Origin of the sequence: Candidatus Hydrogenedens sp., from assembly GCA_035378955.1 — a bacterium.
Classification (GTDB): domain Bacteria; phylum Hydrogenedentota; class Hydrogenedentia; order Hydrogenedentales; family Hydrogenedentaceae; genus Hydrogenedens.
In genome coordinates, this window is record DAOSUS010000021.1 from 1 (window position 1) to 48,597 (window position 48,597).

Annotated in this window: 40 protein-coding genes, 1 tRNA gene and 2 pseudogenes; 19 read left to right on the forward strand and 24 right to left on the reverse strand. The window is 34.4% G+C overall.

Features of this window, described 5'->3' with window-relative positions; translation table 11 throughout:
* The first annotated feature begins 372 nt into the window (after positions 1-372).
* The 5 genes from PLA12_06220 (at position 373) to PLA12_06240 (ending at position 6,292) form a co-directional block, all read left to right on the forward strand.
* A complete protein-coding gene (locus tag PLA12_06220; protein HOQ32090.1) occupies positions 373-909 on the forward strand; it encodes a D-lyxose/D-mannose family sugar isomerase in 537 nt (178 codons plus the stop codon).
* Positions 910-1,051: 142 nt separating this feature from the next.
* Positions 1,052-3,232 (forward strand): NADH-ubiquinone oxidoreductase-F iron-sulfur binding region domain-containing protein, encoded by a 2,181-nt coding sequence (locus tag PLA12_06225; protein ID HOQ32091.1) that lies wholly within the window; start codon positions 1,052-1,054, stop codon positions 3,230-3,232.
* 25 nt (positions 3,233-3,257) lie between these two features.
* Positions 3,258-5,036 (forward strand): NADH-dependent [FeFe] hydrogenase, group A6, encoded by a 1,779-nt coding sequence (locus PLA12_06230; protein HOQ32092.1) that lies wholly within the window; start codon positions 3,258-3,260, stop codon positions 5,034-5,036.
* Positions 5,036-5,587 (forward strand): NADH-quinone oxidoreductase subunit NuoE, encoded by a 552-nt coding sequence (gene nuoE / locus PLA12_06235; GenBank protein HOQ32093.1) that lies wholly within the window; start codon positions 5,036-5,038, stop codon positions 5,585-5,587. Before PLA12_06230 ends, nuoE begins: the two co-directional genes overlap by 1 nt.
* 6 nt (positions 5,588-5,593) lie before the next feature.
* Complete coding sequence (locus PLA12_06240; protein ID HOQ32094.1) at positions 5,594-6,292, forward strand: 6-phosphogluconolactonase; 699 nt, start codon at positions 5,594-5,596, stop codon at positions 6,290-6,292.
* 60 nt (positions 6,293-6,352) lie between these two features.
* On the opposite strand, the gene PLA12_06245 is transcribed toward PLA12_06240, so the two are convergent.
* On the reverse strand, positions 6,353-7,405 hold the full coding sequence (locus PLA12_06245) for a saccharopine dehydrogenase NADP-binding domain-containing protein (protein ID HOQ32095.1): 1,053 nt from the start codon (positions 7,403-7,405) through the stop codon (positions 6,353-6,355).
* 85 nt (positions 7,406-7,490) lie between these two features.
* Here PLA12_06245 and PLA12_06250 point away from each other — a divergent pair, with 85 nt between their 5' ends.
* Positions 7,491-8,282, forward strand: a complete 792-nt coding sequence (locus tag PLA12_06250) for an SAM-dependent chlorinase/fluorinase (protein ID HOQ32096.1) — start codon at positions 7,491-7,493, stop codon at positions 8,280-8,282.
* Here PLA12_06250 and PLA12_06255 read toward each other — a convergent pair.
* Complete coding sequence (locus PLA12_06255) at positions 8,279-9,241, reverse strand: hypothetical protein (GenBank protein HOQ32097.1); 963 nt, start codon at positions 9,239-9,241, stop codon at positions 8,279-8,281. The two genes, PLA12_06250 and PLA12_06255, sit on opposite strands and share 4 nt — an antisense overlap.
* 82 nt (positions 9,242-9,323) lie before the next feature.
* Here PLA12_06255 and PLA12_06260 point away from each other — a divergent pair, with 82 nt between their 5' ends.
* A complete protein-coding gene (locus PLA12_06260) occupies positions 9,324-10,679 on the forward strand; it encodes an FAD-dependent oxidoreductase (GenBank protein ID HOQ32098.1) in 1,356 nt (451 codons plus the stop codon).
* 6 nt (positions 10,680-10,685) lie between these two features.
* On the opposite strand, the gene PLA12_06265 is transcribed toward PLA12_06260, so the two are convergent.
* Entirely contained in the window at positions 10,686-11,105 is a 420-nt protein-coding gene (locus PLA12_06265; GenBank protein ID HOQ32099.1) for a response regulator, read from the reverse strand.
* Positions 11,106-11,202: 97 nt separating this feature from the next.
* Between PLA12_06265 and PLA12_06270 the strand changes: the two genes are divergently transcribed.
* On the forward strand, positions 11,203-12,408 hold the full coding sequence (locus PLA12_06270; GenBank protein HOQ32100.1) for a M24 family metallopeptidase: 1,206 nt from the start codon (positions 11,203-11,205) through the stop codon (positions 12,406-12,408).
* A gap of 56 nt (positions 12,409-12,464) precedes the next feature.
* Positions 12,465-12,989: a flavodoxin gene (locus tag PLA12_06275; GenBank protein ID HOQ32101.1), complete on the forward strand. Its 525-nt coding sequence runs from the start codon at positions 12,465-12,467 to the stop codon at positions 12,987-12,989.
* On the opposite strand, the gene PLA12_06280 is transcribed toward PLA12_06275, so the two are convergent.
* From PLA12_06280 to aroA, 4 genes and pseudogenes are all read right to left on the reverse strand, one after another.
* Entirely contained in the window at positions 12,986-13,429 is a 444-nt protein-coding gene (locus tag PLA12_06280) for a hypothetical protein (GenBank protein ID HOQ32102.1), read from the reverse strand. The two genes, PLA12_06275 and PLA12_06280, sit on opposite strands and share 4 nt — an antisense overlap.
* 71 nt (positions 13,430-13,500) lie before the next feature.
* On the reverse strand, positions 13,501-14,598 hold the full coding sequence (gene aroC, locus PLA12_06285) for a chorismate synthase (protein HOQ32103.1): 1,098 nt from the start codon (positions 14,596-14,598) through the stop codon (positions 13,501-13,503).
* A 30-nt stretch (positions 14,599-14,628) separates the two neighbouring features.
* Positions 14,629-15,114 (reverse strand): annotated as a pseudogene (locus tag PLA12_06290) (shikimate kinase).
* A gap of 59 nt (positions 15,115-15,173) precedes the next feature.
* Positions 15,174-16,457: pseudogene (gene aroA, locus PLA12_06295) on the reverse strand (3-phosphoshikimate 1-carboxyvinyltransferase).
* 165 nt (positions 16,458-16,622) lie between these two features.
* Here aroA and PLA12_06300 point away from each other — a divergent pair.
* On the forward strand, positions 16,623-18,023 hold the full coding sequence (locus tag PLA12_06300; GenBank protein ID HOQ32104.1) for an arylsulfatase: 1,401 nt from the start codon (positions 16,623-16,625) through the stop codon (positions 18,021-18,023).
* On the opposite strand, the gene PLA12_06305 is transcribed toward PLA12_06300, so the two are convergent.
* From PLA12_06305 to PLA12_06345, 9 genes are all read right to left on the reverse strand, one after another.
* Positions 18,020-18,826: a class I SAM-dependent methyltransferase gene (locus PLA12_06305; GenBank protein HOQ32105.1), complete on the reverse strand. Its 807-nt coding sequence runs from the start codon at positions 18,824-18,826 to the stop codon at positions 18,020-18,022. The genes PLA12_06300 and PLA12_06305 overlap by 4 nt on opposite strands.
* The gene (locus PLA12_06310) at positions 18,816-19,445 is read right to left on the reverse strand and encodes a hypothetical protein (GenBank protein HOQ32106.1); all 630 of its coding nucleotides are present in this window, start codon (positions 19,443-19,445) and stop codon (positions 18,816-18,818) included. The genes PLA12_06305 and PLA12_06310 overlap by 11 nt, the downstream gene beginning before the upstream one ends.
* Entirely contained in the window at positions 19,408-20,028 is a 621-nt protein-coding gene (gene nadD, locus PLA12_06315; GenBank protein HOQ32107.1) for a nicotinate (nicotinamide) nucleotide adenylyltransferase, read from the reverse strand. The genes PLA12_06310 and nadD overlap by 38 nt, the downstream gene beginning before the upstream one ends.
* The gene (locus tag PLA12_06320; GenBank protein HOQ32108.1) at positions 20,009-21,262 is read right to left on the reverse strand and encodes a glutamate-5-semialdehyde dehydrogenase; all 1,254 of its coding nucleotides are present in this window, start codon (positions 21,260-21,262) and stop codon (positions 20,009-20,011) included. Before PLA12_06320 ends, nadD begins: the two co-directional genes overlap by 20 nt.
* A complete protein-coding gene (proB, locus tag PLA12_06325; protein HOQ32109.1) occupies positions 21,259-22,395 on the reverse strand; it encodes a glutamate 5-kinase in 1,137 nt (378 codons plus the stop codon). The genes PLA12_06320 and proB overlap by 4 nt, the downstream gene beginning before the upstream one ends.
* Positions 22,388-23,719 (reverse strand): GTPase ObgE, encoded by a 1,332-nt coding sequence (gene obgE, locus PLA12_06330; protein ID HOQ32110.1) that lies wholly within the window; start codon positions 23,717-23,719, stop codon positions 22,388-22,390. Before obgE ends, proB begins: the two co-directional genes overlap by 8 nt.
* Before the next feature lie 75 nt (positions 23,720-23,794).
* A complete protein-coding gene (gene rpmA / locus PLA12_06335) occupies positions 23,795-24,067 on the reverse strand; it encodes a 50S ribosomal protein L27 (protein ID HOQ32111.1) in 273 nt (90 codons plus the stop codon).
* Between the two features lie 24 nt (positions 24,068-24,091).
* Positions 24,092-24,403: a 50S ribosomal protein L21 gene (rplU, locus tag PLA12_06340; GenBank protein ID HOQ32112.1), complete on the reverse strand. Its 312-nt coding sequence runs from the start codon at positions 24,401-24,403 to the stop codon at positions 24,092-24,094.
* 47 nt (positions 24,404-24,450) lie between these two features.
* On the reverse strand, positions 24,451-25,302 hold the full coding sequence (locus PLA12_06345; GenBank protein HOQ32113.1) for an aspartate dehydrogenase: 852 nt from the start codon (positions 25,300-25,302) through the stop codon (positions 24,451-24,453).
* A 193-nt stretch (positions 25,303-25,495) separates the two neighbouring features.
* Between PLA12_06345 and PLA12_06350 the strand changes: the two genes are divergently transcribed.
* The 4 genes from PLA12_06350 to PLA12_06365 are packed head-to-tail and all read left to right on the forward strand — an operon-like array spanning position 25,496 to position 30,586.
* The gene (locus PLA12_06350; protein HOQ32114.1) at positions 25,496-25,909 is read left to right on the forward strand and encodes a secondary thiamine-phosphate synthase enzyme YjbQ; all 414 of its coding nucleotides are present in this window, start codon (positions 25,496-25,498) and stop codon (positions 25,907-25,909) included.
* 4 nt (positions 25,910-25,913) lie between these two features.
* Positions 25,914-27,068, forward strand: coding sequence for an iron-containing alcohol dehydrogenase (locus PLA12_06355; GenBank protein ID HOQ32115.1), 1,155 nt, complete (start codon positions 25,914-25,916; stop codon positions 27,066-27,068).
* Positions 27,069-27,087: 19 nt separating this feature from the next.
* Positions 27,088-29,199: a CHASE4 domain-containing protein gene (locus PLA12_06360; protein HOQ32116.1), complete on the forward strand. Its 2,112-nt coding sequence runs from the start codon at positions 27,088-27,090 to the stop codon at positions 29,197-29,199.
* Positions 29,200-29,203: 4 nt separating this feature from the next.
* Positions 29,204-30,586, forward strand: coding sequence for a sigma-54 dependent transcriptional regulator (locus tag PLA12_06365; protein ID HOQ32117.1), 1,383 nt, complete (start codon positions 29,204-29,206; stop codon positions 30,584-30,586).
* 68 nt (positions 30,587-30,654) lie between these two features.
* On the opposite strand, the gene PLA12_06370 is transcribed toward PLA12_06365, so the two are convergent.
* The 7 genes from PLA12_06370 to PLA12_06400 form a co-directional block, all read right to left on the reverse strand.
* Entirely contained in the window at positions 30,655-34,650 is a 3,996-nt protein-coding gene (locus PLA12_06370; protein ID HOQ32118.1) for an immunoglobulin domain-containing protein, read from the reverse strand.
* 171 nt (positions 34,651-34,821) lie between these two features.
* Positions 34,822-34,897: transfer RNA gene (locus tag PLA12_06375), tRNA-Ala, on the reverse strand.
* A gap of 46 nt (positions 34,898-34,943) precedes the next feature.
* Positions 34,944-35,510 carry a GTP cyclohydrolase I FolE gene (folE, locus tag PLA12_06380; GenBank protein HOQ32119.1) on the reverse strand — a complete coding sequence of 189 codons (567 nt, stop codon included), beginning with the start codon at positions 35,508-35,510 and terminating at the stop codon, positions 34,944-34,946.
* Complete coding sequence (gene folK / locus PLA12_06385; protein HOQ32120.1) at positions 35,500-36,051, reverse strand: 2-amino-4-hydroxy-6-hydroxymethyldihydropteridine diphosphokinase; 552 nt, start codon at positions 36,049-36,051, stop codon at positions 35,500-35,502. Before folK ends, folE begins: the two co-directional genes overlap by 11 nt.
* On the reverse strand, positions 36,048-36,413 hold the full coding sequence (gene folB / locus PLA12_06390; GenBank protein ID HOQ32121.1) for a dihydroneopterin aldolase: 366 nt from the start codon (positions 36,411-36,413) through the stop codon (positions 36,048-36,050). The genes folK and folB overlap by 4 nt, the downstream gene beginning before the upstream one ends.
* Positions 36,397-37,146 (reverse strand): SDR family oxidoreductase, encoded by a 750-nt coding sequence (locus tag PLA12_06395; protein HOQ32122.1) that lies wholly within the window; start codon positions 37,144-37,146, stop codon positions 36,397-36,399. The genes folB and PLA12_06395 overlap by 17 nt, the downstream gene beginning before the upstream one ends.
* Positions 37,147-37,169: 23 nt before the next feature.
* Entirely contained in the window at positions 37,170-39,212 is a 2,043-nt protein-coding gene (locus PLA12_06400; protein HOQ32123.1) for a PDZ domain-containing protein, read from the reverse strand.
* A 137-nt stretch (positions 39,213-39,349) separates the two neighbouring features.
* On the opposite strand from PLA12_06400, the gene PLA12_06405 reads away from it, so the two are divergent.
* The 5 genes from PLA12_06405 (at position 39,350) to PLA12_06425 (ending at position 46,637) form a co-directional block, all read left to right on the forward strand.
* The gene (locus PLA12_06405; protein HOQ32124.1) at positions 39,350-40,495 is read left to right on the forward strand and encodes a prepilin peptidase; all 1,146 of its coding nucleotides are present in this window, start codon (positions 39,350-39,352) and stop codon (positions 40,493-40,495) included.
* Positions 40,496-40,505: 10 nt separating this feature from the next.
* Positions 40,506-41,507, forward strand: coding sequence for a class I mannose-6-phosphate isomerase (locus PLA12_06410; protein HOQ32125.1), 1,002 nt, complete (start codon positions 40,506-40,508; stop codon positions 41,505-41,507).
* Positions 41,508-41,570: 63 nt separating this feature from the next.
* Entirely contained in the window at positions 41,571-42,146 is a 576-nt protein-coding gene (locus PLA12_06415; protein HOQ32126.1) for an RNA polymerase sigma factor, read from the forward strand.
* Complete coding sequence (locus PLA12_06420; protein ID HOQ32127.1) at positions 42,125-43,393, forward strand: FecR domain-containing protein; 1,269 nt, start codon at positions 42,125-42,127, stop codon at positions 43,391-43,393. Before PLA12_06415 ends, PLA12_06420 begins: the two co-directional genes overlap by 22 nt.
* Before the next feature lie 343 nt (positions 43,394-43,736).
* Positions 43,737-46,637, forward strand: a complete 2,901-nt coding sequence (locus tag PLA12_06425) for a penicillin acylase family protein (GenBank protein ID HOQ32128.1) — start codon at positions 43,737-43,739, stop codon at positions 46,635-46,637.
* Positions 46,638-46,649: 12 nt separating this feature from the next.
* On the opposite strand, the gene PLA12_06430 is transcribed toward PLA12_06425, so the two are convergent.
* The gene (locus PLA12_06430; protein HOQ32129.1) at positions 46,650-48,479 is read right to left on the reverse strand and encodes a DUF4838 domain-containing protein; all 1,830 of its coding nucleotides are present in this window, start codon (positions 48,477-48,479) and stop codon (positions 46,650-46,652) included.
* Between the last annotated feature and the right edge of the window lie 118 nt (positions 48,480-48,597).

The window sequence follows — 48,597 nt, forward strand, 5'->3', positions numbered from 1 at the left end:
CATTACCTTCGACACATACAGCCAACAAAGGAGAGGTAGTCAATCCGAAGCAAGTCATTCCGTTAGATGATGAAGATTTGAAAAACTTTTAAAATTCAAAATAAATACAAAAAAAAGAAGTAGTGGAACAATATTTTACTACTTCTTTTTTATTTATTAATGGTTGCTATGATTATCAAATAATAAGATATAATGGTGTGAATATGATTGAGCATAACAACAGGTTTATCCCGATAAATATACAAACAATTTGCATTTACTTTTTATATATTGATTGTATTTGTGTATATTTATGTAATTCGAGGTTCATTTCTTTTGCAAAAAGATATATAATACATTTGTAATTTTGAATTTATTAGAAGGAAAAAACGAATGAAAATAGAGGAGAAAGAAAGATACCGAAAAAGAGCAGTGGAAATGCTTAATAAATGTGGAATTGTAACAACGAAAGAGGAGCAAAGCAATATAGAAATTACAGATTTTGGTTTAGGTATGTATGAAAAAATAGGTTTGGCTATTCTTGTTTATGTAAATACGGATAGATATTGCGCCAAGGAGTTGATAATGCTTCCAGGAATGATATGTCCAGAACATAAACATCCACCAATAAGGTCAAACCCTGGAAAGATGGAAACTTTTCGTTGCCGTTGGGGAAAGGTATATTTATATACAGAAGGAAAACCAGAAGAAAATCCAAAAGCAAAAATACCGGAACAGAGAAAGGATTTCTTTACTGTCTGGCACGAGGTCCTATTAAATCCTGGTGACCAATATACACTTCCGCCCAATACATTACATTGGTTCCAAGCAGGGGAAGAAGGTGCGATTGTCTCAGAATTTTCAAGCACAAGCAAAGATGAAAGCGATATATTTACAGACCCTCAAATAGTGCGTGTAGAGCAAAGTTAAATCGTTAATCAATTCACAAATTATATTATTTGTTATATATCATAAAGTTAAGTTGAAAATGCAAATTTGTTTTTGATATAATAAAGTATAAATATATTTGAATTGTAAACTATAAAAACAATTTATATGAGAAAGATGTTATATGAATAGTATTAACAATAATTATGAAGCACTTTTCAAGAAAGCCGAAGAATTCCGTAATTCTTTGGGGTATGGAGAAAAAATTCGTATTCGTGTAGGTTCTGCAACATGTGAGCATGCAGCAGGTTCCCAAATTGTATACGAAGAGTTTAAAAAGCATATTGCATCTTCTGGGAAACAAGATATTATTTTGGAAAAAACAGGATGTACGGGCAGGTGTAGTTGTGAGCCTATAGTGGGTGTATTTATTCCTGGCAAATTACCCGTAAAGTATCAATTAGTAAAGCGGGATACGGTTCACAAAATTTTTATGGAACATGTAATTGGAGGGAAAATTGTTCAGGAAAACCTTTTGGATAAAACACCGGATTCCTGCAAATATCATGTTTTAATGTGTGATGGTTCGGGTTGTGGAGGTGCGTTAGAAGGAGGTTTGCGATTTCAATTTGAGATGAAACTTGCGGATTCGGGGTTAAAACCTGATGAAGTCTGGTTAACTCATATTGGTTGTTTAGGTTTTTGCACAATAAGAGAGAAAAAGGAGCAAACGGTTCAGGTAATGGTTCGACCTGACAATGTTATTTATAAAATTAAAACAATAAAAGATGTAGAAGACATTATAGAGAATCATTTTAAGAAGGGTAAAGTAGTTCAAAGATTAGTAGCGAAAGAAAGACCCATAAGTCAGCGATTTTACAATCTTTACGGTGATGTAGCATTTTTTAATAAACAAACACGGATTGCCCTTCGAAATGCTGGAGTAGTAAATCCAGAGAATATATATGATTATATCCATTACAAAGGATTTCTTGCGCTAAAAGAAGTTTTAGAAAAAGGTGACCCTGAATGGGTAGTGAAACAAGTAACGGAATCTAAATTAAGGGGTAGAGGTGGAGGTGGATTTCCCACGGGTATGAAGTGGGCAAGTGCAAGAAAAGCCAAAGAAACTATTCGCTATATTATTTGTAATGCGGATGAAGGTGACCCAGGAGCCTTTATGGACCGCAGCATGTTAGAGTCAGACCCATTTAGTATTGTAGAGGGAATGATAATTGGCGGTTTTGCCATTGGTGCACAAAAAGGATATTTTTATATTCGTGCGGAATATCCTCTGGCTGTAGAACGAATAAGCCATGCTATTGAAGAGTGCAGAAAACATAATTTATTAGGACAAAATATATTAGGTAGTGATTTCAGTTTTGACCTTGAAATTCGTTTAGGTGCTGGAGCCTTTGTATGTGGTGAAGAAACGGCTTTAATTCACTCAATAGAAGGCGAACGAGGGCAACCTCGTGTAAGACCTCCCTATCCGACAGAAAGTGGATTATGGGGAAAGCCTACAGTAATTAACAATGTAGAAACCTTTGCCAATGTTCCGCCTATAATAGTTTATAGTCCGGAATGGTTCGCTCAGGTAGGGACAAGTCGAAGTGGTGGCACAAAAGTATTTGCACTTGCAGGAAAAATACAAAGAACAGGATTTGTGGAAGTTCCAATAGGTACCACATTGAGGAACATCGTTTATGGAATTGGTGGAGGACCTGCAGGTAGTAAAAAAGCCAAAGCCATACAAACCGGTGGACCTGCAGGAGGATGTATACCTGAAAAATACTTTGATACCCCTGTAGATTTTGACACATTAGGAAAATTGGGTTCTATTATGGGTAGTGGTGGAATGATTGTGTTAGACGAAGATGACTGTATGGTTGATGTAGCAAAATTCTATATGGAGTTTTGTCAGGATGAATCTTGTGGTAAATGCACTCCTTGTAGAGAAGGGACAAAACGGATATTAGAAATTCTTACAAAAATTACAGAAGGAAAAGGCACAGAAGAAGATTTAGAAAAATTAGAGCGATTGGCTAAATTGGTTAAGAAATCATCTTTGTGCGGTTTGGGTAGAGCCGCACCTAATCCTGTGTTAAGTACTTTAAATTATTTTAGAGAAGAATATTTAGCCCATGTAAGAGACAAAAAATGTCCATCAAAGAAATGTCGCTCACTAATTCACTATGAAATAGACCCTGAAAAATGTGTTGGGTGCACAATGTGTGCGAAAAATTGTCCTGTGTTATGTATCACAGGAGAACGGAAAGAAGTTCATGTAATTGATACAACAAGATGTATTAAATGTGGTAGATGTTTTGAAGTTTGCAGATTTAAGGCTGTTAAAAAACTTTAATTAAAGATAAATCAAGGATTTGTATATGAATAAACCTAAACCAACTGAATTAAAAATGATAAATATAAAAATTGATGATAGAGAAGTATCTGTTCCCGAAGGGACAACTGTGATGGAAGCGGCTGAAAAAATCGGAATACATATACCTCGTTTATGTTATCACCCGGATTTAAGTTTACAAGGTTCGTGTCGTGTATGTATTGTAGAGGTTAAAGGTTTTGATTTTTACACGACTTCCTGTAGCACAAAAGTATGGGAAGGAATGGAAATAAAAACAAATAGTCCTGAAATCCGTCAAGCAAGACGAGATATTGTTGAATTAATTTTGGATAACCATCCACAAGATTGCCAGACCTGTGAACGAGATGGAAATTGCGAACTTCAGAATTTAGCCTACTCATTAGGTGTCAGGGAGAGGCTATTTTCAGGAGAAAGAAAGCATTTTCCGATAGATAAAAGGAGTAAATCCGTTGTTCGTGTTCCAGAAAAATGTATCTTATGTGGACGATGTGTTCGTGTTTGTGCCGAAGTTCAGGGAGTTTATAATTTAAGTCAGCATGGGAGAGGTTTTAATACGCAAGTTATGCCTGCACATGGTTCTGCTATGGATGAATCTGTATGTATCCAATGTGGGCAATGTATTATGGTATGTCCTGTTGCCGCATTTATAGAACAGTCTCATACAGAGAAGGTATGGAATGCATTGGCAGACCCCAAAAAACATGTAGTTATCCAGACAGCACCTTCCATTCGTGCGGCGATAGGGGAAGGTTTTGGAATGGAACCAGGAACACCAGCCACAGGTAAAATGGTAACGGCATTGCGGTTATTAGGTTTTGATGCTATTTTTGATACAAATTTTGGAGCCGATTTAACCATTGTTGAAGAAGCCACTGAGTTTTTGAAAAGAATACAGAAGAAGGAAAGGCTTCCTCTTCTGACAAGTTGTTCACCAGGATGGATAAACTTTCTTGAAAAATTTTATCCTGAAATGATTCCTTATGCTTCTACATGCCGAAGTCCTATGAGCATGACTTCCGTACTATTAAAAACATATTATGCGGAAAAAATGAAGAAAGACCCGAAAGATATTTTTGTGGTAGCCGTAATGCCTTGTGTTGCTAAAAAGTTTGAGGCGGATAGAGATGAACACAAAATGCCTGATGGTATTCCATATACGGATGCTGTTTTGACTACTCGCGAATTGATATGGATGATTAAGTGTTATGGAATTGACTTAAAAGATTTACCTGATAGCGATTTTGACAACCCCTTAGGCGAATCCAGTGGTGCGGCAGATATTTTTGGAACAACCGGAGGTGTGATGGAGGCAGCATTACGAATGGCATGTGAAGTTCTTACTGGATTACCTCCGGAGAAGATGGAGTTTACAGATGTTCGTGCAGTAGAAGGTTTAAGAGAAACCGAGGTTAAATTTGGCAATTATAAAATTAATGTTGCTGTTTCTAATGGATTAACGAATGCCAAAACAATTCTTAACAAAATTATATCGGGAGAAAATCAGTATCATATTGTAGAAATTATGGCATGTCCGGGTGGATGTATAGGAGGTGGTGGACAACCTTATCCGCCGGAAGGTTATCATTTTCTTGACCCTGAACTATTAGCAAAAAGGGCTCAGGCTTTGTATAGGATAGACAGTGATAAGAAAATCAGAAGTTCAAATCACAATCCATCCATTCAGCAAATATATAAGGAATTTCTGGGAGCCCCGGGCAGTGAAAGGGCTCACCAATTATTACATACACACTATCACCCAAGATTACCGAGAGGAATACGATAATGTGCGCACATCATAATATACAACAATCAACAGATAATTGGAAGGAAGTCGAAGAGTTTGCGAAAAAGGCACTTCCAGTACAAATTGTTAAATTCATTGAAGAATGCAAAAAAGAACCCAATCCCGAGAGCAAATTAATTAAGATACTCCAATTGGTTCAGGAACATTATGGTTTCCTTGGAAAAACACAGATGGATGCAGTGGCTCAATTATTGCAAGTGCCGATGGCAAAAGTATCAGGAGTTGCTACCTTTTACCACTTTTTCCGTCTTGTGCCACGAGGGAAATATCTTATTCGAGTTTGCCTGGGTACAGCCTGTTATGTAAAAGGTGCGGAACGGGTTGTAGATAAGTTAAAAGAAGAACTCGGAATACAATTTGGAGAAACAACAAAAGATGGATTATTTTCTCTTGAAGGGACACGGTGTTTAGGATGTTGCGGTTTAGCACCTGTTGTTGAAATTAATAAGGAAATATTTGGACAGGTTACACCGGATAAAATACCTGCAATTCTTGAACATTATTCAGAAAAAGAGACCGAGTCACAATAGAATAATATGGTTAACATAAAAGTATATTCTACATACCAAGAGTTATGTAGAAGTGCCTTTCAACAAGTAGTATCGTCTGTTAAAAGAAACTCAGGTGCATTAATCTGTGTGGCAACAGGTGAGAGCCCTATTGGGCTTTATCAATTTTTTCCAGAGCAATCTGAATTATTTAAGCATATAAAAATATTAAAATTAGATGAGTGGGGAGGAATACAACCTGATGATCCATCTACATGCGAAACTTATATAAAAGAAAATATTATCCAACCGCTGAAACTTGACGAAAACCAATTGATGGGATTTCAAAGTGATGCGAAAAACACTGAAAATGAATGCAATCGCATAAAAAGTTTGATACAACAACACAATGGTATTGATTCGTGTATTTTGGGAATGGGAGCCGATGGACATATCGGATTAAATTTTCCAGCAGATACAATTATTCCAGATGCACATGTTGTTCCATCACATTATTTAACTCATTCTATGTTGGATAAAGCCAGAGAGAAACCTACTCATGGATATACTCTTGGTTTTAAAGAAATACTAAACTCTAAGGAGATTATCTTAATAGTAAAGGGAGCGTCAAAAAGAGAGGCGTTAAGATTATTGAATAAAGGAGAGATTACAACTCATTTTCCAGCCTCATTACTATTACTCTCTCAAAATTGCACGATATATTGTGATAAAGATGCTTATGAATAGTATTATTTTGTTATTTGTGTGAAGAAAGCCATTTATATCGGAATAAAAAATGGATAGAATTTAATCGTTAATATCCCCTCGTTCGACATTGGGTAGTTCTAATACAAGGTCATAACCGTAAGCGAGGGAAGGTGTTTGGAAACCGGGTTTAAAATTACCATTTAATACTTTTTTGGCGATAAGAACACTTGAATATGCAGTTAAATCATAACCATCTGGTGTTTTCATCCCTGCTCTTTTATAAACGCCTTTTTCATTTTTAACTTCACCCCATAAAAAAGCAAAACTTTTTGCTCTCTCTTCCTTGGAGGGACCGCCTTCAGGAATACGGTTTTTTAAAAAATTTTGTACAGGTTCTGTTCCTATAATGTTTTGTGTTACCTTAATTCCTTGTAACATAAAACTCATACCTTTAGATATAGCCATGTACACTTCTATATTAGGAATTTGGGTAGAGTAATAGGCAGTGCTTACATCACCCCACGGAATTGTTACACATAATTTTGTTTCTTCCCCAAAGTTAATTTTCATTTTCTTATATGCGGGTGGCACAGATTGGAGTATTCCATCCTTTCTTATTTGTCCACCTTTTCCCATACTCTCAATTGCTGTTAACATGGTTCCGTGGGAAGGACGGCCCCTGGTGTAGAAAGCAAGGGATAAATGGGTTGCATCAGGTAATAAGGATTTTAGATAAGAGGCGAGACAATCACTGGGGACAACATCATAACCGCCACCGGGTAAGAGCATTATGTTTTTATTTTTTGCTTCATAATCTTGGGTTGCAATCCATTCGAATACATCTATTTCTCCAGTAATATCAATATAATGAGTTCCTGTTTTAATACATGCTAATACCATGTTTTGGGCTGTATATTGGAAAGGTCCTGCGGCATGGATAACGACACGAATATTGTCTAAATTAATCGCTATTTCATCTATATTATCCAGTGTAAAAGCACGGTATTCTAAACTATATTTTTGAGAAATTTCTTTTAACTTATTTTCATTTCTTCCCCCAATAATAACGGGTAATTGTTGTTTTATACATTCTTCAAGAATTAACAAACCTGTGTATCCGTAGGCACCATATATCAAAATTTTATCTTTCATGAGATATCCCTTCTATTTTCATATATAATAATCTACAATTATAATATAACAAACAAATGGTTTAATTCTTTTTGGGGTTAAATAGATGGAAAAAATAAAGTATATTACATTACTTACGGATTTTGGGAACAAAGACCCTTATGTTGCCGAGATAAAAGGAATTCTTTTTTCTTCCTTGTCAAATATAAACATAGTAGATTTGTCTCATGAAATAAGCCCACAAAATATAATAGAGGGGGCATTATTTTTAGAACAGATTTGGGACTATTGGCAGATACCTTCCGTACATATATCTGTAATAGACCCGGGTGTTGGAACAGAAAGAAGAATAATCATAATCCATGAAAATCAGAAATTTTTAATATGTCCTGATAATGGTCTTGCCACTTTTATTTTAAGAACCAAACATGCAGAAGTTCGACATGTAAAATATTTTAATACACTTACGCAATATATAAGTAACACATTCCATGGTAGGGATATTATGGCTCCTATTGCTATTCAATTGGTAAAAGGAGGAAACTGGGAAGATTTTGGACCTTCTGTGGATGATTGGCAAGTTTTGAATATCCCGGAGGCGTACAAAAAAGATAATAATATTTATGGAGAAGTAATCCACATAGACCGATTTGGGAATGCTATTACAAATATAAGAAAGGAGCAGATACAAGATAATTTGCCGATATATGCAAAGATAAAAAATAGTTTTCAAAAAATTCCTTTTTCACTAAGTTATGGTAAAGTAAGTGTAGGACAATCGGTATGTTTATTTGGAAGTGGAAACCGTTTAGAAATTGCAGTTAATTGTAGTTCCGCAGAAAAACAACTCAAAATAAAGATTGGCACAGAGGTTCGGCTTGTTTTGAAAAGAGATTAACTTCTCCACGGTCGTGTTCTATTCACATTTTCCACTGCTTTCTTTGCTATTTGTGCATCCTGTTCTATCTCAAAATCAAACATGCCGGCCAAAATATGGTCGGCACCATTATTAAAGACATAAGGAAAAGCATCTTCAGGAGGTATAGCACCTGCAGACATTACTTTAAAGGCTATCCATGGAATTTCAACATCCTTCATAACTTGAATGGTTTCATCAGGGTCTTTACACCAATAACCGGGGATTTCCGCATAAGGTTCTACTAATTGTTCCTTTTTAGGACCTGTGGGATAGTTGTGATGATGAAAAGTTTTAATATAAAAATCGGGTTCTATTTTTTCTTTTTCACATACTTTTATAACTTCAAGGTCATGTGCACCCACTCCGGAAGGTATGGCATTCTCCTTCCCAAACTCTACTGCTTTCTTCATAACAGAGATTTTTTTCTCACGAACTAATCGGTCTGCCGTTACTCCCCATAGATAAAGAGCATCCAGACCCATATCTATAAGTTGTTTTACCTGTTCCTTATATAAATCAAAATCTGCATCGGGATATGCCGTTGGGCATATAATCCATTGTATTTTTCCTCCCTTTTTAAAGCGATAGTCTTCAAGGACTTTAAGTATATCGGGAACGGTATGAATAACAAGAGTATTTATGCCCTGTTTTTCTGCTAATTGCATTGTTTCCATTATTTTTTCAGGTGTATTGTAATGAGCACAAAGATTATAGACATATTTCAGGTCTCGACTGTGTGTAAAATGAGTTAATAAATTACCGCCTAAAAGTAGTCTACTTACCTTTAATCCTCGAATATTTCCACAGGGAAGGGAGTTCTCATTTGTATTTGCGGGTGTATTTTGTTCGTTATTCTGACTAAAAGAGGCAAGGGAAAGAGTAGTTGTAGATATAGATGTTCCCAGAAATGTTCTTCGGTCAATTTTTCGATAAGACATAGAATATCTCCTTCAAGATAACAATTAAGTTATAATTACTATCTATAATATAACAAAAATAAGGGAATAAAAAGGATTTTAAATGGAGACAAAATACAGGATAGCTATAATAGGTAGTGGACCAAGCGGTTTTTTTTCTGCGGAACATCTCCTTCGGATTCATTCAGACTGTGAAATAGATATGTATGAAAGGTATCCAGACCCATTTGGTCTGGTTCGTAAAGGAGTAGCTCCTGATAATCCGAATATACGAAATGTATCCAGAGCATTTGATATGATAGCGAGTAATAATAGATTTGCCTATTTTGGAAATGTTGATGTAGGGGTAGATATAACACTAACGGAATTACAAAATTTTTATGATGCGGTTATTCTTGCTTGTGGTATGGAAACCAGTCAGAGATTAGGCATTCCCGGTGAAGATTTACCGGGCTGTTATACGGCCAGTTCTATTGTGGGGTGGTATAATTGTCATCCTGTTTACCATTCATTAGATATAAAACTTGAAGGAGAACGGGCTGTAATCATTGGAATGGGAAATGTGGCTTTAGATGTAGCAAGAATTTTATGCAGACCTGTGAGTGAACTATCCCAAACAGATATATCAAAACATGCTATAAAAGTTTTAGAAGAAAGCAAACTCAAAGAAGTTTATATTGTGGGTAGAAGAGGCCCCACGCAGGCGAAATTTAAAGAGAATGAAATTCTATCCATGGAAGAAATTGGGGATACAGATATTATTATAGAACCTTCTGAATTGGAGATAAACAAAGCCAGTCAGGAAGAAATAGATAGCAATCCTTCTATACAAAGGATGTTCGAGTATTTTAAGAAGTTTTCGATGAATAAAGTAGAAAAGAATAGACAAATTTATTTTGCTTTTCTACGATCTCCCATACGGATTATAGGTGATGGAAAAGTGGAACAAATAATGTTCGAAAAAAATATTCTTGAAGGTCCTGTAAATAAACAAAGAGCGATTGGCACAGGTGTAATAGAAAAGTTGGATTGTGATTATGTTATATCATGTATTGGATATAGAGGGAACCGATTTCCTGGACTTCCTTATGACGAAATTAAGGGAATAATTCCCAATAAAAATGGTAGAGTTGTAAAGGATGATAAAATTGTAGCAGGGGTATATGTTACGGGTTGGATAAAAAGGGGACCGATTGGGTTGATAGGTCATAACAAACCGGATAGTTTGGAAACTGTTAAAAATCTATTAGAGGACTTACCTCAATTAGAAGGGAATAGACAAGGGTCGAGAGATGATGTTATTAAATTATTGAAATCTAAAAATATACAATTTATCAACTATGATGACTGGAAAAAAATTGATAGTTCTGAAATAGAAAGAGGAAAAATACTTGGCAAAATACGAGACCGCTTTTGTTCATCAGAAGATATGTTAAATATAGTATCTAATAAAAAATGAAGATGTTTACTTTGAGAAATGGAAAATATTATATACAATATCTAAAAGTTCATCGGGATTGAAAGGTTTTTCTATAAAACCTTCGGGAGGAGGTACTTGATACATCTCTGATATTTTTTCGGCAGATAAGGAGTTTCCTAACTCATAGGTATTTACACCTGTAACAAAGACAATCGGAATATTATTAAGATAAGGATGATTTTTAAATTCAACATATAGTTGAATACCACTTTCATCCGGTAGCATAACATCAAAGATACACAAATCGGGTATTTCTTTTTCGGCTATCTTTACAGCAATTGATGCATATTCGGATTGAAAAATTTTTGCTCCTTCAGCCTCAAAAAGTATTTTTAAAGAACTTAAAATATCTATTTCATCTTCTATTATTAATATTTTTTTATCTTTTAATAATTTGTTATCCATAATAGTCTTTGTTAATATATTTTTGATACTAATTTTGAATGAACATATTATAAATTATAATCAATATTAAATTATAGTTGACAGGAAGGAGATAGATATGAAAGACCGTGAATTGTTTGAAATTCGTATTGCACTTATTAAGGCTTTTTTGAACCAGTATGGATATAAAGGAATTTTATTATCACGAGTAGATAACTTTGCAATGGCAACAGGTGGAAAAAGGAATTATATATGGAAGTATTCCGATTTGGGAGCCAATTCTTTATTGGTAGATAAAGATGGTAAAGTATATTATGTGGGCAATAATATAGAAGAACCTCGCATTATGGATGAGGAACTTAACAATTTTCCATGCGAGAAACTTTCTTTTTTATGGTACGATACAATGCCTTCGAGTGTTGTTAAAAAACATTTTAAGATTAAAGATGTATCGAAATGGGTATCTGATGATGGTAGTTTGGGAAAAAATGTAAACAATGAACTGTCTGTAATAAAGGCATTATTAACAAAAATAGAACTCCAAAAATACAAAGAATTAGGGCGACTTGCAAGTGATGCGATGGTAAGCACATTGAAAGAGATAAAACTATTTGATACGGAAACAGATATATCGGCAAGATTAGTATATGAAGGGCATAAACGAGGTTGTCTTGTCCCTGTAGCGTTAGTTGCAAGTGATGAACGAATAAAAAAATATAGACATCCTTTACCGACAGAGCCCTTATTATTGTCAAATAAGGATAGTAAAAAAATAAAAAATATCGTAATGGTTGTAGGATGTTTTTTAAAAGAAGGGTTAGTCGTTTCTCTTACAAGGTTTAAACAAGTAGGCAAAATTTCTGAAGAAACAAGAAATGCTTTTGATAGGATATGTTGTGTAGATGCATTAATACAAGAAGCCACAGTCCCCGGGAAAACTTTAGGAGATGTTTTTAGGAAATGTATGGAAGCCTATAAATTAATGGGATTTCCCGAAAATGAGTGGCATAATCATCATCAGGGTGGGGCAACAGGTTATGCAGGGAGAACCTGTAAAGGAACTCCCAATGAGACTTTCCCTGTTCTGGATACATTCTATCCATCGCTTGTAGAAAAAGAATTAGGGAAATCTATTCCATTTGGAACTGCTTTTGCTTGGAATCCTTCTGCAAAAGGCGTTAAATCTGAAGACACATTTATTTTATATCCCGATGGGAAAAAAGAGATTATTACTTCCACCGATGAACTTCCGACTGTTGACCTGAAGAGGCTTCTTAAACGAGAAATAAATATTACAAAATCAGGGATATATATTGATAAATAAATTAGTTTAGAAATCTTTTTACACAAAGAATTGTTTTTATATTAGAGGTGAAAGAATTGAAAATATTAATTGTTTATGGAAGTAATACAGGTAATACTGCTTATGTGGCAGAGATAATATCTTCTGCACTTTCTGAGCATGAGGTAAAAATAAAAAATGTTCTATCTGTTGATACTGAAGAATTTAGGCAGTATGATTTGCTTATTTTGGGGACATCTACATGGGGAAATGGAGAGGCTCAAAAAGATTGGAAAGAAGTGTTAAAGAAATTAGATAAGAGGATAATTGGGGGTAAACTGATTGCTTTATTTGGTTTAGGTGATAGTGCTATGTTTCCTGAACAGTTTGCCAGTGAAGTGAGAAATATTTATGATGTAGTTATTGAAAATGGGGGTATTGTTATTGGTTTTTGGAAAAATGAAGGTTATAATTTTCAATCTTCAAAGGCTCTATTAGGGGATAAATTCTGTGGTTTGATTATTGACCAAGATAACGAAAGTTATTTAACTGTGCAAAGGATAGTTGATTGGGTAAAGATTTTAGATGAAGAGATTGCTAATTACAAATCTGAAAACGATTAATTCTCTCCAAAATATTTTTTAAAGAGTTCTGGGTCGTCAATAGAGTTGATTTCTTTTTCAATAAATAATTTTACTTCCTCTGCAGAAATAGGGGAGGATTGATTCGTTACAAAAGATTGTTGACTACTTTTCGATTTAAATAAATTCTTTTGATTTTCTTCTTCTAATGCTTCCTGGTTTTCACTCTTATTTATTTCATCACTCTGTCGTTCTATTTCCGGCATAGCAAGGTCGAGGAACATTTCCACAATGCTGGCTAAGTGTTCTATTCTTTCTTTACGGGAACCTTTTTCGATAATGCGCCTATTGATTGGAATTGCTTTATTTCGGAATACAATGCTGAATTCATGACATGAAGGACAGGGGAGTATCATTACAACATCTGGGGGTAATTTGCCTGAACCGATTTTTTGTTGATTACAATGAGGGCATATAATCATAACTTTTCCTCATGTCTTTCTTATAATGATAACAAAAGATAGATAGCATTAGCAAAAAGAAGGACATATTCCTATAAAGGTGTGCCCCATTTTTCAGCCCAATCAGGATTTAGTCGTATTTGAACTTCCCATATATCCAGGATAGTTAGTGCTGTCATACTTTCTATAACAGGTATAGCTCGTGGGACAATACAAGGGTCGTGTCGTCCATGCACTTTTAATTCGCAATTTTGAGAATGGATATCAATTGTTTTTTGAGTTTTTGCAATAGAAGAGGTAGGTTTTACCACAAGGCGAGCAATAATGGGTTGTCCTGTGCTTATGCCACCTAAAATGCCACCTGCATGATTACTTAAAAATGTTCCGTTTTCCATAGGGTCATTAGACTGACTTCCTTTCAAACGGGCTAATTCAAAGCCATCTCCAAATTCAATACCTTTTACAGCACCAATACTCATAAGAGCCCCTGCTAAACGGGCGTCTAATTTGGCAAAGACAGGGTCTCCAAGTCCTGGAGGGATTCCATGTATTTCGAGTTGGATGATTCCTCCGACAGAGTCTCCATCTTTTCTTGCTTTCAAAATTTCTTCTTCCATAATTTTGGCGGCTTCTGGGTCTTTACATCGCACGGGATTATTTTCGATATTTTCATAAGACCCTTCGAGTAAACACGATTTACCTGCAATTTCAACAGAATGGGCAATTATTTTGATACCTTTCCTTTCAAGGATTTTTTTTGCAATAGCACCACAAGCAACTCTACATGCCGTTTCACGCCCCGAAGACCTTCCACCACCTCGATGGTCACGAATGCCGTATTTTACATAAAAAGTAAAGTCAGCATGACCGGGACGAAAAACATTTTTAAGTTCATCGTAGTGATGGGACTTTTGGTCTTCATTATAGATAATTAATCCTATAGGTGCCCCTGTAGTTTTTCCTTCAAAAATACCCGAAAGTATATGGACTTTGTCTGATTCTTTTCTTCGAGTAGTTATGGAACTTTGACCAGGTTTACGGCGGTCCAATTCCTTTTGTATATCTTCTTCAGATATTTCTATGCCTGGACGAACGCCATCCATGATAGCCCCAATTGCAGGCCCATGACTTTCTCCGAATGTTGTTATTCGAATTATTTCTCCAAATGTATTGGCAGACCTTGTGTGTATGGCAAGTTCTTCTCCTATGCGACTTACGACTAATTGAGCGATATCGTGAGGGTCACCTACGGATGTGTCAATTAAAACATCTGCAAAAGGCTGGAGTATTTCTTCGCGTAAGGATAATTCATCATAATATTTTTGTTCGGGATTGTCATAATCTAATAACCATGGGGGAATACCTTGTTCAGAAATTCTTTGCCATAAAATTTTTTTGTTGGCAGTGAGATAGATGAGTAAGGAATTATTTCGGATTTTGCGGCGATTGGGAGGATTCAACATTATAGAACCGCCCGTAATTATAAGGCACCAATCCATATATGCAACTTCCTGGGCTACTTTTTTTTCCAATTCACGGAAATAATTTTCCCCTTTGTCAATAAAAATTTGTCTGCAAGTTTTTCTTTCGCCGGTATTTTCAAAATAAAGATTTTCAATCATTTCGTCTGTTTCAAAATATGTTAAGTTTGTAATTTCGGCGACAAGTTTTCCTATGGTTGTTTTTCCAGCCCCTTTAGGACCCATAATTACTAATTTCAAATTTACTCTCCTTATAGTTTATCTTTAATTCCATTCAACTATATTCATTCAATTACATGAGCATTTCCGCCAATAGATTTAAGTGATTCGAGAAATGTTGGAAAAGTAACATTGACGGCTTCATAACCATCTATAATGGTTGTTCCATCAAGCATGGTGCCGGCAATAGCAAGAGCCATTACTACACGATGGTCGCCATGCCCATTAACATATCCCGAGTGCATACGCGATTCTTCAATTTCTAATCCATCCGGTAATTCAGTAATTTTTGCACCTAATTTTGATAGTTCTTCTTTCATTACAGAAATACGGTCTGTCTCTTTAAGTCTTGCCTGGGGAACATTGTATAATCTTGTTTTATTCGAGGCGAAACATGACAGCACAGCCATCATGGGTAATGCGTCCGGAGTTGCATTCAAATCAATTTCTGCTCCTTTTAATTGCTGGGCACTAACATGTATTCCATTATCTTTTATGTCTATGTTAGCCCCCATCTGTTTCAGATATTCCAATACGAGTTTATCACCCTGTGTATCGTTAACATCCAGACCTAAACAGAGAACATCATTATTCGGTAAAGCACCTGCACAAAGAAAAAACGTAGCTGAAGAGAAATCTCCCGGGATTTGTTTATTGACTGTTTTATATTTTTGTTTTCCCGAAATTTTAATTTTTTTAAATTCTGTATCATAATTTACGGATATACCGTGTTCTTTAAGCTAGGCTAATGTCATTTCTACATAGGGTTTTTCATAAAGTAAAGGGACATTTAGAATAGTGTCGTTATCTGCCAAAGGAGCATTAATCAAAATAGAAGTCAAATACTGGCTTGAAATGGCTTCTACCGATGCTTTTCCACCGTTAATTCTCCCTTGAACGACTACGGGTGGAAGATTGTTGTTTCTTGTAGATATTACATTTGCTCCCAATTCATTTAAGGCTTTTATTAATGGTCCTAAAGGTCTTCTTCGAATTTGATGGTCACCTGTTAAAACAATAGTTCCTTCTCTAATAAGAGCAGCACTTCCTAATGCGATACACATGGTCGTGCCGGAATTACCTACATCAATTACATCATCGGGGATTTTCCAATCTCCTCCAAGCCCTTCCACAATCCAGTTGTCTTTATCTTCATCAAAAGAAATATTAACTCCTAAACAACGATAGGCTTTCACAGCCGATAATGTATCCGATGAAAATAGGGGAGATTGTATTATGCTTTTCCCTTTAGCAAGGGAAGCAATTGCTACCGCTCTAATTGTGTGCGATTTTGAACCTGGTATTTTTACAGAGCCTTTTAAATTACTACCTTCGACAACTAATTTCATAATTATCCCCTTATGGTTGTTGATGAATTTATATTATAGAACAATTATATTTTTCTTATCATTTCTTGTTTTAAGATTAAGATAAAAAGTTTTTTTATATCCATTTTTTATATAATTTTAATCATATAATTCTAAATAGATTAAATAAACAAAAAGGACTTTATCATGAGAAAATACACTCGCAGAAGTTTTTTAGGTAATACTTTAACTGCTGGGGTTGCTTTTAATCTTTTTTTAAATAGGAACAGTATGACACAGGAACAAGTGGAAAAACCTAATTTTATTATTATACTTGCAGACGACTTGGGTTATGGGGATGTCGGATGTTATGGACAAGAAAATATACTTACACCGAATATAGACCGTTTGGCAAGGGAAGGGATGATTTTCACAGATGGATATGCGGGAAGTACTGTATGCGCACCATCCCGATGTTGTTTAATGACCGGGCTTCACACGGGACATGCAAGAATAAGAGGAAATGGAACCGTTTCTCTTGCTCCTGAAGATGTGACAATGGCAGAGGTTTTAAAATCTCAGGGTTATGTCACTGGTTTAGTGGGAAAGTGGGGATTAGGTGAAGCAGAAACCTCTGGAATTCCGACATTACAGGGTTTCGATGAATTTTATGGTTATTTAAATCAAGTACACGCACATAATTATTATCCCGATTTCTTATGGAGAGGAACTAAGAAAGAAAAAATCGAAGGGAATATAATATCGGAGGTTCCGGGAGTTTGTAGCACCTGTACACAGTATAGTCACGATTTACTTACAAAGGAGGCTATTGATTTTATTCAAAGGAACAAAAGTAAAAACTTTTTTCTTTATTTATCATTAACTATTCCACATGCAAATAATGAATTGGGGAATGCTAAAGGAAATGGTATGGAGGTCCCGAATGATGAACCTTATTCAGATAGACCGTGGCCACAAATTCAGAAAAATCATGCCGCTATGATTACACGGTTAGATGATACCGTCGGTAGGGTTTTAGATTTATTAAATGAATTGGGATTGGATGAAAAAACAGTAATATTGTTTTCAAGTGATAATGGTCCTCATAAAGAAGGAGGGGCAGACCCTGAATTCTTTAAGAGTTCGGGACCTTTTAAGGGATATAAAAGGGCTCTTTATGAAGGTGGAATTCGTGTGTCTTTTATTGTAAGGTGGAAAGGTAAGGTTGCATCGGGAGCTAAATGCGATGTGCCATGTGCCTTTTGGGATGTTTTACCTACTTTTGCGGAATTATCAGGTGCAAAAGTACCTCAAGGAATAGATGGGGTTTCTATGGTTCCTTTGATTTTTGGTAATGAAACTTCTTCATTTAAAAACAGACCTTTGTATTGGGAATTTTATGAACAAGGATTTAAACAGGCTTTAAGAATTGAAAATTGGAAATTGGTAAATATTTATGGAAACGCTCCTGAATTATATGATTTGAGTAATGATAAAGGAGAAAATAACAACCTGGCTTCATCTTATCCTGATAAATGTAATGAATTATTGAGTTTATTAAAAGGACTACGCATTCCTTCACAGGATTGGAAATCGCCTATGGATTAGTCATTTCGTAACGACAATTCACTTTCTATTTTTATTTTCTGTTGTATCTTTTTGAAATTATGCATTAAGAAATCGGAAGGGGATTTTGAACAAATAAAATCTATACGAACCGTTCTGGAATCGATGTGGTCCCATGTATGAGCATCTACGCAGGCTAATAAAGTAAGCCCGGCTTCTTTAATTGCATCCAGATATATTTGCAGAGGGTATATTTTTTGTCTTACCACAGACCAGCCTTTTCCCTGTATCAATATACTTAATGTGGCTGTTTTGGTTGAAGGATTGTACGCTGATTCCCAGACTGTTCTGAAGTCTTTGTAATTTTCTTTCCATTGGCTATTGTTATAGTATTGTTTCACCATTTGTTCCGTAACACAGTCAAAATAGATAATCCCATTTTCTTTTAGCGATAGTGACATAGAGTAAACCGAACGATATATATCTTCTTCATCTAAAAGAAAGTTTATAGAATCAAAAAGACATGTTATTATATGAAATGAATTTTTAAAAGGTAGGGAACACATATTGCCTGTTAAAACACAGATATCATGATTTAATTGTTTTGCTGTGTAAAGCATAGAAGGGGAGATATCCACTCCTATGGAATTCCAGCCATGTTTTGTTAATTTTTGTATCAGTGTTCCTGTTCCGCATGCCACATCAAGATGATTTATTATGTTTTCTTCTTTGTCCTGTATTATTTTTTGTAAATCCAGAAGTCGGCTTTCCCATCGGTCGTAACGGACACGGGTCATAATACGGTCGTAATATGGTGCTAATATATGGAAGGTATCATTCTGCATTTACAAGCAAATCCCTTTTATTTTTTAGCCAATTTATGAATTCTAAAGAATAAGGGGATGGCTCTCTTTTTTTTAAACTTAATTTGTATCTTTCATTTGCAGAATAAAAGAGAGCATCAAAAAAACCATAATGCATTAAAATTTCACGGCTTTTTTCTGCTTGTGAATATTTTCTGAGTGGTTCGCTAAAATCAGAAAGATAGAGTATTTGTCCTACAAGTCCTAAATTGGCTTTTCCTGTAGTATGCCAATAAATAGATTCATAGATGTCCATATCGGAAATGTTTAATTCTTTGGCAATTAGATTGGCAGCCAAAGGTCCGTGTAATAAAACGGGATATTTTCTTTCATATTCGTTGATTTCTATATTAAATTCTTTCGCTTTATTTATAATATCGTCTGTTTTCCATTCTCTACATAGGTCATGTAATATGCCTGAAAGTATAACTTTATGTTCATTTACTTTCATCTCTTTTGTTCGAACCATATATAGAGCATAAGTTGAAGTAGAAATACAATGGGCAATTTTTTCTTTACTTAAATAAGTATTTAAATAATCCAAATAATAAGAATAATTAATTTCAATTTCGTTTCTTATTTTTGTAAATTCCGTGTTCATAAATATATCTTTCAACTGCGGGAGGAACAAAATCTTTAATATCTTTACCTTGTTGGATTAATAATCGTATTTGGTGAGACGCTATATTTTTAGGTTCAAATGGTAACCAAATCGTTTTTGATAATATTTTTGGAGATATTTTTTTCATAGAAGAATTTGGGCGATTAGCAACAAGAAAAGAATGTACTTTTTCAATAAGTTTATCCGCATGATACCAATTGGGAATATCTACCAGAGTATCCAGTCCTGCAATTAAACATATTCTTGCATTCGGATAAATGTTTGAAATATGTTCCACAGTATTTATAGTAAATGATGGATTTTTACTATCTATTTCAAATCTGGAAACAGTAAACTTGGGTTCATTTTTGGTAGCAAGGGAAAGCATGTTAAATCGGTCTTCAGCAGAAGCAAAGACCTGTCCTTTTTTGTGAGGAGGTATTCCTGCAGGGACAAAAATAATAGTAGATAAATTAGCATGTTTTAATGCAGAATACGCTAATTCAATGTGAACATTGTGAACGGGGTCGAAAGTACCACCGTATAGACCTATTTCCATAGCACTAACCACGGATTTGACCATTTCCTCGAATAACAAATTTGAATGTGGTCAATCCTTCAAGAGCCATAGGACCATGCCAGTGTAGTTTGTTTGTACTAATTCCAATTTCTGCACCCATTCCAAACTCAAAACCATCGGTAAATCTTGTAGAAGCATTCACATAGACTGTAGCACTGTCTACTTCTTCTAAAAATTTTTCGCTCATAAGATAATCATTAGTAACAATTGCATCGGAATGATGGGAACCGTAGTGATTTATATGGTAAATGGCTTCATCTATAGATGATACGATTTTGATTGATAGAATCTTATCTAAATATTCTGTATACCAATCTTCTTCGGTTGCCGGTTTACATTCAATTATCATTTGTGTTCTTGGACAACCTCTTAATTCACATCCACCTTTAACTAATTCTTTAGCAATTGGGGGAAGAAGAATAGGGGCACATCCTTCGTGGACAAGTAAAGTTTCCATTGCATTGCAAACGCCTGGTCTTTGTAATTTTGCATTTATAACAATTTTTAATGACATATCTAAATCGGCATCAGCGTGTAAGTATGTATGACAAACGCCATCTAAATGTGCAATAACAGGAATTCGTGATTCATCGTATATTCTTGCAATCAAACTTTTTCCACCTCGGGGGATAATCACATCAATATATTGGTCTAATTTAAGCAGTTCTCCAACAGCGGAACGGTCGGTAGTAGAAATCATTTGAACAGCATTTTCGGGAATACCGCATTGTGTTGCCGTGTCATTAAAAATTTTTGCTAGTGCCAGGTTAGAGTGGATTGCTTCGGAACCACCTCGTAGTATGCATGTATTAGCCGATTTTAAGCATAAAGAAGCGGCGTCAATAGTAACATTAGGACGACTTTCATAAATAATACCTACAACACCGATAGGCTGGCGTATTTTTGCAATTTTCAGTCCGTTGGGATGAATATATTGATTTTCTATATTACCTACGGGGTCGGGAAGAGCCGCAACCACACGAACACTTTCTGCCATACTTTGTATTCTCTTTGGAGATAATTCAAGTCTATCAAGAAAGGCTTTTGTTTGGCCCATTTCTTCCGCATTTTTTAAATCTTTCTTGTTCTCTTTAATAATCCAGTTGGTATGGGCTTCTAATTGCTCGGCAATTTTAAGTAAAGATTCGTTTTTAATATTTTTAGGCACTTTTTGGAGTTTGTAAAATGCTTCTTTTGATTTTTGAGCAATCTGTGTTATCTCATCTTTGATATTCATATTTTTTCCTCCACATCATTATTCTGGAACAAAAACATATTATCTCTATGAATTACTTCTTCATATTGCCAATCTAATAATGTTTTCCTAATCTCTGTTGATTTTTTACCAGCTACTTTATTAAGTTCTTCTTTATCTAAATTAATAATACCTCTACCTAATTCTAAACCATCGGGTGTTATTATAGAAACACAATCACCTCTTTTGAAATTTCCTTCAGCATATTTTACGCCAACAGGTAAAAGACTACATCCTCTTTTAAGAAGTGCCTGAACAGCACCTTCATCAATTACAATTTTCCCTTTGATTGTTCTTCCGAAGGCTATCCATGATTTTCTTTGTGAAATTTTATTTTGAGGAGGAAGAAATCGTGTGTAAATTCCCTTGTTATCAATTATGTCTCTTAATATATTTCGTGTATTTCCATTGGCAATTATGGAAGGAATTCCTGCATGCCAAGCAATTTTGACTGCTTCTAATTTTGTAAGCATACCCCCTACGGAGGTATTGCTTGTTGTATCATGAGCCCAGGAGAATATTTCAGGAGAGAGGCTGTTTACAGAAGCAATAAACTTTGCATCGGGGTTTTTTTGCGGATTATCGGTATATAAACCATCTACATTTGTCAGCAAAATAAGTAAACTTGCGTTTACACGAACGGCTATTCGTGCTGATAAGGTATCATTATCCCCAAAACGGAGTTCTTCAATAGCAGTAGTATCGTTTTCATTGATAATAGGAATGATATTTTTTAGTGCAAGTAGTTCCCGTAAGGTGTTTAAGACATTAATATAAGATGTGCGATTATCTAAATCTGCACGGGTTATTAAAATTTGAGATGGAATAAATTGTTTTTTGCTGTGTAGTTGAAATAGTTTCGTATATCTTTTCATCAGTTCAACCTGGCCGATGGAAGCTAAAGCTTGTTTTTCAGATAACCGTTCTGGTTTTTTTTCTTTTCCGACCAAAGACATGCCACAACCAACTGCACCTGAACTTACGATTATGAAGTTAGCATTATATTGCTTTTTTATTTCACAAATTTGCTTGACTATCTGAGAAATGGGTTTTATTTTTCTTTTAGAATTGATTAAATCAGTGCCTATTTTAATAACAATAATTTTTTTATTCATGTTTTTTCATATTCCTGTATTCAGAAGTATCTTTTGAAATAATATCACCTGAATAAGTAAATTCATAATCGCCAATATATATTAAATCCCCATCTTTTGCTTTTGCTCTTTTTAAGGCACGAAATAATCCTATATGAGTAAGTACTCTTTGTAAATATTGGACTGCTTCTTCATTTTCAAAATCGGTCATTTGCAACACACGAAATACTCTTTTACCCTCGATACGAAAGCCATCCGCTTCTTTATATATCTTAAATGGTGCTTCATATACATATCTTGTTTCAATAGGAACAGGTTCGTCTTTTTCATTATTTCGGGCTTCTTCTACGATATGAAAAATAGCATCCAGTAATGTTTTAACGCCTTTTCCTGTAACCGCTGAAATACCAAATATGGGAACTTTCCATTTTTTATTTTTTATTTTTTTAATAAAACGATTATTATTTTCGGTAATATCCAATTTGTTAAACACATATATTTTTGGTTTTTCATTAAAAACAGGGCTATATGCTTCTAATTCATGTTCAAGAATTTCAATAGTATTTTCAGGTTCAGGGTCTCCTGTATCAATCAGGAAAAGTAAGACGCGGGTCCTTTCGATATGTTTTAAAAAATCATGTCCTAACCCTTTTCCTTCTGAAGCCCCTTCAATAATGCCCGGAATGTCGGCGACAGTAATAGTTCTGTATCCGGGTAAAGATACGACACCGAGATTTGGTGTAAGAGTGGTAAAAGGATAATCGGCTATTTTAGGTTTTGCTGAGGTTATGCTGGATAATAAGGTCGATTTCCCCGCATTAGGTAGTCCAACAAAACCAACATCGGCTATAAGTTTTAATTCCAGAAGGAATTCCTTTTCTTCTCCTTTTTCTCCTTTTTCAGCAAAACGGGGTGTTTGATATGTAGAACTTACAAATCGTGCGTTTCCTTTTCCTCCTTTTCCACCTTTTACTGCTAAAAATTGTTGTCCATTTTCTTTCAAGTCTGCGAGTATTTCACCGCTTTCCCAGTCACGAATAATTGTCCCACAGGGCACAGATATTATCAGGTCTTTACCATTTTTCCCATGTCTATTATTTCCACTTCCATGCATTCCTTTTGGTGCAATCCAATGAGCATGGTATTTAAGGTCAATTAGTGTATGTAATTTTGTAGTAGCCTGAAAATAAATACTTCCTCCATTCCCACCATCACCTCCGTCAGGACCTCCTTTGGGAATATATTTTTCTCTTCGGAAACTTATACACCCGTTTCCTCCATCTCCGGCGGTTAACTTTACGCGGACTTCGTCAATAAATAATCTATTTTTGCCTTGTTGTTTCATATAGGATAAACGAGTATAAGATAAAAACTGGCACGATATTATACCGTGCCAGTTTTTGTTTAATTATATTAAATATTAATTTTGATTTTCCGCATTTATGGGAATCACATCAACACATTTTTTACCACCCGTAGTATAACGGAATTTGACAAATCCATCTACCATAGCAAAAATGGTATGGTCTCTTCCCAAGCCAACATTTTTACCGGGCTTTATTTTTGTTCCGCGTTGACGGATTAGGATATTTCCAGATAGGACTTGTTCTCCTTCATATTTTTTAACACCCAACATTTTCGGATTGCTATCTCTTCCGTTTCGGGCGCTTCCACCACTTTTTTTATGTGCCATTGTTTATTCCTCCTTATATGAAAACTATTTTTTTATTTCTTTAACCAAAATTTCTGTAAATAACTGTCTATGTCCATAGGTGCGATGATAGTTCTTTCTTCTTTTATATTTAAAAACGCGTATCTTTTTTGATTTCCCATGAGTTAATACTTGAACGGTAACAGAGGAAGATTTTAATTTGTCGGGTTCTACAATCAATTGATTACCATCAGATAAAAGATGAACCTTATTAATTTCAATCAAATCACCTTCTTTTGCGTTTAATTTTTCAACGCGAATTTTGTCATTGGGCTGAACTCTATATTGTTTTCCACCACAACTAATGATAGCGTACATTTTCCTTAAATCCTTTCTTTAACCTTTTTATTTTGGGCAATATTATATCATAAATTATTTTCGTTTTTCGACTTTCTCTCCGGGCAGTAAAGGCAATGCGTAACATAATCTTCTGCCATGGCTCTTAATTCTGCAATAGCGGAAAGAGAAGCGAGATAACTCGTTTTTATGTTTCTTGGAGATGGAAGATTGATTGTTGTTGTATGTAATCTACCAAAGGCGCCTTCAGCATAAATTTCGTGCATATTTTCTTTAATATTGGGGTCTGCAATAATACGAACAATCGTATCCTTAGGACCTATTCCATATAAACTCAATGCACATGCAACATTAATATTCGCGGGGAATGCCTTTGCTGCTTCAAAAGCGTTCCCTTCAAAAACAATTACAGGTTCTTTAATATCTGTTAAATCCATATTTTTTTCTATGAGATAGGGTGCACCTTTAAGTGCTTGCGGAGATTTCCTTGTAGTTAACATGACACGATGCAATCCCGCTTCCATAGCACTGCGAATACCATCAAGACCACAAACGGCACCGGAGGGAATTTTAATCCGAATAAAGTTTTTTTTGGCTTCATCAATGAGATTTAGGTTATACAATAAACCACTTAAACTCATGATAAGGCAATCTTTTTTATGTTTAATACAGGACTTTATTATAGGTTCAACAGCAGTAGATGTGGCTGATTCAATAACAAAATCAGATAGAGAAACGGCTTTATCTAAATCACATATCTCTGCATCCAAATGGAATGTTCGTTTTAATAATTGGGCTTTTGCTTCATCTATATCATGAAGGGCAACGATTTCTGCCGGAATATCTCCTTTTTGTAATGCAATACAAATATCTGCACCAATATTCCCACAACCTATAATGGCAACTTTATATTTAGACATGATTTAAAATCCAAATTAATAATTTATTTACAAATGGGGAAATAAATAAGAAAACACATAGAAAATAGATAACCAATATGATTATAACAGGTATAAATATAAATACTCAACATTGCATATAATATAAAAGTAGTTTTTCAGGATATATGTTTTATTTTGTTAAAATATATTTTAATCAAAGAAAGGATTGTTTATGAAAAGTCATACAGAATATTTATATTTTTGCACACAAAAACATCGAGAGTATATAAATATTACAGAGAAAGTGGAAGAAATAGTCAAAAAAAGTCAGGTTCAGGAAGGCATGGTTCTTGTATCTGCAATGCATATTACAGCAGGGGTATATGTAAACGATGCAGAAGATGGATTGATAGAAGATATTGATGAATGGCTTGAAAAGTTGGCTCCATTTAAGAAAGATTACAGACATCACGCAACCGGAGAAACCAATGGAGATGCACATTTAAAAAGTTTATTGGTTCACCATGAAGTGATTGTCCCTATAACCAGAGGGAAATTGGATTTGGGTCCCTGGCAACAAATCTTTTATGCGGAATTTGATGGTCAAAGAAGGAAACGGTTAATCATAAAGGTTTTAGGGGAGTAAAAGAATGGTATCTAATAAAAAAACCTTTCATGATTTTCAGTATTTAATGCCAACAAAAATTATTTTTAAGATAGGAGGAATATCTGAATTAAATTCGTTATCAATTCAACTTGGAACAAAACCCTTTATTGTTATAGGAAAACAAAGTTCTAAAAGAAACGGAGCCTTAGAAAAATTAAAGAATGCTTTTCCTAATGCAATCGTTTTTGATGAAGTTGAGGAAAACCCAACGATAGATACATGTAATAATGCAGTAGAAGTATGCAAGAAGAACCAATGTGATTGGATTATTGGAGTAGGAGGAGGTAGCCCTTTAGATGTCTCAAAAGTTGTTGCGGGTCTTGCTACAAATACAGGGAATTGTGAGCAATACTTTGGTAGAGATTTATTCAAAAATACGCCGTTACCAATTCTCGCTATACCGACTACTGCTGGAACAGGGAGTGAAGTAACTCCTTATGCAGTAATAACGAATACAAAGAATAATACAAAACAAACAGTTGCTGATTATCGAATTTTTCCTACAATTGCTTTATTAGACCCGATTTTAACAAAAACACTTCCTATCCCTATTACCCTTTCTACAGGATTGGATGCCTTGAGCCAATCTATGGAAGGAATGGTTTCAAAAAGAGCCACACCGATTACGGATTATCTTGCAGTTGAGTCCTGTAAATTAATTTTTCAGTGGTTGCCCCGAGTATTAAATAATCTTGAAGATATTGAAGGAAGGTATTGGCTTTTATATGCATCTTTATTATCCGGGATTGTTATTGCCCAGACAGGCACTACTTTAGTACATGCTTTAGGGTATTTTTATACACTAAATTATAAAGTTCCACACGGAATAGCGAATGCTTTGTTTCTAATACCCATGTTCAAAAGAAACATTTCCTTTTTCCCGGAAAAATTAAAGTTTATTGTTGAGTTTTTTCATGAGAAATATTCCAATCAACAACTGGATTTATCTATAGAAAAAGCATTGAATCGGTTTTTCAAGGAAATAAAATTTGAAAAAAGTGCATCGAAATGGGGAGTTTCTGATAATCAATTTGATATGTTTGCAAAACAGTTATATGCGGATTCTTATCGTTTCCGAAACCAATATGGAGAATTTTCTGTTGAAGAAATATACCGTATATTTAAAGAATCCTTTTAATTTCAATTAAAAAAATATCATGAAATTAACATCTAAAATAATCGTTATCTTACTTATATTCTGGCTCTTTATATTATTTGGATATATTTTTATTTATGACAGGGTTGTTAAACCTACATTATCTCAATTTGAGAGGGAACTGGCTATTAATGAATTAGAAAGGTTTCTGAAATCTTTCGAAAAAGAATTGGTATACTTAAATCGAACTTGTGCTGATTATTCCTGGTGGGATGATACTTATGAATTTGTTATAAATAAAAATGAAACTTATAAACAAATTAATCTTCTGCCACAAACATACGAAGAAAACAATATAAATATGATTTTAATAATTAATAAGATGGGGGAAGTTGTTTTTGGGGAATGGTATAACCTGGATAAAAAGCAAAAAGATAAATTACCTGTAGAATTTTCTATACCTAAAATTGCTCTGACACATCCTTTGTTAACCTTTGAAAACCCAAAATCCGGAAGATTTGGAATTATTTCGACAAACTATGGAAATGTGGCTGTGGCTTCAAATATAATATTAAAAAGCAATCTGGAGGGAGAACCTCGAGGTGTATTTATTATGGGGAAACTGTTAGATGATAACTTCTGGGAAAATATTAAAAACCAAGTTTTATTAGATGTAAGTGTATATCCATATATAGAAAAAGACAAATTAATTTCTAATGCTTTTGATTATCAAATAAATGAAAAGAAAATTATACAGATACAGGAAAGCAAAGATGACAAACTTTTGTTATGGGATGTAATTAAAGACATATACGGAAATCCATTACTTTTAATTAGGTTAACACATACTCAAAATATCCTTTCTTCAAGCGATACTATACAGTTTCGTGGAATTACAGGCTTTGTCCTTGTAATGGTATTAGGAATTTTTGCACTCTGGATTGCTATCAAAAAACAAATTCTTACTCCGCTGCGGGATTTAACTCAAAACATTAGAAATTCTACCTATCGAGAATCTATTACCTTTCTGCCCAATATAGAAAAAAATGATGAGATTGCTCTACTGATTGTTCATTTTAATCGTATGGCATATAAAATTAATAAATTATTAGAAGAAAAATCGAAATTGGTTGAAGAACTGGCGGAACGAGAACAATATTTGGATTTTATAATTAATTCGGTACCCTGTGTAATTGTAGAAACTGATGGTAATGGCACTATCAAGACAATTAATTCTGCTATCGAAGAAATAACAGGATTAGCACCAAATGATGTAAAAAATAGAAATATGGGTGATATACTTCCTTCAAAAAGTATTTTCGAGTTTCTTAAAAAGATACAAGAAAATAAAGAGGGAGCAAATACTTTTGAAGTGGAGGAAAAAATATATATTAATAACAAAAACAAATATTTGCATATACATTTTCATAGAAACGAAAGAAATGGGCAAGTTTTTTATATTGGTGTAATATGGGATATAACCGTTTTAAGAGAGATTCAGGAAAAATATAATGAACAAAGACAAATGGCAATATTGGGGGAAGCAAGTGCAAGTTTGGCACATGAACTAAGAAATATGATTACTGCTATCCAAAGTGGTTTTGAACTTATGCGTCAAGAAAAAAACATAAAACAAAAGGAGGAAATAACAGGCGAGTTATATGTATCTATTTCTCGTTTGGAGGACACATTAAAAAAATTGTTGGAATTTGCAAAAAAATACCGATTAAATAAGACAAAAATATCTATTAAAGAATTAATCGAGGAACAATTTAAACAATGTATAATACAAAATAATCAGAAGTCTTCTATCGAATTTAAGATTATAGGAGATACTATCGCAGAAGTGGACACCAATCTTTTTTCGAGAGCAATTTCTAACATTTTAAAGAACAGTTTTGAGTCTATATCCAATCATGGAGAGATAAGAGTAGAAATATATGACAAAAATGATTATCATATTATAGAAATAAAAGATAATGGGGTGGGTATAGAAAAGGAGAATCTGGGAAAAATTGGAACTCCTTTTTTTACGACAAAAGCACAGGGAACAGGGTTAGGATTGACAATAACAAAAAAAATTATTGAAAGTCATGGAGGTAAATTAGAAATACAAAGTGAAAAAGGTGTCGGAACGAATGTTTTAATTATATTACCGTTTGAAAAAGGATAGTTTTATGCAAGGAAGAATATTGGTTGTAGATGATGAAAAATTAATTCGATGGAATATTATCGAAAAATTAAACCAGATGGGATTTATAACAGAAGAAGCAGGTAATGTAGTGGAAGCGAAACAAATTGTGCATAAAAAAATGTTAGACCTGGCTATTGTTGATTTAAGGCTTCCTGATGGCGAAGGTATGGATATATTGAAAGAGATATCTATTAAGCAACCTGGCGTGCCTGCAATTATGATTACGGCTTATTCAAGTGTTTCTAATGCTGTAGAAGCCATGAAAAATGGTGCCTTTGATTATATTAGTAAACCCTTCGAAATTGATGAACTTATGCTCAGAATTCAAAGGGCAATAGAACAATCTCATTTAAGAAATTCTATACAAGTGGGATTGCAACAAAATAAAAGGATTTTCAATCTCAGCCATATTATTGGTAAAAGTCCTAAAATTCAAGAGGTAAAACAGATTTTAAAAAGAGTGGCGGAATCTCCAAGTACTACAATACTATTATTGGGAGAAAGTGGAACAGGGAAAGATATAGCCGGTAGAGTAATACATTATGAATCAGAAAGGGCTATATATCCCTTTATGAATATTACCTGCACAGCCTTACCAGAAAATTTATTAGAGTCAGAACTTTTTGGATATGAACAAGGTTCTTTTACTGGAGCTGACCATCTTAAAAAAGGTTTGTTTGAACTTGCAAATTATGGAACTGTGTTTATGGATGAAATAGGGGATACCCCTTTATCGGTTCAGTCTAAAATTCTTAGGGTACTTGAAGAAAAAGCGTTTAAGAGAATAGGAGGAACTGCAGATATTTATGTAGATGTCCGTGTAATTGTAGCCACTAATAAAGACCTTGAGGAAATGGTGCGTGCAGGGACTTTTCGTGAAGATTTGTATTACAGATTAAATGTAGTGCCTATCGTTTTACCACCCCTTAGAGAAAGATGTGAAGATATACCTTTATTAGCCGAACATTTTTTAAATTTATTTAATAAAGAATTTAGAAGGAATCGTAAAGGTTTTTCAGATGAAGCAATGAGCAAATTACTTTCTTATCATTGGCCTGGAAATGTTCGAGAACTGAGGAATGTTATTGAAAGGGCTGTATTATTGGGCAAGGATGAAATAATACAGGGTGATGAAATTATATTAGGACGAGTAAGTTTTGGGGGAGTAAGGACTATGAATAATGAATTTGTATTATTACCTCCATCAGGATGCTCACTGGATGATGTAGAAAAGTCATTAATTCGTCAGGCATTAGAAAGAACAAACTGGAATTTAACTCGTGCAGGGGCTTTATTAAATATAACAAGAGACCAGGTCAGATACAAAGCAGAAAAATACGGGCTAAAACCTGAAAATAATAAATAACATATTTCTATTTAAAATATAAAGCAGTAGTAATTAATACTACTGCTTTATGCTTAACAATTAATAATTTACTTTATCAAACCTACGCAATAATTATCCTCACTTTCACCGGGACATGCATGGTAACCACCACTATTAAAGAACTGTATTAATCTTAATAGTTCAGTAAGAGATATGGACCAATCTTGCGGATAGTAATCACTACCATGCGGTCTGCATGATTTGTCTCCATCCAATCCGGGAAGATAACCATCTTCAGATGTTTCTGGTGCTACCGCACAATGATAACCGCCCGAATTAAATAACTGGATTACGCGTAATAACTCAGATAATTGTATTCTATTATCACCATTCTGGTCGGCAGAATGTTCTGTCGGAATTTCTCCCTCAGAAGAGCCTTCTCCCTCTACAATTCCTTCTCCTTCAATTGTTCCTTCACCTTCGGTTATTCCCTCAGTTGTGCCTTCGAGTGTTCCTTCGACAATCCCTTCACCTTCGGTTATTCCTTCAGGTGTTCCTTCGATGACACCTTCATCTTCAGGGATTCCTTCGATAGTGCCTTCTCCTTCAGGAATACCTTCGGGTGTTCCTTCAATAATACCCTCGCCTTCAGGAACAATTTCTACAAAGTTTGCTGTGATATTTCTATTTTTTGTCATACTTAATTGAATAGTAGGGGAATTGGCATCTTTTGTTTGTATATCACCTGACCAATTCAGGAAAGCCCATCCACTTGCTGGGGTTGCAGTGATTGTAACTGTTTCGCCATCCCAATACGGATAAGTTCCCGGAGATGGATTGGTTGTTCCAGAACCACTTACAAATACTGTCAGTTTCCACTGGGTAGACATTAGTTGTAATTGTCCACGGATTTCTCCATTCGGGTAATTTTGAGAACTTATCAAGAAATAATATAGTCCCATAGCAATTTCAGCTGCTTGACTGTTCTCAATTTCAGAATAGAAAGAAAGATTAGAAGGATTCCCGATATCAAAAACAACAGGGCCATTTACACCCGGCAAACCTTTATTAATAGTCATTCCCGTAGGATTAAGTACTGAATGCGTCCCAGATAAAGATATAGTATAGTTGTCACTACCGGGAACAGGTTGTAATACTCCGAAGGCCTGTCCGTAGGCTCCTGTAGATATAGGAGGAACAACCTGGAAACCCGTCATAGGATTCGCAATAACGAAAATGCCTTCTGGAGGAATAGGTCTTAAAACAACAAGTTTTGCCATAGCAGATGCAGTAGTCTTCACCGAATCCGTTGCTTCACACCAATATTCGCCAGCAGAATCATAAGTTACATCAGGGATACTTAGAATATTTGAGGGGGAACCAATAGGCACTCCATCTTTATACCATTGATATGTGATAGTCCCTAACCCTCCTGCGGTTGTTACTTGAAAATTCAAGTCACCTCCAACAAATAAATATGTATCTGATGGATTTTGTATAAAGCTAAGAGCGTCTACTACGGTTAGTGTTGCTATATTTGATGTAATAGTTTCAAAATTGTCCTGAACTTCGCAGAAATAATTGCCGGCTGTTTCTGTTTGGACATTTGAGAGGAGCAATTGTGGTGAGTTAACCCCTAAGTTAATATTAATACCTCCTGCTAATCGTTTGTACCAACGATATTGAACATTCCCTAAACCTCCGTCAATTACTACGGAAAATGTGTGTGTTGTCCCTTTGTAAACAGTAGCGGATTGGGGATGTTGAATAAAAGACATCCAATTAGCAACTTGTAAAACAGCGGGAGCACTTGTTGCACCTGCGTTTTGGTCTGAAACGAAACAGGTATATGTTCCTGAATCGGAGGGTTGTAAGTTCTCCAACACTAAAACAGGTTCTGTATATGGAATATCTACTCCATTTTTTCTCCATTGGTATCTATACGGTGGATACCCACCGGATATTGCAACTTCAAAGGTATGACTTTCACCGGTATGTTTTAATGCACCTTGAGGCTGAATATCAAAGTTAAACGGTGGGAATACTTGTAATGTTGCTTGTTCGGATGTGAGCATTTCTCTTGCATCTGTAACGATACACCAATAATTTCCCGCATCAGTTTCTTGTAAGGGATATAAGAATAGTGTAGAAGAGTCTGTTCCAACATGTTCTCCATCATGTACCCATTGATAATGCACTCCTCCTAAACCTCCTGTTACTCCAATTGTAAATGTGAAATCGTAACCAAGAATTCCAGAACCAGAAACAGGTTGTTGAATAATTTGCATATGTTCTGCAACTTCCAGAAATGCGGAATTCGATGTAATGTTATATACATCATCATAAATCACACATGTGTAATAACCCATATTTTCCAGTTGTGCATTTTCTATTGTTAATGTAGCGTCTTCGGCACCTTCAATGACTTCACCATTAAATTTCCATAAATAATGTAGTGTTCCATTGGGCTCTCCGGCAATAACAGGAACGAAAGTAAAATTTTCTCCAATATAGACACCGCCTCCTTGTAAGGGTTGTTCAAAGCGAATACGATTTAATATGGTTATTTCTGCCGTTTGAGATATAACCTGTTCTGAACCGCTATTCACAACACACCTATAAGAACCGCCATCTGATAATTGGATAGGATTAAAAGATATTGTTTTCTGTGTTTTACCTTCTAAATTTACCCAATTCACACCGTCCCATTTTTGCCATTGATAAGTAGGGAGATTATTTCCTCCACGAACATCAACAGACATGGTGTGACTATCTTCACCTGGAACAAGATTTTGTGCACCGACAGGCTGTTCTGTAATCACCAAAGGTGTGTATTGCACTTCTAATTTAGCTGGTGAGGAACGGCGAGTCCAGAGACTATCGCATATAGTTACAGTGAAATAACGGGGTTTAGTTGTAGGTAGTGGATAAGAAATTGTTAAGTCCTCTGTATATACAGGACTTCCAATAGTAGAGAAGTCATCTATTTTTATTTCTTCCCATTTGTATACCTGCGGTATGCCATTATTCTCTCCGCCTACCTGTTCAATAGAGAATGTAACCGGTGTGCCTGAGGTAACGGATTGTGATTCAGGTTGTGCTGTTATTTGTAAAGGTGGATTTTGAATAGATTCATTAACCATCCATGCCTGGCGATTACCACCGGCTAAAACATAAGAATCATAATTGTTTCTTGAATCATGGTTTAAGTTCCCTGTAGATGCCAATAATTCAGGATGGCAATGGAATTTTGAACAATTAAAATTACCTACAAATTCTTCAACTGTTCTGTCAATTTCCGAGCCATAAATTTTTATAGTAACGGGTGTTCCATTTGCGTCTATAGTTACTTCTATATCTTCTGTTTTTAATTCCGCCAAAATATTTGGTAAAACATCGCGTAGTACAGTATAAATGATAACCCTAAATACACTCTTTAGATGGTCTATTCCTGTAGATTCTCCCACAGTCATATAACCTGCAATTAAATTGACCATAGCATTTTTGAATAGCGGGCTTTGTTGCTCTAATAATTGCCAGAGAGTGGGAACACCTTCAAAATTACTTACAAATTGACTTACACATAAAGTTGTTACACCAAGTTTTACGCATACATCTTTATCCCCTGTGGTTATTGTAGTGCTACCTGTTAAACCATAGGCTTTTACCTGAACATTTCGAATGGTGATTTGTAATGTTTCTACTACTGCTTTGTTATAAGCAAAGTCATCTCGTATAGTCTGAACTTCATTAGCATTAAGATTTCCTAAAACACGAGACATGTCACCATTTAAAACAGCACCTAACATATCGAAATGATCATTATCGTTTATACCGTTACAATCATTGTCCGCATTGGAAAAATAAGGACTTGTTTGACACTGAACCTGTCTCCATGCACCAGGTTGGGGTTGTCCATATTCATCAATATAGTCATACCAGGTAGGCAGAAAGTCTGCCAGAGCGCTGTCTAATGTATTAAAGATAAAGTCAATATCATATTGGTCTTGAAAACATTGTGAAAAGGCAGTTGAAACTGTTATAGATAACAGTAACAAAATTAAAACACTTATAATGGCTATGCACCGACAATTTTTTATCATAATACAGTCTCCTAAAATATTTTTTCTTTTTTTCAACTTCTAATAACATTTTATCATAAAAAATTATCATATTAAAATAAAAATAACATTTATTTTTTTACTTTATTTTATAGATTGTTTTTGAAATATTCGGGAGGTAAGATTAATTGGATGGAGGGTATAACAAAAAAATGGTGGACCTGAGGGGGATCGAACCCCTGACCTCCGCATTGCGAACGCGGCGCTCTCCCAACTGAGCTACAAGCCCACGCTGAATATAATTTTATCACAGAGTAAAAGAAAAAATAAAACTTTCAGGATATTTTGCGTTGGAGTAAATCAAGGAATTCTTTTCGTGTAATATCGTCGTTATGAAAACTCCCCAAAACAGATGATGTGGTCATAACGGAATTTTGTTTTTCAACACCCCGCATCATGCAACAAAGATGTTTGCATTCCATTACAACACCAACACCTTCCGCGTGAGTATAATCCATGATAGCTCGTGCAATCTGGGCTGTTAGTCGTTCTTGTATCTGGAGACGACGAGCATAAAAATCAACGATACGAGCAATTTTACTTAAACCAATTACTTTTTTCTGTGCTATGTATCCTACATGACATCGTCCAAAGAAGGGAAGCATGTGATGTTCACAAAGACTATAAACTTCTATATCTCTCGATATTATCATATTATTACTTTCAGCCTGGAAAATAGCATTATTTATAATGCTTTGCAAGTCTTTTCGATAACCAGAAGTTAGAAATTCATAGGCTTTTGCCACACGATAGGGAGTTTTTTTTAATCCTTCTCTATCTGGGTCTTCTCCAATTTCAATTAAAAGTTCACGGATAAGTTCGGCGACTTTGTCAATATTCATGCAAGAATTCCTTCCATAATTTTTTTGTAAGATTACAGTTTATTTTTAATTTATGTATTTCGTAACAAGATACGAAAGAAAGTAAAGGAAGATTTTTAGGATAAATTATAAGGTTTGGATTAAGATATAACAAACCCGCAAATAAAAAATTCCTTGAAAATATATCCGGGTCAGGAATTACAAAATCTTCGCTATTAATTATAGTATCCCGAAATAATAGTATATCTAAATCTATCGTTCGTGGGGCATATTTATCAATAGAACGAACTCTTTTGAGTTGTTTTTCAATATTTCTTAACACATTAAATTTCAAGTCTATGGGTGTCATTTCTTCTATTAATTTCGTTTCAACAATACAATTAAAAAAATCAGGTTGTTTTTTACTTACACCTATTGGTGGAGTTATGAAAACAGGGGAAATATTGAGAATATCTAAATATTTTTTTAGTTCATGTAATGATTTTGGAATATTTATTTCAGGTTCAATATTAGAACCTATTCCTATGTAAATATATTCTTCAGGATTATCGGCTTGTATCATTTTTTCATCCGAGTAATTTCTACGGCAACACTTCTGGAAAAACGAAGGACACCCGGTTTATCTACTATTACAGTAACTCCCTTTACTTTCTCGAATGATAAACAAATATTTGCGATTTCTTCTGCCATTCGTTCTATAAGAAAAAAAGAAGAGTTTTCAATTGATTTTAAGATGGTTTTCTTTACTTTTTTATAATCTAATGCATCTTTAATGTCATCTGATATTCCAGCCGTTCTACAGTCTGTATAGAGGATTAAATTTATTAAAATATCCTGTTTTTCTCTTCTTTCATCGGGTTCAATTCCAATAATACAACGGACTTGTAAATCACGAATATGAATTTTATCAAATAATTCCATCATTTGAACTCCCTAATAAAAAGCGTCCTCCATCTATGAATATAACCTGTCCTGTAATGAATTTTGCTTTTAGCAAAAAGATTACAGCATCTGAAACATCATTTTCATCACCAAATGTTTGAAGTGGATTGGTTTTGCTCATTTTTTTTAGGTATTCTTTTGTTTCACCCGGAGGTGGAAGTATTAACCCCGGGGCAACAGCATTTACTCTTATTTCAGGGGCAAATTCTATGGCTAAAATACGGGTAATATGACGAAGTAATTGTTTTCCTAAATAATAAGATGCATGTCGCGGGTCGTAATCCCAGAGACGGGTATCTAAAATATTTATAATAATACCTTTTTTACAGTGGGAATGAAGGTACCGTGCTAATTGTAAGGGTGCCCATGCATGGATGTTTACAGAGGTAATTAAATCCTCATGGGAAAACATCTTTATGCTATGTTCTGGGAATATACTTGCATTATTTATAAGAATATCTATTTCTCCTAATTTATCTACCGCAGATTTGAATATTGTTTCTCCCGCATTAGTTTCATTCAAGTCTTGTTTTATAAGTGCCGTTTTTATAGGATATTTATTTAATATTTCTTCTAATTCTTTGGCGTCTTTATCGGAAGAGTTATAATGTAAAGCGAGATTTACACCTTCCTGTGCTAAACAGATAGACAAATGCCTACCAATTCGTTTTGCACTACCCGTAATAATTGCATTCATTCCTTTTAAGGATAACATCTTTAAATTTTACCTAAAATTATTTATTTTATTTCTATTTTAACAAAATATTTTTGTATTCCCCTCTGGATTTCAAAAACAAAATGATTTATATTTTGTTCTTTTATACTGTTTAATGTTTCTTTAAAATCCTGTACATTTTCTATGGGGTCATTTTGTATAGATAAAATAATATCTCCTTGTTCTAATTTAGCAAGGCTTGCCCAACCTCCAGAAATAACTTGTTCAATAAATACTCCTTTTGTGTCTTCTTTTAAATTCATATCCACTCTATCATAGAAACATAAATCTCTTACGGTAAATTCCAACCATTCGTCTTGATACTTTTCAACCATATTTCGTGGAATAGGTTCTTTAATAAGTTGTATAGGAATTTGTTTAATTTCATTTTCTCTAATGATAGAGATTGTTATTTCCTGGTCAATAGAAAAACTTCGAACTCTTTCCTTCCATTCTTCGTAATCATCTACTTTGTTAGCATGAAATTTTTCATTTTCAATTTCTTTAATAACATCTCCTACTTTTAACTCCTCTAATCCTTTTTCTTTTATGGGATAAATACGGGTTATTATAAATCCACCTTCTTCTAAATTCTTTTTTTTCGCCATTTCCTTTGTAAGGACCTGAACTTCAACACCTATCCAGGGTTTGCTGGCTTCTCTAATCGGTTCTATAGTTCGAGATGCCCCAATTTTTACCATTGAGTAAATTCTATTATGATTTCTTTCTGCTACTACAAGAACTTCCTCTTTTTTTTCTTCTATAAGTGAATGCGTTTTCTTTTCTAAATCTTCTAATGAGGATATCTTTTCATTTTCAATTTCTAATATGAGATCTCCAGTTTGTAAGGATGGCTTTGCCTCTGCTGAACAGCCCCCCATCCGTAGAGATGTAATAAGAACACCATTGGTATTGTCCCTATTTCGATTAAGAGCAAAAAACCAGTTAAGATTTTTGGCGGTAAAACCCCATTCTTTGAACTCTTTTTCTTCTGTTTGTGGAAAATCGTATAAAACAGGAGTAACAGGAATATCCAAATTAACGGAATCCCGAATAATAGAAAAGTTCACAGGTTTATCGGTTGGGAGTGAACATAAAATATTATTAATTAATGGAATTTGTTCCATATACTTGACATTAATAGGTTTATTATCTATCTGTATTAAAATATCTCCTGTTTTTATACCCGATTTATCAGCAGGAGAGCCAGGATACACATATCGAATAAGTGAGCCTTTCTCTATTTTTTCTGCTTCTGTAATAGGTTGTATTTCAAGTCCTATCCATGTTCTATTTACTTTGCCACTTTGTATAATATCATTTACCACTTTTTTTACTAAGTTGGAAGGAATGGCTCCACCAAGAGCATATTTAATTTCATTTATACCCACAATTTCTCCCTGAAGATTAACAAGAGGACCACCCGAACTACCGGGACTGATTTCAGCATTATGTCCTAACCAACATACCAAACTTCCGATATTTTCGCCTTCTTCCGAAAACATTTCAAAACTATTTAGTTTATAAGGTAATATCATTCGTTGGTTGCTAATAATACCCAAAGTAACAGACGGGTTTAAGGCCATGGGAGAACCCATCGCCAAAACATAATCACCCACTTTTATATCATCTGAGTTTCCAAAAGTTCCAAAAACAAAATTTTGAGGCTTATCCGTAATAATTTTTAGGACGCTAATATCTGTCAGGGCATCTGTTCCTATCAGTTTTAATGGATAGTTATTTAAATTTGCAAAGGTGCAATCTGCAAAATATGCCTTGCCTGCTACATGATGATTTGTCACAACATAACCATCATTAGAAATAACTACTCCACTACCATATTTTTCCTGTTTTAATTCCCTTCCTTCTGAGTAATATTTCTCAACAACATGTATCCGAACCAGTGCAGGTTGTAGTTTATCTACCGTTCGAATAATAGTATCTTGAATTTGTTCGGGAAAAGTTCCTATATTAGATGGAGATGTATTTTTTTCTTCACACACTACTGGAATAATAGGAGATAATAGGAAAAGAAACAGAAGAATAATTTTTGTAAAGAGGTGCATATTTTGTCTTTCTAATTATAAAAAATAGGAATTGTATTTTTAGGTTGTTTATAATATGAAACTTATATGATATATAGAAATATATTAACCTGTATATTTTATATTAAAAATCCACATTAAGGAAAGTAATTATTATAATGAAAAATTTAGTGCAAATTGATTCTTTACATATTTTCTTTATAATTGTTAGTGGTATGTTTGGTGCGGTATTTGGTAGTTTTTGCAATGTTTGTATTTACAGATTTCCCCGGGGAGAATCTATAATAAAGCCCGCATCTCATTGTCCTAAATGCCAGAACCCTATTGCCTGGTATGATAATATTCCACTGATTAGTTGGATTATTTTATTAGGAAAATGCAGACATTGTAAAGAAAATATTAGCATACAATATCCACTTATTGAATTAATTACGGCTTTATTATTTGTAATTGTGTATTTAAAGTTTCGATTTTCTCTGGCTACCGTTATTTATTCCTTTCTTAGTGCGGGTTTAGTAATTGTTATCGTTCAAGATTTGCAAACATGGACAATTCCAGATGAGATAACTTTAACAGGAATATTAGTAGGTATTGGGGTGTCCGTATTAGGTATGTTTTTCCCGGAACAGGGATTACGAATTCAAAATCCTTTGGAATCAATAGATGGCGTGGCTCTTGGGGCTTTGCTTATTTGTCTAATGGATTTGATTGTTATTTTATTAATGAGAAAACCAGGAATGGGATTTGGTGATGTAAAACTGTTAAGTATGTTAGGGGCATTTTTAGGATGGCGGGGTGTTTTAGGAAGTTTAATGATTGGTTCTATGGTGGGAAGCATAATAGGATTTTTTGTTATATTGTATTATCGTTATATAAAGAAGATAGAAGAAGGGGAAGAAGGAACGGAAAAGGATGATGCTAATTTCTACCCTATTGACCCTATTGCGAGTATTTTTTTAGGAATATCTTCCATTTATTTGACAATAAGATTGTTATTCTCCCTAAATCAAAATGTATCCACAACAATTCCCAATGAAATTATACGGGGATTCTCTTATTTAGTTATTGCTTTTATGGTATTTTCACTTTTCATAGCCCTTATATCTGTTTTTATATGGAGAAGACAGACTACTACAGACACGAAAACCAATTTGGACATCAATGAAGAAGAAATGGAAATAACTTTAAAGGCTCATTATATTCCTTTTGGTCCTTATCTTTCTTTGGGAGGTTTCATTTTTCTATTATTCGGTCCAGAATTAATTTCTAAATATTTACAAATTCTTGCTATCACACAACAATAATAGAATACCTATGAAAAAAATGTATAATGGAAATGAGATAAATCGTTATTTTATTTTTGATGAAGGGTATTTTCCAAAGCCGTGGGGAAATTTTTATTTCAAAGAGAAACTAAATAAAAACATATTAAGTAATGAACCTATTGGCGAAGCATGGTTAATTTCGGATAGGGAAGAGTATCAGAGTTCTATTATCCATGGACCCTTAAAAGGTAAAAAAATCAATGAAGTAATAAACACATTTCCAGAATTTATTTTTGGAACAGATAAAACAAGTCCTTTCCCCAAAAAATTTCCTTTATTATTAAAATTGATAGATGCTAATGAATTATTATCTGTGCAAGTTCACCCCGATGACCCAACAGCACTGAAATTAGGGGAGCAGGACTCAGGCAAAACAGAAATGTGGTATATTCTTGACGCAAAACCTAATAGTTTTTTATATATCGGACTTAAAAAAAATGTAAAAAAAGAACATCTGATAAAAGAAATAAATCATCATAGAGATATTGATAAATTACTGAATAAGATTTATGTAAAACCGGGTGAACATTATTTAATTCCAGCAGGAACGGTTCATGCAATTGGTCCTGGTATTTTATTAGCGGAAATCCAGCAAAATAGTAATGTTACATATCGATTATTTGATTGGAATCGGGTAGATACTAACGGGAAACCAAGATTATTACATATTGAAAAAGGAATGGAATCAATTCAAGAAGAAACTATATTGCTTAAAGCAAAGAAAGTAGAGAAAAAACATACTTTTGGAATTGAAAGATATTTATGCTCTTGTCCTTATTTTATAGCAAAATATTGGGAAATAGAAAAAGAATGTAAAATATGGGATAATAATTTCAGTTTTCATATAGTATTATCACTAAGTGCTTCATATATAAATATTTATGATGAAAATATAAAGTTAAACAAGGGAGAAGCCTTATTAATACCTGCAAAGTCATGTAGTAGTGTTGTAATTAAAGAGGGTATATTATTAGATTATTATCAAATATAAATGTTCCATTACGGAACATTCTATTCTATTTAAGGGATTCCTATTATCATATATCCAAATCTTATGGAAGAAATAACGAAAGAAATAAGGTTAATTAATGAATGCCTGAACGGAAATGTTGAGGCATTTCGGGATTTAGTTATGACATACCAAACAGCGGTATATGCAACAGCCTTTTACTATGTTAAAAATTCAAACATAGCAAAGGAGATTGTTCAGGAAGCATTCATTAATGCCTACAAAAATCTTCATCAACTCCGTGATTTAACAAAATTTGGAAGTTGGTTAAAAGAAATTACAACTCGTATTTCATTTCAATATATACAAAAGAAAAAAGAAATTGGCAATGATAGGGTTGAAGGAAAAATTATACCGATAAGTTCCGAAAAGTTAGATGGAAAGAATCCTTCTCTATCATTTGAAGAAATAAAATTTGCTATACAACAATTACCTGAGAGATACAGACTTCCTGTAGTATTAAAATTCTTAGAAGGAATGAATTACGAAGAAATCAGCAGGTTTACAGGAGAATCTCCGGGAGAAATAAAAGGGATACTACAAAGAGCGGTAAAACAATTACAGAAAATATTTGATAATATAGATGGAGAATCTAAACAATGGCAAGATGTTCACAAATAGAACCTGAGTTGCAGGCATATCTTGATGGTGAATTAAGTAGAGCCAAAGAATTAATTGTGGAAGAGCATTTATCTGCCTGTTCGCAATGTAAACATGAATTTGAAGTATTGAGGAAAAGTAATGCTCATTTGTATGAATCGCTCAGTCCTTATAAGTTAAACGAGTCGTTAGATGAACAAATCATGAAAAAACTTCCAGAAATAGATATTAACTTCAATCAAACCCACCAAATTACATTACGAGTAAAACATCAGGATGAAAGCCCATATTCATTTTCTAATATATTTCCTTATCTTGCTTTAACAGCAATGACTATTCTTGGTGTTTTTATATTTGTTAGCTGGCCATATCGAGATATTTCAGACTCGGAAAGAATTGGGGTAGCCATTAACTTAGAAGGTAACAGTTCTATAATAAACAAAGATATAAATAATATAATGAAAAAAGATAATTTAGCCTCTATAAAAATGGATAATTATATAGAAACAAAAGAAAATTCTATAGTTTATTCATATTTAAAAGGCAATTCTGTTTTGAAATTAGCCGGAAATACAAGGATAAAAATTATAGATGAGCGAACCGTAAATTTAGAAAAGGGGAAAGTTTGGTTTGATATTGGCAAAGATAAAAAGGTATTTCGAGTAAATACACCACAAGGGGTTGTAACCGTGTTTGGTACAGAGTTCCAAGTAGAAGTAGATTCTTCACAGATATTAACAACAGTTCATAGGGGGGAGGTCACGGTGGAAACAGCCAACCAATTTGTTGTCCTTAGACAAAACCAACAAGTTTTGTTGAAAAATAATACATTTGCTTCGGAAATAAAGAATTGCGATGCGGAAAAAATAATTTCATGGGCAAAAGAGATAGAACCGTCAGAACGCATATTACAAAAGGTATCTGCCTATTTCGGTACTCAAAAACCATTACCTATAACAACACCTGCATCGCAAGTATTTGTAGTCCCTATACAAAAGAAAGAAATTTCATCTCTTGAATTATTCTGGGATAAACAAAAGAGCATTAACTCCAATTTTACGATTTATGCTTCAGATGATGAATTAAAACCTTTATTCCGTTTTAAGTTAACAAATAACTTATTAGAATCGTTTGATGGAGCGATTACTATACCAATTCCTACAGATGTATCTCTTCGAGATGTGAAACTTTTACATATAGAAATTATATCTGATGATTTAGATGATTCATCTTTAATGCCATTTACCAGGGTTTTTGCAAAAAACTAATATGGATATTATTTTAGACATAAATAAGAAACAAAATAAAGCCCACCCTGTCGGGAGGCATGTTGAAGCAAAAAACAAAGTCAAATTTCTGCCTCACATCACTCCTTCCCCAGAAATACCTGCAGCCAAAATAACTGCTTTCATGCATGCCTCCCGCTTTAAAATATTGATTTTTCTCAGTAAAGTGGGCTCGATGATATATTCGGCGAAACAACTGTCTCCTCTCTCCACTCCTTCCTCAAGAGTACCAGCCTAACAAAGCCGCATCGAGCCCCTTCTCTTTTTTTCGTTTTCTTTCGTTGTTATAATAAACATAAAATATAGATTATGTAGGGGAAAACAATTGAAAAAAACAACAAAAAAAATCTGGATGGCTTTTCTGATTTGTTCAATTTGTTTTTTTGTTTTTTCCCAAATACAGGCACAGGAATGGACAGAAACATATTGGGAACAACTTGAAATATATAAAGATGATTATGGAATTCCCCACATTTTTTCTAAAGATATTCGTGCATTAGGTTTTGGTTTTGGATATGTTCAGGCACAAGACCACTGGGAATCTATGTTACTTTCATATCGTTTAGCAAATGGGAAACTGTCTGAAGTTTTGGGAGAAGGGGAAGAAGCGTCAGACCGTTTTTCAATACAGGCAGGGCATAGATATTACGGCATACTGGCGTATAATAATTGTGACCCTACAACAAGGGAATTATGTGATGGCTTTGCAGAAGGAGTAAATTCGTGGATTTTAGAAAATCGCGATAAATTGCCGGATTGGGTAGATGGTGTCCAGCCGCAGGACATTTTTTCTTTATGGCATGCATTTATAGTTTCCCTTGCCCCAATGGATATACTTACTTTTCAAAAAAGACCTCCCGTTTTAAAGTCTGGATTTGCCTTTACAATATCTTCAGAGAAGAGTAGAGAGAATACACCTATATTTGCTTTGAGTGGCCATCAATTTTATCAAGGTCCATTTCGTTGGTACGAAGCCCATCTAATATGTGGGGACTATAATGTATATGGTTGCACACTATATGGGTTACCCATACTTTTGCAAGGGCATTCCCTAAAACATGCATGGGCAATAACACCGAATCAATCTGATTTTGCAGATGTGTTTATTGAAAATCCTATGTCTGATTTCGTTAGAAACCCCAAATCTATGTTAAACATGCCCAATAGAGAGGATGAAAAATCGTTACTATTATTACAATATATGTCGCAGAGTGATAGTTATTATGTAAAAACTCCAAATGGTGTGGAACAAAGATTTGTCCCGGTGCATATAACATCCAGAGGTCCACTTTTACTTGGTGCTGGGAATGAGTTTTTTTCATGGAAAATTGGAGGATATGAAGATGTAGGGATGTTTTTCCAACTATGGGAGATGGGGAGAAGTGATTCTTTAGAGAAATTTAAACAGGCGGTATACCTTCATCAACTTCCTTGTTTCCACATTTTATATATGGATAATTCAAATCAATCTTTTTATTTTTATTCAACAAAAGTAGGATTAAGAGAACCTCCTCCAGGTCTTTCTGAAACAGAGGTAGAACAAATAAGAAATATTAATTGGACAACTCCTGTATCACCAAAATTCTATCTAATAGGCTGGAAGTATTTGCTTTCTCCTGAATTACTCCCATCAATACAAAATCCTGCCACGGGTTATATGCAAATCTGTGGAGGACCACCCAATTCGATAACTGATGATATAAAAATTTCCAATCCAGATTTTTCGTTAAAGTGTGTCAAAGACATTGAAAATGTTGTAAGTAGAAGGATAAAAAATGTTTTAAGAACAGAAAAAAGGTCTTTAAGGGAAATGCAATCGTTACTTTTAGAAGACCTATCCTGTTTGGCTATTGAAACATTACCACGCATATTAAGTATTGCAAATAATCATGGGCAAGAATTATCCTCTCTCCATCCGGACTTACCTCTTGCTGTTCAAATTTTGAATAATTGGAATTTACGAATGACAACGGAAGGTTCTGCACCTGTTATTTTTAATCTGTGGTCTCATTTTTTTAGTAAACAATCAGGATTTATTCCGAGTATTGAAGTAGAACCTTTCTATTCGTTAATGAATAGAAATAAGGAGATAGAAGGACCTTGTTTAGATGCACTGGCAAATGCAGTTCGTTATTTGAAAAATAACCGAAACAGTATAGATATAAACTGGGGAGAAATACACCGCATACAGAGAGGAGCCGAAGAATTTTCATTGGGGGGTAGCGAAATTGGAGGAACGCCTTTTTTGCTGTCAGAAATTCCACCTGATACGGAACGATGGGGACATATTAATTATGGAATTGGATTTGCCCTTGTAACAAGGTTGGGCTCCGTGATGGAATCTTACTCTATTCAGCCTTTTGGTAATTCTGAGTCTATACAATCACCGCATTATAAAGACCAATTGGATTTGTTTCGTAATAGGCAAATGAAAAGGAATCGATTTTACCCGGAAGATATATACCGATTTGCGGAACAAGGAATAGGGAGACGATTGGTTTTTATTCCGCAGGGAGGCATTGGAGAAATTCGGTGTAGTAGTAGTTCGAGGATTACAGTATCTATGGATGCAACGATAGAACCTCCTTCGCAACTTCCGGAGGGATTAATCTCTTTTTCTGTATTTATAAAACCGCAATATACCCCTAAAGAGGCCCATGTTCAATTCGGCGTAAGATTGTATATACCTAATGATATATGTGCCCCCGAAAACATTTCACAACTTTCATTATATTATTATGATGCTTCTTCGGGATGGGTTCGTCCTGAAAACCAAAATTCAGATATTACTGGTGGTTTTGTGGAGGGTGTTTTTGATGTAAATTCTGTTTTTGGAGTTTTAGGTCCTAAAGAAGTAGCATTAGCCAATTCCGAAGAAAAATCTGGAATGATAGACAATAATCAACAAAATATCACAGGACAAGGAATTTTCTCTCCGGGATTACCGGGTGAAATACCCACTGCATTAAAGAAAAAGGGGAATTTCTTTTTCTCTATTCAAGGAGGTCAAAAAAATAATCCATTACCGAAACCAATGGATTTACCTGTGATAAGAGATGAAGACACTCAAAAACAGTTAGAGAAGGCAAATAATGAAGACAAAAAATTAGAAAACCCAACGGATAATAAAAATAAAACTAACAAAAGAAACAGAAGTAAAGACAAAACGACTTCCGAAAATATTCAACCTAAACAAATCAGAAAAAATTTTACAATAAAGAAATAACCCTAACTTAAGTTACAGGGTTGTTCCTAACCATTCTTCGATAATTTTCTTATAATCTGCTATACTTCCATTTGATTCTCGATATTGTGTTACATTATTCCGTTCAGCAATTTCAAAAAAGCGTTTGGCACGCGGTATCATTGTAGGGTCTTCATTTTTCATCTTCAGGTCCATATCTCTCTTTCTGGCTCTTTCCATAATTGTATAGTCAATACTTAATCTTGCTACCTTCACTCTTTCTAATACTTCGGGTTTATCTGCCACAGCGTTTTCCGCTTTATCGAAAATTATTTCTGCCTGTTTTAACATCTCTGGTGTTATATGTTTGCCATTAGGACCTACCCAGATATTCATGTGAAGTTCTCTTTTTTGGATTGGTTTATGTATTAGTTTTAGGTATTCCATGATATAAGGTCCGGCATCTTCGTAAAAAGCATCAACAAATTCACTAATCGCTAATTTATCATCATAATTGGGGTCCCATAATAATTTTGCATTTAAGTAAGCACTAAGTTCGTTAAATTCTCCATGAAAGGTTGTATAGGTATCCTGTTCAAATATACCCGTAACATTGTGCTTTACAAAAAATCTTATGTTAGGTGCTCGAACTTCAAGATTTGGGAATGGAACTAAATAATGACTGAATGATGTTACATAGTCCCATACCCATAAACGATTGCATATTTGAGACCAGCCTTCGACATCCTTAACAAAATCACGATTCTGTTTTGAAACACAACTTTCAAAAGGATGAGCAAAACAACACTCAATACTGCAAAGACGAATAATAACATTAGGTTCAGGCCGCATTGTCTTTGGAGGTTTTCGAGACCATTGATAGGCAAGGGTATCTATAACTTTATCGGGAAATTCATCACGCACAGCACGGGCAACACTATTCACGAGGTATAATAAAGGTCCCATCTGAGAATCTTCAGCGGTTGCTAATTCAGAACACTTCGGACACTGGCAAAAATTTCCCCAATCGTTCTGGGAAACTGAAAATACCTTTGCTTCGGGATGTTCTCTCATCCGTTTTTTAACTTCCTCTATAACTAATTGTATTACTTCTTCATTTGTGCAACAGAGCTGGGTTCTTTCTTTTATCCTCTTCCCATCTACCATAGAAAAGTATTCAGGATGGGTATCAAAATATTTTTCCGGGGGAACAAGTGAATCAAAAGTATGAACAAAGCCATAATAAGTAATCTTACCTCCATGTTTTTCTTCAAGTCGGCAGGTATTCCCATTGGCACGATTGCGGGCACACCAATCTCCATCTATAAAACCATCCATTGTAAAAGGTTCCCTATATTCTAAAGGAGGTATAAAGATTTCATTCATGGCAGGTAAGGCAATGGTATCCATTTTGGGAATTCTACTTACCGTTGGTGTAAACCAGCGGCAGCCTAAATGGTCATCAAGAATACCATAAACCCCATATAGAGTTCCTCGGGGTTCTCCTCCTGCAATAATAATGTTATCCTTAGTAACAAGCAGGTTATACCCTTCCTCTCCTAAATTTTCCCAATCAATTTTATAGTCGATTTTTTCCAATCGTTTACTTTTTCCTAATATTATTTCCTTACTTTGAACAGGAGAAGAATCAGTAATAATAGGTAATTCGGCACCACTCATTTCTTTGATGAACTTCTGCAATTCTTCACTTGCATATTTTACAGAGGGAATACAATTTTCTGGTATAACAATACTACATTGAGGGGTTCCATTTTTTACAATTATGAAATAATCTCCCATAATCAACGAAGGTTTTCGAGCACAACCCGAAGTTATAACTAATAAGGCAAGTAATACTATTAGAGAGTTCTTTAAAAATTGCATATTGAATCTCCTATCTATTAATTTTAATCAGACTGTTACTGTGATATATAAAATAATATAAATAATTTCAAAATTACGAATTTAAAATGTATATGTCTATAAAAAAATCTATTCAATT

What these genes read in the sequence shown, in the direction of transcription:
- obgE (HOQ32110.1), bottom strand. Translation starts at nt 23,719, where the DNA reads ATGAAACAACAAGGCAAAAATAGATTATTTATTGACGAAGTCCGCGTA.
- PLA12_06400 (HOQ32123.1), bottom strand. Translation starts at nt 39,212, where the DNA reads ATGCACCTCTTTACAAAAATTATTCTTCTGTTTCTTTTCCTATTATCT.
- PLA12_06410 (HOQ32125.1), top strand. Translation starts at nt 40,506, where the DNA reads ATGAAAAAAATGTATAATGGAAATGAGATAAATCGTTATTTTATTTTT.
- folK (HOQ32120.1), bottom strand. Translation starts at nt 36,051, where the DNA reads ATGATACAAGCCGATAATCCTGAAGAATATATTTACATAGGAATAGGT.
- PLA12_06345 (HOQ32113.1), bottom strand. Translation starts at nt 25,302, where the DNA reads ATGTCTAAATATAAAGTTGCCATTATAGGTTGTGGGAATATTGGTGCA.
- PLA12_06430 (HOQ32129.1), bottom strand. Translation starts at nt 48,479, where the DNA reads ATGCAATTTTTAAAGAACTCTCTAATAGTATTACTTGCCTTATTAGTT.
- PLA12_06370 (HOQ32118.1), bottom strand. Translation starts at nt 34,650, where the DNA reads ATGATAAAAAATTGTCGGTGCATAGCCATTATAAGTGTTTTAATTTTG.
- PLA12_06250 (HOQ32096.1), top strand. Translation starts at nt 7,491, where the DNA reads ATGGAAAAAATAAAGTATATTACATTACTTACGGATTTTGGGAACAAA.
- PLA12_06420 (HOQ32127.1), top strand. Translation starts at nt 42,125, where the DNA reads ATGGCAAGATGTTCACAAATAGAACCTGAGTTGCAGGCATATCTTGAT.
- PLA12_06300 (HOQ32104.1), top strand. Translation starts at nt 16,623, where the DNA reads ATGAGAAAATACACTCGCAGAAGTTTTTTAGGTAATACTTTAACTGCT.
- PLA12_06225 (HOQ32091.1), top strand. Translation starts at nt 1,052, where the DNA reads ATGAATAGTATTAACAATAATTATGAAGCACTTTTCAAGAAAGCCGAA.
- rplU (HOQ32112.1), bottom strand. Translation starts at nt 24,403, where the DNA reads ATGTACGCTATCATTAGTTGTGGTGGAAAACAATATAGAGTTCAGCCC.
- PLA12_06220 (HOQ32090.1), top strand. Translation starts at nt 373, where the DNA reads ATGAAAATAGAGGAGAAAGAAAGATACCGAAAAAGAGCAGTGGAAATG.
- PLA12_06350 (HOQ32114.1), top strand. Translation starts at nt 25,496, where the DNA reads ATGAAAAGTCATACAGAATATTTATATTTTTGCACACAAAAACATCGA.
- nuoE (HOQ32093.1), top strand. Translation starts at nt 5,036, where the DNA reads ATGTGCGCACATCATAATATACAACAATCAACAGATAATTGGAAGGAA.
- folB (HOQ32121.1), bottom strand. Translation starts at nt 36,413, where the DNA reads ATGATGGAATTATTTGATAAAATTCATATTCGTGATTTACAAGTCCGT.
- PLA12_06365 (HOQ32117.1), top strand. Translation starts at nt 29,204, where the DNA reads ATGCAAGGAAGAATATTGGTTGTAGATGATGAAAAATTAATTCGATGG.
- PLA12_06245 (HOQ32095.1), bottom strand. Translation starts at nt 7,405, where the DNA reads ATGAAAGATAAAATTTTGATATATGGTGCCTACGGATACACAGGTTTG.
- PLA12_06265 (HOQ32099.1), bottom strand. Translation starts at nt 11,105, where the DNA reads ATGGATAACAAATTATTAAAAGATAAAAAAATATTAATAATAGAAGAT.
- nadD (HOQ32107.1), bottom strand. Translation starts at nt 20,028, where the DNA reads ATGGTCAAATCCGTGGTTAGTGCTATGGAAATAGGTCTATACGGTGGT.
- proB (HOQ32109.1), bottom strand. Translation starts at nt 22,395, where the DNA reads ATGAATAAAAAAATTATTGTTATTAAAATAGGCACTGATTTAATCAAT.
- PLA12_06360 (HOQ32116.1), top strand. Translation starts at nt 27,088, where the DNA reads ATGAAATTAACATCTAAAATAATCGTTATCTTACTTATATTCTGGCTC.
- folE (HOQ32119.1), bottom strand. Translation starts at nt 35,510, where the DNA reads ATGAATATTGACAAAGTCGCCGAACTTATCCGTGAACTTTTAATTGAA.
- PLA12_06395 (HOQ32122.1), bottom strand. Translation starts at nt 37,146, where the DNA reads ATGTTATCCTTAAAAGGAATGAATGCAATTATTACGGGTAGTGCAAAA.
- PLA12_06260 (HOQ32098.1), top strand. Translation starts at nt 9,324, where the DNA reads ATGGAGACAAAATACAGGATAGCTATAATAGGTAGTGGACCAAGCGGT.
- PLA12_06405 (HOQ32124.1), top strand. Translation starts at nt 39,350, where the DNA reads ATGAAAAATTTAGTGCAAATTGATTCTTTACATATTTTCTTTATAATT.
- PLA12_06270 (HOQ32100.1), top strand. Translation starts at nt 11,203, where the DNA reads ATGAAAGACCGTGAATTGTTTGAAATTCGTATTGCACTTATTAAGGCT.
- rpmA (HOQ32111.1), bottom strand. Translation starts at nt 24,067, where the DNA reads ATGGCACATAAAAAAAGTGGTGGAAGCGCCCGAAACGGAAGAGATAGC.
- PLA12_06355 (HOQ32115.1), top strand. Translation starts at nt 25,914, where the DNA reads ATGGTATCTAATAAAAAAACCTTTCATGATTTTCAGTATTTAATGCCA.
- PLA12_06230 (HOQ32092.1), top strand. Translation starts at nt 3,258, where the DNA reads ATGAATAAACCTAAACCAACTGAATTAAAAATGATAAATATAAAAATT.
- PLA12_06255 (HOQ32097.1), bottom strand. Translation starts at nt 9,241, where the DNA reads ATGTCTTATCGAAAAATTGACCGAAGAACATTTCTGGGAACATCTATA.
- PLA12_06305 (HOQ32105.1), bottom strand. Translation starts at nt 18,826, where the DNA reads ATGCAGAATGATACCTTCCATATATTAGCACCATATTACGACCGTATT.
- PLA12_06320 (HOQ32108.1), bottom strand. Translation starts at nt 21,262, where the DNA reads ATGAATATCAAAGATGAGATAACACAGATTGCTCAAAAATCAAAAGAA.
- PLA12_06310 (HOQ32106.1), bottom strand. Translation starts at nt 19,445, where the DNA reads ATGAACACGGAATTTACAAAAATAAGAAACGAAATTGAAATTAATTAT.
- PLA12_06240 (HOQ32094.1), top strand. Translation starts at nt 5,594, where the DNA reads ATGGTTAACATAAAAGTATATTCTACATACCAAGAGTTATGTAGAAGT.
- PLA12_06280 (HOQ32102.1), bottom strand. Translation starts at nt 13,429, where the DNA reads ATGATTATATGCCCTCATTGTAATCAACAAAAAATCGGTTCAGGCAAA.
- PLA12_06415 (HOQ32126.1), top strand. Translation starts at nt 41,571, where the DNA reads ATGGAAGAAATAACGAAAGAAATAAGGTTAATTAATGAATGCCTGAAC.